At 63.3% G+C, this 45,635-nt stretch carries 48 protein-coding genes and 1 tRNA gene; 25 read left to right on the forward strand and 24 right to left on the reverse strand.

Annotation, left to right across the window (positions count from 1 at the left end):
- The 4 genes from rsmI to NKH80_RS27945 form a co-directional block, all read left to right on the forward strand.
- On the forward strand, positions 1–709 hold a 709-nt coding region (rsmI, locus tag NKH80_RS27930; RefSeq protein WP_352994965.1), incomplete at its 5' end, for a 16S rRNA (cytidine(1402)-2'-O)-methyltransferase.
- Positions 702–1,079 (forward strand): YraN family protein, encoded by a 378-nt coding sequence (locus tag NKH80_RS27935; RefSeq protein WP_352509712.1) that lies wholly within the window; start codon positions 702–704, stop codon positions 1,077–1,079. The genes rsmI and NKH80_RS27935, both read left to right, overlap by 8 nt.
- A gap of 192 nt (positions 1,080–1,271) precedes the next feature.
- On the forward strand, positions 1,272–2,243 hold the full coding sequence (locus tag NKH80_RS27940) for a complex I NDUFA9 subunit family protein (RefSeq protein WP_352994966.1): 972 nt from the start codon (positions 1,272–1,274) through the stop codon (positions 2,241–2,243).
- 83 nt (positions 2,244–2,326) lie between these two features.
- Positions 2,327–2,563, forward strand: a complete 237-nt coding sequence (locus NKH80_RS27945) for a metallothionein (RefSeq protein ID WP_254817997.1) — start codon at positions 2,327–2,329, stop codon at positions 2,561–2,563.
- 138 nt (positions 2,564–2,701) lie between these two features.
- Here NKH80_RS27945 and NKH80_RS27950 read toward each other — a convergent pair whose 3' ends face one another.
- Together NKH80_RS27950 and NKH80_RS27955 are read right to left on the reverse strand one after the other, a co-directional pair.
- Positions 2,702–3,307, reverse strand: a complete 606-nt coding sequence (locus NKH80_RS27950; protein ID WP_352994969.1) for an NAD(P)/FAD-dependent oxidoreductase — start codon at positions 3,305–3,307, stop codon at positions 2,702–2,704.
- A 95-nt stretch (positions 3,308–3,402) separates the two neighbouring features.
- Positions 3,403–4,209 (reverse strand): undecaprenyl-diphosphate phosphatase, encoded by an 807-nt coding sequence (locus tag NKH80_RS27955; RefSeq protein WP_352648481.1) that lies wholly within the window; start codon positions 4,207–4,209, stop codon positions 3,403–3,405.
- 160 nt (positions 4,210–4,369) lie between these two features.
- Here NKH80_RS27955 and NKH80_RS27960 point away from each other — a divergent pair, with 160 nt between their 5' ends.
- The 9 genes from NKH80_RS27960 (at position 4,370) to NKH80_RS28000 (ending at position 13,065) form a co-directional block, all read left to right on the forward strand.
- Positions 4,370–5,062 carry a glutathione S-transferase family protein gene (locus NKH80_RS27960; RefSeq protein WP_254817994.1) on the forward strand — a complete coding sequence of 231 codons (693 nt, stop codon included), beginning with the start codon at positions 4,370–4,372 and terminating at the stop codon, positions 5,060–5,062.
- Positions 5,043–6,203 (forward strand): tRNA epoxyqueuosine(34) reductase QueG, encoded by a 1,161-nt coding sequence (gene queG / locus NKH80_RS27965; RefSeq protein ID WP_352509717.1) that lies wholly within the window; start codon positions 5,043–5,045, stop codon positions 6,201–6,203. The genes NKH80_RS27960 and queG overlap by 20 nt, the downstream gene beginning before the upstream one ends.
- Positions 6,200–7,108: an SDR family oxidoreductase gene (locus NKH80_RS27970; RefSeq protein WP_352994973.1), complete on the forward strand. Its 909-nt coding sequence runs from the start codon at positions 6,200–6,202 to the stop codon at positions 7,106–7,108. Before queG ends, NKH80_RS27970 begins: the two co-directional genes overlap by 4 nt.
- A gap of 65 nt (positions 7,109–7,173) precedes the next feature.
- The gene (mepA, locus tag NKH80_RS27975) at positions 7,174–8,259 is read left to right on the forward strand and encodes a penicillin-insensitive murein endopeptidase (RefSeq protein ID WP_352995013.1); all 1,086 of its coding nucleotides are present in this window, start codon (positions 7,174–7,176) and stop codon (positions 8,257–8,259) included.
- Positions 8,260–8,380: 121 nt separating this feature from the next.
- Positions 8,381–9,406 carry a glucokinase gene (locus NKH80_RS27980; protein WP_352509719.1) on the forward strand — a complete coding sequence of 342 codons (1,026 nt, stop codon included), beginning with the start codon at positions 8,381–8,383 and terminating at the stop codon, positions 9,404–9,406.
- Positions 9,407–9,525: 119 nt separating this feature from the next.
- On the forward strand, positions 9,526–11,385 hold the full coding sequence (locus NKH80_RS27985; protein ID WP_352509721.1) for an ABC transporter ATP-binding protein: 1,860 nt from the start codon (positions 9,526–9,528) through the stop codon (positions 11,383–11,385).
- Positions 11,386–11,405: 20 nt separating this feature from the next.
- Entirely contained in the window at positions 11,406–12,230 is an 825-nt protein-coding gene (gene dapB, locus NKH80_RS27990) for a 4-hydroxy-tetrahydrodipicolinate reductase (RefSeq protein ID WP_352477091.1), read from the forward strand.
- A gap of 56 nt (positions 12,231–12,286) precedes the next feature.
- The gene (locus NKH80_RS27995) at positions 12,287–12,907 is read left to right on the forward strand and encodes a 2,3-bisphosphoglycerate-dependent phosphoglycerate mutase (RefSeq protein WP_352994976.1); all 621 of its coding nucleotides are present in this window, start codon (positions 12,287–12,289) and stop codon (positions 12,905–12,907) included.
- A gap of 73 nt (positions 12,908–12,980) precedes the next feature.
- Positions 12,981–13,065: transfer RNA gene (locus NKH80_RS28000), tRNA-Leu, on the forward strand.
- Between the two features lie 135 nt (positions 13,066–13,200).
- On the opposite strand, the gene NKH80_RS28005 is transcribed toward NKH80_RS28000, so the two are convergent.
- The 6 genes from NKH80_RS28005 to NKH80_RS28030 form a co-directional block, all read right to left on the reverse strand.
- Positions 13,201–14,376, reverse strand: a complete 1,176-nt coding sequence (locus NKH80_RS28005; protein ID WP_352994979.1) for a hypothetical protein — start codon at positions 14,374–14,376, stop codon at positions 13,201–13,203.
- A gap of 453 nt (positions 14,377–14,829) precedes the next feature.
- Complete coding sequence (locus NKH80_RS28010; protein WP_352509726.1) at positions 14,830–15,237, reverse strand: lysozyme inhibitor LprI family protein; 408 nt, start codon at positions 15,235–15,237, stop codon at positions 14,830–14,832.
- Positions 15,234–15,470, reverse strand: a complete 237-nt coding sequence (locus tag NKH80_RS28015; protein ID WP_352509727.1) for a hypothetical protein — start codon at positions 15,468–15,470, stop codon at positions 15,234–15,236. The genes NKH80_RS28010 and NKH80_RS28015 overlap by 4 nt, the downstream gene beginning before the upstream one ends.
- A complete protein-coding gene (locus NKH80_RS28020; protein ID WP_352994983.1) occupies positions 15,467–15,901 on the reverse strand; it encodes a hypothetical protein in 435 nt (144 codons plus the stop codon). The genes NKH80_RS28015 and NKH80_RS28020 overlap by 4 nt, the downstream gene beginning before the upstream one ends.
- A gap of 32 nt (positions 15,902–15,933) precedes the next feature.
- Positions 15,934–16,323 carry a hypothetical protein gene (locus NKH80_RS28025; RefSeq protein WP_352648536.1) on the reverse strand — a complete coding sequence of 130 codons (390 nt, stop codon included), beginning with the start codon at positions 16,321–16,323 and terminating at the stop codon, positions 15,934–15,936.
- Positions 16,324–17,106: 783 nt separating this feature from the next.
- Complete coding sequence (locus NKH80_RS28030; protein WP_352995016.1) at positions 17,107–19,104, reverse strand: transcriptional regulator; 1,998 nt, start codon at positions 19,102–19,104, stop codon at positions 17,107–17,109.
- A gap of 247 nt (positions 19,105–19,351) precedes the next feature.
- Here NKH80_RS28030 and NKH80_RS28035 point away from each other — a divergent pair, with 247 nt between their 5' ends.
- Both NKH80_RS28035 and NKH80_RS28040 read left to right on the forward strand, forming a co-directional pair.
- Positions 19,352–20,437, forward strand: a complete 1,086-nt coding sequence (locus NKH80_RS28035; protein ID WP_352508625.1) for a PLP-dependent cysteine synthase family protein — start codon at positions 19,352–19,354, stop codon at positions 20,435–20,437.
- Between the two features lie 25 nt (positions 20,438–20,462).
- On the forward strand, positions 20,463–21,950 hold the full coding sequence (locus tag NKH80_RS28040) for a pyridoxal phosphate-dependent decarboxylase family protein (protein WP_352994986.1): 1,488 nt from the start codon (positions 20,463–20,465) through the stop codon (positions 21,948–21,950).
- Between the two features lie 49 nt (positions 21,951–21,999).
- Here NKH80_RS28040 and NKH80_RS28045 read toward each other — a convergent pair whose 3' ends face one another.
- The 4 genes from NKH80_RS28045 to NKH80_RS28060 all read right to left on the reverse strand — a co-directional run bounded on the left by NKH80_RS28045 (position 22,000) and on the right by NKH80_RS28060 (position 27,206).
- Entirely contained in the window at positions 22,000–23,640 is a 1,641-nt protein-coding gene (locus NKH80_RS28045; RefSeq protein ID WP_352877034.1) for an ABC transporter substrate-binding protein, read from the reverse strand.
- A 213-nt stretch (positions 23,641–23,853) separates the two neighbouring features.
- A complete protein-coding gene (locus NKH80_RS28050) occupies positions 23,854–24,855 on the reverse strand; it encodes an alpha/beta hydrolase (protein WP_352823858.1) in 1,002 nt (333 codons plus the stop codon).
- A gap of 16 nt (positions 24,856–24,871) precedes the next feature.
- Complete coding sequence (locus tag NKH80_RS28055) at positions 24,872–25,549, reverse strand: isochorismatase family protein (RefSeq protein ID WP_352994991.1); 678 nt, start codon at positions 25,547–25,549, stop codon at positions 24,872–24,874.
- Positions 25,550–25,901: 352 nt separating this feature from the next.
- The gene (locus NKH80_RS28060) at positions 25,902–27,206 is read right to left on the reverse strand and encodes a M24 family metallopeptidase (RefSeq protein WP_352994993.1); all 1,305 of its coding nucleotides are present in this window, start codon (positions 27,204–27,206) and stop codon (positions 25,902–25,904) included.
- A gap of 267 nt (positions 27,207–27,473) precedes the next feature.
- Between NKH80_RS28060 and NKH80_RS28065 the strand changes: the two genes are divergently transcribed.
- The gene (locus NKH80_RS28065; RefSeq protein WP_352994996.1) at positions 27,474–27,761 is read left to right on the forward strand and encodes a GIY-YIG nuclease family protein; all 288 of its coding nucleotides are present in this window, start codon (positions 27,474–27,476) and stop codon (positions 27,759–27,761) included.
- A 151-nt stretch (positions 27,762–27,912) separates the two neighbouring features.
- On the opposite strand, the gene NKH80_RS28070 is transcribed toward NKH80_RS28065, so the two are convergent.
- The 7 genes from NKH80_RS28070 to NKH80_RS28100 form a co-directional block, all read right to left on the reverse strand.
- A complete protein-coding gene (locus NKH80_RS28070) occupies positions 27,913–28,890 on the reverse strand; it encodes a GlxA family transcriptional regulator (protein WP_352994999.1) in 978 nt (325 codons plus the stop codon).
- Between the two features lie 326 nt (positions 28,891–29,216).
- Complete coding sequence (locus NKH80_RS28075) at positions 29,217–30,398, reverse strand: cystathionine gamma-synthase (protein ID WP_352476859.1); 1,182 nt, start codon at positions 30,396–30,398, stop codon at positions 29,217–29,219.
- Positions 30,395–31,819, reverse strand: a complete 1,425-nt coding sequence (locus tag NKH80_RS28080) for a pyridoxal-phosphate dependent enzyme (RefSeq protein ID WP_352508614.1) — start codon at positions 31,817–31,819, stop codon at positions 30,395–30,397. Before NKH80_RS28080 ends, NKH80_RS28075 begins: the two co-directional genes overlap by 4 nt.
- 318 nt (positions 31,820–32,137) lie before the next feature.
- On the reverse strand, positions 32,138–32,344 hold the full coding sequence (locus tag NKH80_RS28085; RefSeq protein WP_352508613.1) for a winged helix-turn-helix transcriptional regulator: 207 nt from the start codon (positions 32,342–32,344) through the stop codon (positions 32,138–32,140).
- Positions 32,345–32,677: 333 nt separating this feature from the next.
- On the reverse strand, positions 32,678–34,024 hold the full coding sequence (locus NKH80_RS28090) for an FAD/NAD(P)-binding protein (RefSeq protein ID WP_352508612.1): 1,347 nt from the start codon (positions 34,022–34,024) through the stop codon (positions 32,678–32,680).
- 49 nt (positions 34,025–34,073) lie between these two features.
- Entirely contained in the window at positions 34,074–34,526 is a 453-nt protein-coding gene (locus NKH80_RS28095; RefSeq protein ID WP_352476864.1) for an RrF2 family transcriptional regulator, read from the reverse strand.
- 147 nt (positions 34,527–34,673) lie between these two features.
- A complete protein-coding gene (locus tag NKH80_RS28100; RefSeq protein WP_352995005.1) occupies positions 34,674–34,865 on the reverse strand; it encodes a hypothetical protein in 192 nt (63 codons plus the stop codon).
- Positions 34,866–35,211: 346 nt separating this feature from the next.
- Here NKH80_RS28100 and tauA point away from each other — a divergent pair, with 346 nt between their 5' ends.
- The 4 genes from tauA to NKH80_RS28120 all read left to right on the forward strand — a co-directional run bounded on the left by tauA (position 35,212) and on the right by NKH80_RS28120 (position 38,162).
- Positions 35,212–36,225, forward strand: a complete 1,014-nt coding sequence (tauA, locus tag NKH80_RS28105; protein ID WP_352508610.1) for a taurine ABC transporter substrate-binding protein — start codon at positions 35,212–35,214, stop codon at positions 36,223–36,225.
- Positions 36,226–36,336: 111 nt separating this feature from the next.
- Positions 36,337–37,110 (forward strand): taurine ABC transporter ATP-binding protein, encoded by a 774-nt coding sequence (locus NKH80_RS28110; protein WP_352508609.1) that lies wholly within the window; start codon positions 36,337–36,339, stop codon positions 37,108–37,110.
- Positions 37,107–37,973 (forward strand): ABC transporter permease subunit, encoded by an 867-nt coding sequence (locus NKH80_RS28115; protein WP_352508608.1) that lies wholly within the window; start codon positions 37,107–37,109, stop codon positions 37,971–37,973. The genes NKH80_RS28110 and NKH80_RS28115 overlap by 4 nt, the downstream gene beginning before the upstream one ends.
- A 6-nt stretch (positions 37,974–37,979) precedes the next feature.
- Positions 37,980–38,162: a hypothetical protein gene (locus NKH80_RS28120; protein WP_254817964.1), complete on the forward strand. Its 183-nt coding sequence runs from the start codon at positions 37,980–37,982 to the stop codon at positions 38,160–38,162.
- Between the two features lie 58 nt (positions 38,163–38,220).
- Here NKH80_RS28120 and NKH80_RS28125 read toward each other — a convergent pair whose 3' ends face one another.
- Positions 38,221–38,406, reverse strand: a complete 186-nt coding sequence (locus tag NKH80_RS28125) for a hypothetical protein (protein WP_352476807.1) — start codon at positions 38,404–38,406, stop codon at positions 38,221–38,223.
- 303 nt (positions 38,407–38,709) lie between these two features.
- On the opposite strand from NKH80_RS28125, the gene NKH80_RS28130 reads away from it, so the two are divergent.
- From NKH80_RS28130 to NKH80_RS28140, 3 genes are all read left to right on the forward strand, one after another.
- Complete coding sequence (locus NKH80_RS28130) at positions 38,710–39,069, forward strand: septal ring lytic transglycosylase RlpA family protein (protein WP_254817962.1); 360 nt, start codon at positions 38,710–38,712, stop codon at positions 39,067–39,069.
- A 258-nt stretch (positions 39,070–39,327) separates the two neighbouring features.
- On the forward strand, positions 39,328–40,605 hold the full coding sequence (locus NKH80_RS28135; RefSeq protein WP_352508607.1) for a polyhydroxyalkanoate depolymerase: 1,278 nt from the start codon (positions 39,328–39,330) through the stop codon (positions 40,603–40,605).
- Between the two features lie 211 nt (positions 40,606–40,816).
- On the forward strand, positions 40,817–41,434 hold the full coding sequence (locus NKH80_RS28140) for a transglutaminase-like cysteine peptidase (RefSeq protein WP_254817960.1): 618 nt from the start codon (positions 40,817–40,819) through the stop codon (positions 41,432–41,434).
- Between the two features lie 9 nt (positions 41,435–41,443).
- Here NKH80_RS28140 and NKH80_RS28145 read toward each other — a convergent pair whose 3' ends face one another.
- The 4 genes from NKH80_RS28145 to NKH80_RS28160 are packed head-to-tail and all read right to left on the reverse strand — an operon-like array spanning position 41,444 to position 44,237.
- Positions 41,444–41,812 carry a helix-turn-helix domain-containing protein gene (locus NKH80_RS28145; protein WP_352508606.1) on the reverse strand — a complete coding sequence of 123 codons (369 nt, stop codon included), beginning with the start codon at positions 41,810–41,812 and terminating at the stop codon, positions 41,444–41,446.
- Between the two features lie 53 nt (positions 41,813–41,865).
- On the reverse strand, positions 41,866–42,402 hold the full coding sequence (locus tag NKH80_RS28150) for a Smr/MutS family protein (RefSeq protein WP_352508605.1): 537 nt from the start codon (positions 42,400–42,402) through the stop codon (positions 41,866–41,868).
- Positions 42,403–42,414: 12 nt separating this feature from the next.
- Complete coding sequence (gene mltA, locus NKH80_RS28155; protein ID WP_352995010.1) at positions 42,415–43,506, reverse strand: murein transglycosylase A; 1,092 nt, start codon at positions 43,504–43,506, stop codon at positions 42,415–42,417.
- 23 nt (positions 43,507–43,529) lie between these two features.
- Positions 43,530–44,237: a Tim44/TimA family putative adaptor protein gene (locus NKH80_RS28160; protein ID WP_254817956.1), complete on the reverse strand. Its 708-nt coding sequence runs from the start codon at positions 44,235–44,237 to the stop codon at positions 43,530–43,532.
- Positions 44,238–44,435: 198 nt separating this feature from the next.
- On the opposite strand from NKH80_RS28160, the gene NKH80_RS28165 reads away from it, so the two are divergent.
- Both NKH80_RS28165 and secB read left to right on the forward strand, forming a co-directional pair.
- Positions 44,436–44,927, forward strand: a complete 492-nt coding sequence (locus tag NKH80_RS28165) for an FxsA family protein (RefSeq protein ID WP_254817955.1) — start codon at positions 44,436–44,438, stop codon at positions 44,925–44,927.
- A 113-nt stretch (positions 44,928–45,040) separates the two neighbouring features.
- The gene (secB, locus tag NKH80_RS28170; RefSeq protein WP_254817954.1) at positions 45,041–45,541 is read left to right on the forward strand and encodes a protein-export chaperone SecB; all 501 of its coding nucleotides are present in this window, start codon (positions 45,041–45,043) and stop codon (positions 45,539–45,541) included.
- The last annotated feature ends 94 nt before the right edge of the window (positions 45,542–45,635 follow it).

A 45,635-nucleotide genomic window follows, 5' to 3' on the forward strand; every position in this document is an offset into this window, starting at 1 on the left:
CACCACCGCCTACCACGAGCACACTGCGGGCGAGGCGGTACCGAATGGGATCGCGGGTCTGCTGGCCGGCAAAAGCTTTGCGCTAAGGTCGGTTGCCGTCACGCCGCTCATCTCCGACCCCGGCTACCGGCTCGTCGGTGAGGCGCTGGAGCGCGGCATTCGTGTCGTGCCGATCCCCGGCCCATCAGCAGCACTTGCCGCTTTGACGGCATCCGGCCTGCCCTCGGACGCGTTTCTGTTTGCCGGCTTCCTGCCGGTGAAGACCGGGCAGCGGCTGACGCGGCTGGAAGCGCTGAAGGCGGTGCCGGCAACGTTAATCTTCTTCGAATCGCCGCGCCGGCTGGCCGAGACGCTCAGTGCCATGGTCGAGGTGCTGGGCGGTGCCCGCAAGGCGGCGATCGGCCGCGAGCTGACCAAGACTTTCGAGGAGATGCGGACCGGCACCCTGCAATCGCTCGCCGGCCATTATGCGGGAGCCGATACGCCCAAGGGTGAAATCGTCATCTGCGTCGGCCCGGCCGATGCGGTCGCTGATGAGCCAGAAGACATCGACCGGCTGCTGCTTTCGCTCGCCGCCGAAATGCCGGCCTCCAAGGCAGCGGCGGAAGCCGCCAAGATGACGGGTGGCCAGAAGCAGACGCTCTATCGTCGGCTGCTCGACCTCAAGAATGCTGGAAGAGACGGGGCCGGCGGAGACGGCGATGGCTGAACGGCCAAGCGCCAGCCGGCAAAAGGCCTACCGGCGCGGCTATCACGGCGAATGGCTGGCGGCGGCGGCGCTGATGCTGAAAGGCTACCGAATTCTTGCCCGCCGCCACCGCACCAGGTTCGGCGAGATCGACCTGATCGCGCGGCGTGGCGATCTGGTGCTGATCGTCGAGGTCAAGGCGCGCCGCACGCTGATGGAGGCAATGGAAGCCGTCGGTCGCGAATCGGAGCACCGCATCGAAGGCGCCGCCGATTTCTGGCTGTCGCGCCAATCCGACTACGGAAAACTATCGGTGCGCTTCGACATGGTGGCGGTGCTGCCGTGGCGTTGGCCGGTGCATGTCGAGAATGTGTTTTACGGGCGAAACTAGGCCATTCTCGAAGTGGGGCCGTTTTGCTGCGCCTGCGGTTCAGATCATGGTTTGCCGATCTGTCAAGCATCCGCCCAGCGCTGACTGGAACAAAAGCGTTCCTGCGTTGTTCCTCAATCGTCCTGATGTTCGACGGGCTGGTTCAAATGCCGGCCAGGGCAGTCCTCGTGGCAGCTATGCGAGGACAAAGGGATGGCGAGGCAAATGGATCCCGACGATCTCAACCCGGAACGGATCGTCACCGTGTTCGGCGGAACTGGCTTTCTCGGGCGCAGGATCGTGAAGCGACTCCTCGAAAGAGGTTTCACGGTGCGCGTCGCATCTCGCCATCCGGCTCGCGTGGCCCTGGTCTTCTCCTCGATTACGAGGATGCCCGAAGCAGTCGAGGCGGATATAACGGATGCGTCCTCGATCGGGTCGGCCATTACCGGATCGCGGGCGGTCGTGAATGCCGTCAGTCTTTACGTCGAGCAGGGCGTCCAGACCTTTGAACGCGTGCATGTAAAGGCCGCGGTCGATCTCGCTGCCGCGTCGCGCGACCGCGCGATCGACCAGTTCGTCCAGATTTCGGGGATCGGCTCCGATCCTCAATCGGATTCGAATTACGTAAGGGCGCGTGGGCGCGGAGAAGGTGCCGTGGAAAGCGCATTTCCCGGCGCTTTCATTGTGCGTCCCGCCGTCATGACAGGACCTGACGACGCTTTCCTGACAACCATTGTGAGGCTGATACGCCTCCTGCCGGTCTATCCGCTGTTCGGCGATGGAGGCACACGGCTTCAGCCGGTCCATGTGGCAGACGTCGCAGAAGCAGTGAGCCGGCTGATCGACGGGCGAACCCACAAGGGTTCATCCATATTCGAATTCGGTGGCCCGCGCATCTACACCTATAAGGAACTGCTTCGGGAGATCGCCCGACAGCTCGGTACGCACGTCCAGCTGATGCCGGTGCCGTTTGCGGTATGGAACGCCTTGGCTGGCGTCGCGGAACTCCTCCCGGCTGCCCCCATAACGCGCAACCAGGTCGATCTCATGCGTCAGGACAATGTGGCAGCAATCGACGTGCCTGGCCTGAAGGAACTCGACATCGAGCCGCGGGGTATCGACGAGGTGATCCGTGCGATCGAACAGCGTCGTGGCACAGGCTCGCGGTCGTCTCCGCCTTAGGACGACCCCCTGATCCTGGCGGGAACCTATCGCCGCGCGACAGGTTGGTCGAGCTTGAAGCCAGTGAAAGAAGGAAAAGAACTATGGCCAGATGCGATCAATGCGGGAATGACTACGATAAGGCTTTCAACGTGACGATGGCCGACGAGACCTACACATTCGACAGCTTCGAATGCGCGGTCCAGAAACTTGCTCCGACGTGTCCGCATTGCGGATGCCGGATCATCGGACATGGCGTCGAACAGGATGACATCATCTACTGCTGCGCACATTGCGCCGCGGAAGAAGGCGCGAGCGCGCTGACCGATCGTGCGCCTTGACGCACCTCCTTTTGGCGTCTCCAGGTCGACCATTCCGAACGGCTGTGCCGGCTCGGTCCGCTAGGCAGCGTACGTCGTCTTGATCGCGCCAGAGCTGTCATGTTCTTGCACGTTCAAGAACCGCGTTCGACGGCTCGTTTAGACGCCGTTCCGTGGCAAGTCGGCTCGCGCTTGGACAAGTCGCTCCACGAGGGCGGCCGCCTCCTCTGGAATGGCCGGTATGGTGCCCGACTTCCGCGTCGATCCGAAATCGAGGCCGGCGAAAAACAGACCTGGAACAGCGCCGACGCCATCCTCGTGGACGGGCTGGCCGGCTGCATCGAGCGCGCCGGGAAGCCGAACCCATGAGAAATCGCCGGTGAAGCCCGTGCACCAGATCACTGATCTGATGCCGCTCGCCGTCCAGTCGAGGGAGCGGATCGGAGGATCGGGCAAGCGCGGTTCAATCGTCTCGGCCGGATCATCCTCGGCCAGTTGCGCATCGAGGCCGGCGCGCTCGATGTACTCGTCAACCAGGCGCTTCGCGCCCCAGGGCTCGGGGCCGTCGTAGGAATCACCGGGTAAGATGGAGCGAATGGTCGGCGAGTTCAGTCGAAACGAGTTCCATCGCTGCGTTCGCCACGTTTCGCCAATCCGGCCTCGATCGAGTACACGGTGGTCGCGGGCCCGCCGTTTCAAGAAGTAGCTGACGCCGAGTCCCGCCGGACCGGCGCCAATAACGAGGGCGTCAAGAACTTCGCTCACGCATTCCCCCTGCCAACCATACGTCCACAAGATCGTATGGCTCGGCTTCAGGCAAGAATAGAGTTCCGGCTGGGATTTGCGCTATCCGCGCCGGCTCACCCCCAGATTGCCAGCCCCGTCAGCCCGACGATGCCGATGACCAGCCGCCACCAGCCGAACAGCGCGTAGCCATGGCGCGAGACGTAGTCGAGCAGGAAGCGCACGACGATTAGCGCGGTGACGAAGGCGGCAACGAAGCCGACCGCGATGATGGGCAAGTCGGCGCTGCTTAGTACATTGCGGTTCTTGAACAGGTCGAAGGCGAAGGCGCCGACCATCGTCGGGATGGCAAGGAAGAAAGAGAATTCCGCCGCCGCCCGCTTGTCGACGCCGAGCAGCAGCGCGCCGACGATGGTCGAGCCCGAGCGCGACGTGCCGGGGATTAGCGACAAGCACTGGAACAGCCCGATCTGCAGATAAAGCCTGGTCGGAAACCGCTCGACATCGTGGTAATACGGCTTCGGCGTCATGCGATCGACCAGCAGCAGGATGACACCGCCGATGATCAGCATGATGCAGATCAGCCGCGGCGATTCGAACAGCACCGTCTTGATGAAGTCATGCGCCAGTGCGCCGATAATGGCCGCCGGCAGGAATGCGATGAGAATGCCAAGGACGAAATGCCGCGTCAGCCGATCGTAGGGCAGCTCGAGCAGCATCTTCCAGAGACGGCGGAAATAGACGCTGAGGATCGCCAATATGGCGCCGAGCTGGATCAGGATCTCGAAGGCTTTGCCGGTCGAATGAAAGCCGAGAAAATGGCCGGCGAGCAGGATATGACCGGTCGAAGACACCGGAATAAACTCGGTCAGGCCCTCGAGCATGCCGAGCAGCAGCGCTTCGACTACGGTTTGGCTTTCCATGGCAACCTCGGCGTTGGAGGGCGGGCTTGAGAAACGGTTTGCTTGTCACGGCGCGGAACTCCCCCTATAGGTCGCAGCACCCTGACAGCCCCTGAATCGGGCGGCCAAGACTTACCGGCGCAGCCGGCGATTTGCCAGTGCGCTCTATTATCGCGGGACCATGCTGACGCTTTTCCACCATCCGATGTTCGCCAGCTGCCGCTTCGTCCGCCTCGCCTTTGGCGAGTATGCCGAGGAACTGGCGCTGATCGAAGAAAAGCCGTGGACGCGGCGCAAGGAGTTCCTGGCACTGAACCCGGCCGGCACGCTGCCGATCCTGCTTGCCGAGGGCGACGTGCCGATCGTCGGCGCGATGGTCATCGCCGAATATCTCGACGAGACGCGCGGCGTACTCAAGCGCGACAAGCGGCTGTTCGCCGAGGATCCGATGGAGCGCGCCGAAATCCGCCGGCTGACCGACTGGTACCTCAACAAGGCGGAAAGCGAGGTTACCCGGCATCTGGTGCGCGAGCGCGTCCTGAAGCCGGTCATGCCGGAAACGGCAGGCGGCGGGTCGCCCGATTCGGCGGCGATCCGCGCCGCCCGCGCCAATATCCGCCAGCACATGAAATACACCAACTGGCTGGCCGGCACCCGTCATTGGCTGGCCGGCAACAAGGTCACCTATGCCGATCTTGCGGCGGCGGCGGCACTGTCGGTGCTCGACTATCTCGGCGAGATCGACTGGCGCGAACACAGCGCCGCGCGCGAATGGTATACAAGGGTGAAATCACGGCCTTCGTTCCGGCCGCTTCTGTCCGACCGGGTGCGCGGCCTGTCGCCGGTGTCACATTATGCGGATCTCGATTTCTGATACGGCAAAGCTGCGCGCGCTCATCGACCGCGAGGCGCGGAACGCCGGCTTCGACGCCGTTGCCGTCACCACGCCCGATGCGATCCCGCAGGCGCCGGAACGGCTGGCCGAGTTCGTTGCCGACGGCTTTCACGGCTCGATGGGCTGGATTGCCGAAACGCTCGAGCGGCGAGGCAAACCGACGACGCTTTGGCCAGAGGTCCGCTCGATCGTCGTGCTGGCGATGAATTACGGCCCCGACCACGACCCACGCGAGGTGCTGGCGAAGCGCGACCGCGGCGCGATCTCGGCCTATGCGCAGAACCGCGACTATCATGACGTGATGAAAGGCCGGCTGAAGGAGATCGCCGGCAAGATCGTGGCGCGCGCCGGCGGTGACGTGAAAGTGTTTGTCGACACCGCACCGGTGATGGAAAAGCCGCTGGCCGAGGCGGCCGGCCTCGGCTGGCAAGGCAAGCACACCAACCTGGTTAGCCGCGCGCATGGCTCCTGGCTGTTCCTCGGCACCATCTTCACGACGGCCGAGCTGGTGCCGGACGCGCCTGAGGACGATCATTGCGGCTCCTGCCGGGCCTGCCTCGACGCCTGCCCGACCGATGCCTTTCCGGCGCCTTACCGGCTCGATGCGCGGCGCTGCATTTCATACCTCACCATCGAGAACAAAGGACCGATCCCGCATGAGTTCCGGGAAAAGATCGGCAATCGCATCTATGGCTGCGACGACTGCCTGGCCGCCTGCCCGTGGAACAAGTTCGCCCAAGCCGCTTCGGAGGCAAAGCTTGCCGCCCGCGCGGACTTGCGCGAACCGCCGATCGCCGAGCTGCTGCGTCTCGACGACACTGCCTTCCGAACGCTCTTTTCGGGCTCGCCGATCAAGCGCATCGGCCGCGACCGTTTTATCCGCAACGTGCTGATAGCGGCCGGCAATTCCCAGGACTCGTCGCTGGCCGGCGCCGTTCGCGCGCTGCTCGACGACGCCTCGCCCCTGGTTCGCGGAGCCGCGGTATGGGCGCTGTCGCGGCTGGTGCCGGGTCGGGAGTTTGCCGAACGTGCCGCAGCCGCGTTGCAGGCAGAAGATAACGAGGCGGTGAGAGGCGAATGGCTTCTGCCCCTGCCAAAGCCGATCGAGGCGCATACATGACAAAAAAGCAGATTTTCGTCTTCGGCGCCGGTTATTCAGGCAAGGCCTTCGCCCGCGCCAACAGGGATGCCGACACAACGATCTTCGGTACAACACGGTCGCTGGAAAAATTCCCGGCGCTGCGGCAAGCCGGTATCGTGCCGCTGCGATTCGATGGCAGGCTGACCTCCGAAATCGGCGATGCCCTTGGGAAGACAACCCATCTCGTCGTCTCGGTCGCGCCGGACGAGGCCGGCGACCCGGTGCTGGGCGCGGCCCGCGAGGAGATCGCGGCCAACATGCCGGAGCTCGAATGGATCGCCTATCTCTCCACCGTCGGCGTCTATGGCGACCATGGCGGCAATTGGGTGGACGAGGCCGCCGAATGCCGGCCAGTATCGAAGCGATCAGCGATGAGGGTTGCCGCCGAGCAGCATTGGCTGAAACTGGGCCACGACGTCGGCCGACCGGTGGCGATCCTGCGACTTTCCGGCATTTATGGGCCAGGCCGCAACGCCTTGGTCAATCTGGAAAACGGCACCGCCCGGCGGTTGGTCAAGCCGGGCCAGGTGTTCAACCGCATCCATTGCGACGACATTGCCGGCGCGCTCTGGCATCTGGCCGAAGGCAATCGCGGCGGCATCTTCAACATCACCGACGACCTGCCGGCGCCGCCGCAGGACGTCGTCGCCTATGCCGCCCAATTGATGGGCATCGAGCCGCCGCCCGAAATTCCGTTCGAGACCGCCCAACTTTCGCCCATGGCGCGGTCTTTTTATGGCGAGAACAAGCGTGTCGCCAACGCGGCAATCAAGGCGGCCGGTTATGGCTTTCGCTTTCCCGACTACCGCTCGGCGCTCGATGCCATGTGGGCGAGCGGCGACTGGCGCGACGGTAAGGCGCGCAGCCCGATGAAACGGTCCTGATCGATACGTTGCGCGGGCTATGGTATGATGCGGTTCAAATCGCGGAGGGGTCCAGCTTGGGGAAAATGTTGAAGCGAGCCTTGCCCGGCAAAACGCTGCCGCTGACGGCAGCACTGGCCGTCGCCAGCTTGGCGGCGCTTGCAACGCAGCCAGGGAGTGCCGAGCAACGGGCAAAGGACCTGTTCGGCGCCAAAAAGCTGCCGGCACTCGCAGCAGCGCAATCGATCGGCTTCTATTCCAAAGGCTGTTTTTCCGGCGGCGTCGCCCTGCCCCTGGACGGCCGGCACTGGGAGGTGATGCGACCGTCGCGCAATCGCCGCTGGGGCCATCCGGCAATGATCGCGCTGATCGAGAAGCTGTCGCGCGATGCCGCCGCTGATGGCTGGCCGGGCCTGTTGATCGGCGACATCTCGCAACCGCGCGGCGGTCCGATGCTGACCGGCCATGCCTCGCACCAGATCGGCCTCGACGCCGACATCTGGCTGACGCCGATGCCCGACCGCAAGCTCTCGGCCGAAGAGCGCGAAAACATCAGCGCTACCTTGATGGTCGACGAAAAGACCCATCTCGTGAAGGACGGGCTGTGGACGCCGATGCATACGCGGCTGTTGAGGCGCGCCGCGAGCTATCCCGAAGTCGAGCGCATCCTGGTCAATCCCGGGATCAAGAAGAAGCTCTGCGACACGGTCAAAGGCGACCGTAGCTGGTTGCGCAAGGTCAGGCCGTTCTGGGGCCACGACTACCACTTCCACATTCGCATCAGCTGCCAGCCTGGGTCACCCGACTGCAAGGCGCAGGAAGCGACGGCGCCGGGCGATGGCTGCGACCAGGCGCTGGCCTGGTGGTTCACCGAGGAGCCGTGGCGTCCCAACAAGAACCCGGACAAGCCGAAGGCACGCGACGTGATGACGATGGCGAACCTGCCCAGGCAATGCCAGTTCGTGCTCGACGCGCCGGCTCCGCCCTCGGCGGAAGCAGTCACCTACTATGGCGACGGCGTGCCGGTTGCGGCCACACCCGCTCCCGCGGCAGAGCCTTCGCCGCCGCCGACGCTCGCAGCCGGCGCGGCAGCGCTTCCGGCCTCGGCGAACGCCTTTATGGCGACGCCCGAGTTCGGCATTCCGCTGCCGCGGCCACGACCGGGGCACTGATGCGGGCAGCGTGTTCGCTGTCTGCATCCGTGCCTCTCCACTTCGAAAACCGATTTCCCTTTTTGCGGTCATGCGCTAGTCAACGAGAGAACGGCGATACGCGTCGGGAACGGACGAGAGCATGCCAGGCGTAAGCGACGACGACACTCTGTTGCGATTTCCGATCCTGATCGGCGACATAGGCGGCACCAATGCGCGCTTCTCGATCGTACTTGACGCGAATTCCGAGGCCGGCGAGCCGACCATCGTCCAAACCGCCAACTTCAATACGATCGACGAGGCGATCCAGTCGGCCGTGCTCGACCGCTCGTCGGTCCGGCCGAATTCAGCTGTGCTGGCGGTGGCCGGCCCTGTCGAGAGCGACGAGATCCCCCTCACCAATTGCCCATGGATCGTCAAGCCGAGACAGATGTTCGCCAGTCTCGGTCTCGGCGACGTCGTGGTGCTCAACGACTTCGAGGCGCAGGCGTTGGCTGTCGTCGCGCTCGGCGAAGAGCACATGGAAAAGATCGGCGGCGACGAGCCGGAACCGAATTCCGGGCGGGTGGTGCTCGGCCCGGGAACCGGGCTCGGCGTCGCCGGGCTGGTTTATGCGCTGCATCACTGGATACCGGTGCCCGGCGAGGGCGGCCATATGGATATCGGGCCGCGCTCGCCGCGTGATTTCGAGGTGTTTCCGCATATCGAGAAGCTCGAAGGTCGCATCTCCGGCGAACAGATCCTGTCAGGACGCGGCCTGGTAAACGCCTACCGGGCGGTGGCCAAAGCGGACGGCAAGCCGTCGCCCTTCACCACGCCTGCCGAGATCACCGCCGCGGCGCTGGCAAGGAACGATCCGGTGGCCGAAGAGGCGCTGTCGATCTTCGTCACCTGCCTGGGGCGCACCGCCGGCGACCTCGCTCTGGTGTTCATGAGCCGCGGCGGTGTTTTCCTCACCGGCGGCATCGCGCAAAAAATCCTGCCGGCGCTGCGGACCGGCAGTTTCCGCGCTGCCTTCGAGGACAAGGCGCCGCATAGCGCCCTGATGCGCAGCATGCCGGTCTACGTCATCACCCATCCGCTGGCGGCGCTTTTAGGGCTGGCCGCCTATGCCAGAAATCCGTCGCTGTTCGGCGTGCAGACGGCGGGGCGACGCTGGCGGATTTAGGACACAAGCTGCGCCGCGACGAAGTTTCGCCGTCCCCGGCCATAGGCAAGCCGCCATTGGGGCGTTAAGAGGTTGCCGAATTGCAGCCCGGCCGAACCGAAACCACAAAGCGCTCAAACGTGACACTTCCAGCACCAACCAAAGGGAAAGTCCGTCCCAGCGAGATCGTGGCTGTTATCCGCCGCATCATCGCCGAGAACAGCCGCGATTATCGCTGGTACTATGCTCTTGCCGTGCTGTGCCTGGTGACGATCGCGGCGACGACCGCCTTCACAGCGTGGATCATGAAGGATGTCATCGATCAGATCTTCTACCAACGGCGCGGCGATCTTATCGCGCTGATCAGCGTGTCGATCCTGGCCGCCTTCATGCTGCGCGGGCTGGCCAGCTACGGCCAGGCAGTGACGCTGGCCAAAATCGGCAACAATCTGGTAGCGCGCTATCAACGCCGCATCTTCGACCACCTGATGAAGCTCGGCGTCGGCTTCTTCAACGACACCCGCTCGGGCCGGCTCGCCGCGCAGATCAACGAGAACGTCAACGGCATCCGCGATCTCCTGTCGATGACGCTGACATCGCTGGCGCGCGATGCGGTATCGCTTGTCGCGCTGGTCGGCGTCATGATCTGGCAGGACCCGATGCTCTCCGCGATGTCGCTGCTGATCGGCCCGCCTTTGATCTACAGTGTCACCTATCTGATGCGCCGGGTGCGTCGCATCACCCGTGAATCGGTGCAGATCAACTCGCGGCTGATCGGCGCCATGCAGGAAGCAACGCAAGGCATCGCCATCGTCAAGGCCTTCACCCTGGAAGAAGAGCTGTCGCGCCGCATCGGCGGCCTCGTCGCCGGCGCCGAGCAGCGGGCAAACAAGATCGCCCGCGTCTCGGAACGGCTGACGCCGATCTCCGAAATGCTGGCCGGCTTCGCCGTAGCCGGCGTCATCGCCTATTCCGGCTACCGGGCGACCGTCGGCGGCCAGCCGCCGGGCGCGGTGTTTGCCTTCATCACCGCCCTGCTGCTTGCCTATGACCCCGCCAGGCGGCTGGCGCGCATGCAGGTCGGCATGGAAAAGTCGCTGGTCAATGCGCGCATGATCTACGAGCTTCTCGACCTCGAGCCGCAGCAGGGTGACGTGCCGGGAGCCGCCGAGGCGAAATTCACCTCTGGCGAAGTGCGCTTCAACAACGTGTCCTTTCGCTATGTCGAAGAAGCGCCGGTCCTGCAGGATTTGAGCTTTGTCGCCGCCGCCGGCAAGGTGACCGCCATCGTCGGCGCCTCGGGCGCCGGCAAGACGACGCTGGTTGCGCTGCTGCAGCGCTTCTACGACGTCGAGTCGGGCAGCATCGAAATCGACGGCCAGGACATTTCAAAGGTCACCAAGCATTCGCTGCGCGGCTCGATCGCCTATGTTTCGCAGCAGCCCTATCTGTTCGAAGGCACCATCCGCGACAACATCCGCTACGGACGTCTGAGCGCCACCGACGCCGAGATTGAACGCGCCGCGCAACAGGCCGCGGCCGACGATTTCATCCGCCAGCAGCCGCAAGGCTACGACACACCGGTCGGCGAGAACGGCGTGACGCTGTCGGGCGGCCAGCGCCAGCGTGTATCAATTGCACGCGCCATCGTTCGGCAGGCGCCGATTCTGCTGCTCGATGAAGCCACCTCGGCGCTCGACAACGAGGCCGAGGCCCGCGTCCAGGAAGCGCTGACCCATGTCATGGAAGGGCGCACCACCATCGTCATCGCGCACCGGCTGTCGACGGTGGTCAATGCCGACCATATTATCGTGCTGGAGCAGGGCCGGCTGGTCGAACAGGGCACGCATGCCTCGTTGATGGCCGACCCGCACAGCGTCTATGCGCGGTTCCACCGGGTGCAGGGCAGGAAAGGGCTGGGGCTTGTCGATGACGCCAAGCCAATCCAGACTGCGGCGCAAAATGGTCACGCGAAACAGGCGGCCGGGAGACATTCATGAGCGACACACCGACCGTCAACATCAATGAAACGGGGGAAATGGGCCTGGTGGTGGTGGGCGCGGCCGGCCGCATGGGCCAGGCGCTGATCCGCGCCATCCACACGATACCGGGTGCCCGCGTCGCCGGCGCCATCGAGCGGGCCGGCTCACCCCATATCGGCAAGGATGCCGGCGAGCTGGCCGGCGTCGGCAGGCTCGAGGTGGCAATCGGCGACGATCCGCTGCCGGCCTTCGCCAAGGCCGACGGCGTGCTCGATTTCACCACGCCGGCGGCGACCGTCGAATTCGCCGGCTACGCCGCGCAAGCGCGCATCGCCCATATCATCGGCACCACCGGCTGCTCGGCCGAAGACAATGCCAGGATCGCGGCCGCGGCGCGCCACGCGACGATCGTCAAGTCAGGCAATATGAGCCTCGGCGTCAATCTGCTGGCGGTGCTGGTTGAGCAGGCGGCGCGCGCGCTCGATGCCGACGATTTCGACATCGAGATCCTGGAAATGCACCACCGGCACAAGGTCGATGCGCCATCGGGCACGGCGCTGCTGCTCGGCGAAGCCGCCGCTGCCGGGCGCGGCGTAGCACTTGCCGGCAATGATGTTCGCGTCCGCGACGGCCATACCGGCGTGCGCAAGAGCGGCTCGATCGGATTCGCCAGCCTGCGCGGCGGCTCGGTGGTCGGCGACCACAGTGTGGTGCTGGCCGGTACCGGCGAGCGCATCACGCTTGCCCACCACGCCGAAGACCGGGCGATCTTTGCCCGTGGCGCGGTCAAGGCAGCCCTGTGGGCGCGCGGCCGCAAGCCGGGCCTCTATTCGATGCGGGACGTGCTCGGCCTGACAAGCTGATACAGACTTGGCTGATCCACAGATTTGGCTGATTCACAAAATTTGAAGGAGCAAATATGTCGAGAACTCTCGTGCTCGTGCGCCACGGCCAGAGCGAATGGAACCTGAAGAACCTGTTTACCGGCTGGCGCGACGTCGACCTGACCGAACTGGGTCATGCCGAGGCCAAGGCGGCGGGCGCCAAGCTCAGGGCGCGCGGCATGAAATTCGACATCGCCTTCACGTCGTCGCTGATCCGGGCGCAGAAGACCTGCCAGCATATTCTCGACGCCGTTGGCCAGAGCGAGCTCGAGACCATCCGCGACCAGGCGCTGAACGAGCGCGACTATGGCGATCTCTCTGGCCTCAACAAGGATGATGCGCGCAAGAAATGGGGCGAGGAGCAGGTGCATGTCTGGCGCCGCTCCTACGACGTGGCGCCGCCCGGCGGTGAAAGCCTGAAAGACACCGGCGCGCGCGTCTGGCCCTATTACCTGCACGATCTGCAGCCGCATGTGCTGCGCGGCGGCACGGTGCTGGTGGCGGCACACGGCAATTCGCTGCGCGCGCTGATCATGGCGCTGGACGGCAAATCGGGCGAGGAGATCGTCAAGCTCGAGCTCGGCACCGGCGTGCCGGTCATCTATACGCTCAACGCCGATTCGACGGTGGCATCGAAGGAAGTGCTGGAGCATTGAGGCGGAGAAGGCACGCGGCATTCAAAAAAGCGCGTTGACACTCATCCCTCGCCCGCTTAATGAGCGCGCACCAGCCCAGATGGCGGAATTGGTAGACGCGCACGGTTCAGGTCCGTGTTCCGCAAGGAGTGGAGGTTCGAGTCCTCTTCTGGGCACCAAATTCCCGTTTCGGACCGTTTGATATGGTTCGGAGACTTCAAGAAAAAGCCCGGTTTTGCCGGGCTTTTTTGTTGTTTCATGGCCTTTTGGGGTCCGGCCGGGTGAAGTGCTGCCCTTGCTGTTAAACGTGCCGGTTAGCGACAACAGACATTGCGGACGTAAGTGTTGCCATAAGTAACGTAGGCGTCGTCGGGGATCGCCCCGTTTTCCTTCATCGCCTTAGCTAGGTCCTTAGCGGCATCCTGGGCATAGGTGCCGCGTAACGTAATGGCGAACCACCCGTTGGTGGCGAGGTAGGCGACAAGCGGGATTGATGCCGATCGCACATAGGCCTCCGTCTCGGCGAGATTGTCGAAGCTCTTGACCTGGATATGACGCTGTCCGAAGGGGCCGCTCTCATACTGGTCGACGTAGACCCAGGTGTCATGCATGTAGCCGACCTGACCGCCTGCACGGACACGGTACCATCGCTCGACATTACCCAAGATCACGACTGCGCCGCCGTTTCGCACATTTGCGAGCGTGGCGGATTTTACCTCTGGGAGGGCCTTTAAAGGCGCCGCGCCCTGGGAGCGGAGAATACGGCCCGAGCGGGCTTGAGGAATAACGAGTGAAGGATTCGTGGAAGCAGGTGGCAAAGAGGCGACAGGCGGTTGTAACGGCGCTTGCTGGGACGATGGCGTCGAGGATGGTGCCTGGTTTGCGACCTGCGGCCAGCTTGCTTCGGGTTCCAAGGTAACGACCTTGTACTTAGCCATCTCGCTCCTAGAAAGATAACGTATGTCGTCACTGTCATATTGCAGCGAAAGCTGAAGCAGAGCGGGATCCACGCCCATTTCGATCATGTAGGTGATGATGTCGGCGGTCATTTGCTGGATGCCGGAAACGGCGTCCTTGCTGTTTACGGGAATGTCGCCACTGAATGAGGATCTATGGACGCCGATGGAACCCGGCTCGGCAAAGCGCACAACGCCACCAAGGAACGCCAGGGAACAGGCCGAAGCACACTCGACAGCCCTGAATTGAGCCGTGCTAAGGCGCAGCCTACGAATAAGGCGGCCAAGCTCCATAGCCTTCTGGATATTGCCGCCGGGGGACTGGAAGGTGACAGCGACTGATGCATTGGACCGTGCCAGTGCCTCGAAAACCGATAGGTCGTCCTGATACGAGAAATCACCCGACACGAGGATATACTGAAATCCGGAGTCGGTCTGCCCGGCTTGAAACTGCAAACCGGCATGCGCCACCGGAGCGCCCAGCAGCATCGATGCAAAACACAACAAGACACGAACGAAAGAGATGCGAGACATGGCCCATAATACCCCCAAAGTAGCCTAGCTTCGGCGGACGACACTGTCGAATCCTCGTTGCAGATTTGGTGAGAGCAACTTGAAGTTTTGCCTTTGTCGCGACCACTAGTAAGGCGCGCCGCCATCACGCCAGCCAATCCGCCTGGTGCCTTGCCGAAACGGGCCTCGGCGTCGGGCTCGAAAACGTAAGGGATTGATGAAATCGTCGGCACAGTACCGCAGCGTCTTGCTCAGAGAGGCGCCATTTCCTGACTGTCACTGGTCTCCGGTTATGCCTATCCGTCCGGGTTAGGTAGCGATCTGTCGTTGCGGTAGCGCACAGTGGACCGTCGATGAAATCGCCGTTGAGCCAATTGTCCGCACTGCCCTTGCGCGCCTCGCATCCTTTCATGCCCGGTGGCGACGCCACGCTCGCCGCCGGCGTCATCGTGATCAGATCAGCTGTGGCGTGTGTCAGTTCGCGGCCGGAACAGGGCAGCTCATGTCGCCCTCCTGGCAGTTCAGATAGCCTTCGAAATCTTTGGCACGGGATTGCGTAAGGCCGTCCATGCACTGCGCGATGAGCATTGGCATCATGCTTCCTCCGGCCGCTCCCGCGGTCTGGAAACTGCACTCCGCGTCGCGAAACTTGCCCCAATCCCGCTGTGCCTGAACAAGAAGCTTCTTGGTATCCGCATCGTTCTTCAGGCGGGCTTCGATCTGCTTGTAAAGCTCGTTGAGCTTCTTGTCGGATTTCTGAAACTCGGCACCGAAGCACTGGTTCATGGTGGCCTGATCCTTGGCATCGGCGCACTTGTCCTCGGCGAAGGCGAAAGTCGGCATGGCCGGAACCACGGCAGCAATCAGTATTGCGGTTTTCATCGATTTCCCTTTCCGGTTGCAGTCAAGCTCTTAAGTTGCTCAGCCCCGCCCCATGTCCTCTTCAGCTGTCCGTCATTGCCACGGTCAGCCGTGCCCATGGCGTGATTATCTGGTTTTCGTTGGATCAGCTTTGTCACCTTCGGAGACCGTGACACGACTTCCATCACGCCGGAATAGTTGTTCTCCTCATGCGCCAACGGCGTCGGCGGCAAATCTCCACCGATCACCATCATTCCGTAACTTGCTCGGCAAAACACTTTGCCAGATCTTGCGGCGCTCCGAGCTTCTTCGCCCAGGATACCAGTTCAGGTTTTTCCGACGGCTCGGCATAGCCGCCCCAGACGTCGCGGAACTGCTTTTTTCCATCGACTGTCTGGAAGAACATCACACCGTCGTCGCTCACGGGCGTGGAGACGTAAGCGGCGCTCCAGTTGCCGTTCTCTATGATCGTGATGAACTTCACCCGAGCGGGCTTGACCTTGTTGTTCAACGCCGAGGCGACGAGAGATGCATATTCCTGCTTGCGCGCCTTCGTCGCTTCGACCTTTATGCCGTCGCAGGCGCTACCCGCAGCGAAGGCGGATGTCAGCGTCATTCCCAGCCCCGTGAGGCCAACTATAACGATTTTGGCATGTCGCCGGACCAGGCCGCTGAATTCAGACATAATTGGCTTCCTCTTTTTCGCCCCGGAGTCCCTTATTCGGAATCGTCATCGTCCGATGAACTGTCATCGTCCGGTGTATCGACCTCGCAGCCGATGCCGCGGCAGCCTTGGTAGTTGCCTTGCGTATCGAAGGTGGGATTGCCTTCGTTGTCGTACTGCGGTCTGTCGTCGATGCTTTGATCCCCGTCATCAGGATCGTCGACTTTACATCCGAGCCCATGGCAGCCGATGTAACGGCCCCTGGTATCGAAGTTGGGATTGCCGTTCCTGTCGAACTGCGGCCGGTCATCAATCTTTCGGCCGGCTTTGTGGGGCGGATCAACCAGGCAGCCCTTTCCGCGACAATCATCGTAATCGTCGGTGGTACAACCGGCGATCGCCATCACAGCAGTGGCCAAGGCCGCACAGATTACGAATTTCATGGTTCATTCCTCCGACTGGCTGGCGGACATCGTCCATATCGGAAGGCCGTTGCAGGCGGCGATCCCCGCCTTTGCCGCGGAGTCTGGCGCCAATCGGAGGAGGGCAAAGCTTCGCCGGCTATCAAACGAGAGCCAGGCTGTGGGCGACGCATTCGACGACTTAGCCGATGGTTGTCGTAATCTCTAACGTCGGAGGGAACGCTCCCGGCGGGGGCCGCCGCATTAGCGAATGTCAATATGCCTCTCCATGCTTAGTGCCCCGTCCGCCCAAGCATGTTTCAACAATCCGCTGACGCGGCTGTGCCTCCAAGAAATTGCATCCGAGTCCGCCTGTGACAAGGACAAATCCCAATATCGCAGGATTGAATTTGGCAAATGCTTAATATTTCGGAATCAGAACCGGTTATCTTAGCAGACACTGAAACATGCATCTCCAGCAAGATTACGGAACGTTCCATTAGCTTTGTTTCTCGTTGATACAAATAATACTCCATATCGTTGTGACTTTTCGCCTGCTCTACGAAAAAACGCGACGAAACCGTTTCTTATAAGATCGCCCTAATCGTGATCTATTGTGGTATTTTTTCGAACCCAGCCCAACCCGTTGCGAGGGCCGAAAGAAACGCCGCCCCTTTGCCGACTTTTCGTACTGGCCGTCGGGCCAAGCGACGGCAAACATCCTCAAGGTCAGCCTGACGATGCGCCTTGGCTGCGGACATGACGATGTTTCGTGGCGCCAGCCGCGATGAGCGGTTTAGAGAGCCGGACGAACCACGCCTTGTCTCACCCCAGCCCGATCCGCTTGGCGCCTTGCCGGAACAGCGCCTCGGCGTCCGGCTCGAAGCGAAAGGTGCCGATGAAATCGTCGGCGCAGTAGTTCGGCAGCATCTTGCGCAGCGCAGCGGCGAAACTTCGTGCCTCGCTCAGCCGCCCCGCCAGCGCAAGGCAATGCGCGGCAATCGCCAGGATGATGGCATGGGCGTTGGGACGGGCGGCTGCTTTCAGCGCCCATTCGGCGGCCTCGTCGAACTGGCCAAGCCGGACATGCGACATCGCCCTGGCGCCCAACATGCCGAACAGCAGCGGATCGAAGGGACTTAGATGCCTGGAATGGTCGGACGAGCCGATCGCGGCCTGCGGGTCGCCGGACTGCGAATGGACGAATGACAGCGCATAGTGGCCGAGCGCGAAATTCGGGCTGAGGTCTACGGCGCGTTCGAGCTCGGTGAGGGAGCCGTCCTGTTCGCCGCGCAGCCACAGCGCCCGCCCCATGGCCCAGTGAGCGGCTGGATTGTGATCGTCGACGAGCAGGCTCTGGCCGGCTGCCTCGAAGGCCAAGGCGCTTTCCTGGTCGCGGTCGCCCCAACGCTGGAAGGCATTTTGCCAATGGGTGAAGGAGAGGCCGGCATAGGCGCGGGCGAAGGTCGGATCGAGCTTCAAGGCCGTGTCGAAGAAATGCCGGGCCTGCTCGTTTTCCGTGCGGGTGAAGCGATACATGTGCCAGAGCCCGCGATGGTAGGCTTCCCAGGCGTTCAGCGAATTGGGCGCCTTCAGCATGGCGCGGTTGCGCTCGACGGTTTCGATCTCGGCCGAGATCGACGAGACGATGCTGTTGCCGATGTCGTCGAGCACGGTAAAGATGTCGTCCGGTCTGCGCTCGAACGTCTCGGCCCAGACGATCCTGGCCGTGCGCACCTCGACAAGTTCCACGCTGACCACGACGCGGGCTGCCTGGCAGCGTACCGTGCCGGTGGCGACATAGTCGACGTTGAGCCGCCGGCCGGCATCTTCGGGCGCGATGTTTTTCTCCGCCAAGGCAAACACCGAGCCGCGTGCGATGACGAAGAAATCCCTGAGCTTGGCCAGGCGGGTGATGATGTCGTGGGTGAGGCCATCGGCTATGCCTCCGCGTGGGCCCCCGCCAGCCGCCTCTTCGGCAAACGGCATCACGGCGAGCGAAGCCTTCTGCGATGCAGCAGTATCGGAACGGGGAGGCACAATTGACGCGTGGGGGGCCGCGGGTACGAGTGAAGGTCGCGCCCAGAGCGCTGCTGCAGGTCGTTCGCCGCGGATCGTCCGCCATGCCTCACGAACGGCTCCGAAATCCAGATCCTCTGAAGCAAACAGCCGCGCCGCGGAAGCGAGATGTTCCTCGCCCGCGCCAAACTGGCCGCGCTGCGCCAGCCTTTTCAGAAGAGCCACATGCGCGCGCCCGTCGAACGGAGCGAGTTCCAGCCATTTGTCCAGATGCGAGGACATTTCGTCGGCATCCGCCGGAAGCTTGTTGACGAGGTGTTCCAGGATTGCGGCGTGCCAGGAGCTGAAGCGGCGGCGCTGAGCGATCAGCCAACCGTTAAAATGCGGGCTGCGGTCGATCTCCAGCCCATCGAGAAAATCGCCGGCGAACATTCCGGAAAGAGCCTGCAGCCGCTCCAGACCGAGCGTCTCAACGCCCTTGGCGGCGGCCGAAGCTATGTCGACAGCGTCGACGGAAGCACCTCTCAGATCAAGCGCGATCGTGTCGCCTGGTGTCTCGACCCTGCGATGGTGCGGTTCATCGAGGATGCCTCTAAGCTTGCTCAAGCACCAGCGAAGCTCGCCGCGCGGGTCGTTCGGCACATCCCACAAAAGCTCGCAGAGGCGGCTGCGGCCGACCGGATGCGGCGCCAGCGCCAGATAGGCGAGCAGCGCACGCAGCTTGCGCGATTTTGGGAGCTGGATGATGATGCCGTTGCGTGCGATCGTCAGCGGTCCGAGCAGACGCACGGAAAGACCGGCCATCTCGCCGCCGAGGCTCGATCGGGCGGATTCCACGTAAGTTTCCACGCCTGCTCCCACGCTGGCCAGTCGGCCTTTGTTTTATCACCAAACGTGACACGGTGCATCCGGCAGCGAATTCCCGCGCCGGATGCTGGCATTGCCGGGAGGCAGATGTAGCGTGGCAAGGTCTCGAAACCTCGCCGCCCAAGCCACCGGTCTGTAACCGGCCCGTGACGACAAGAGACAACGACAACGCGAGGAGATCGACATGTTGCATCAACAGAAAATCAGAACCACCGCCGGGCGCGGCCGTCTGTTCGACAGCATTCTCGACACGGTCGGCGATACGCCGGTGATCCGCATCAATAATCTCGGACCGGACCATGCCACGATCTATGTGAAGGCCGAGTTCTTCAATCCCGCCGCCTCGGTAAAGGACAGGCTGGCACTCAACATCATCGAGGAGGGCGAGCGCAGCGGCGCCTTGAAGCCGGGCCAGACCGTGGTCGAGGCGACCAGCGGCAACACCGGCATCGGCCTTGCCATGGTTTGCGCCCAGAAGGGCTATCCGCTGGTGGTGACGATGGCCGACAGTTTTTCCATCGAACGCCGCAAGCTGATGCGCATGCTGGGCGCCAAGGTGGTGCTGACGCCGCGCGCCCAGAAGGGTTTTGGCATGTACACGAAGGCGGTGGAGCTCGCCGAGGCCAATGGCTGGTTCCTTGCCCGCCAGTTCGAGACCAAGGCCAATGCCGCCATTCACGAAGCGACCACGGCGCGCGAGATCATCAACGATTTCGCCGGCTCGCGGCTCGACTGTTTCGTCACCGGCTATGGCACGGGCGGCACCGTCGCCGGCGTCGGACGCGTGCTGCGCCGCGAGCGGCCGGAGACCCGGATCGTGCTCGCCGAACCGGCCAATGCGCAGCTTATCGGCAGCGGCAAGCCGCAGCAGCGCGGGGCCGGCGGCGCGCCTGCCGCCAGCCATCCAGCGTTCGAGCCGCATCCGATCCAGGGCTGGACGCCCGACTTCATTCCGGACGTGCTGCAGGAGGCGATCGATACAAGCCTCTACGACGACGTGGTGCCGATTGCCGGGCCCGAGGGCATGAAATGGGCCAAGGCGCTGGCGCAGAAGGAAGGGATTTTCACCGGCATCTCCGGCGGGGCGACCTTCGCGGTGGCGCGGCAGATCGCGGAAAAGGCGCTACCCGGCTCGGTGATCCTGTGCATGCTTCCCGACACCGGCGAGCGTTACATGACCACGCCGCTGTTCGACGGCATCGAAGCGGAGATGGACGCCGAGGAGACCGCGCTTTCGCAGTCGACGCCCGGCTGCCAGTTTCCGGCGTGACGGCGGCACATCGGGAGCGGCCTGCATGGACACGAAACCTGGATTGGCCGTCACGGCCAGCGAGGAAACGCTTGACCCCTCGAACTGGGCCGATGTGCAGGTCCTGTCGCATCGGATCGTCGACGATGCCGTCGCTTACCTGCGCGATGTCAGAGAGCGTCCGGTGTGGCAGGAGATGCCGGTCGATGTGAGGACCTTCTTCACATCGCCGCTGCCGCGTTCGCCGGCGCCGCTGGCAGAAATCTATGGCGACGTCACCAGGAGCCTGATGCCCTATCCGATGGGCAACATCCATCCGCGCTTCTGGTCCTGGTATATGGGCTCGAGCAATTTCACCGGCGCGCTCGGCGATTTCCTGGCGGCGATCCAGGGCTCCAACCTCGGCGGCGGCAACCATTCCGCCGCGCTGATGGACAACCAGGTCGTCGACTGGTGCAAGGACATGATGGGCTTTCCGCAATCGGCCAGCGGCACACTGGTCAGCGGCGGCTCGATGGCCAACATCATCGGTCTGACCGTGGCGCGCAACGCCAAGGCCGGCATCGACATACGCGAGCACGGCGTTGCTGGCATCGACAAGCCACTGCGTTTCTACGGCTCCGACCAGCTTCACTCCTGTCATCGCAAGGCGATGGAGGCGCTCGGCCTCGGCAACCGGGCGCTGCGCCGCATCCCGAGCGATGCCGGGCTGCGGATCGACATCGCTGCGTTACGGGCGGCGATCGCCGAGGACCGTGACGCCGGTTTCAAGCCGGCCTGCGTGATCGGTACGGCCGGCACGGTGAACACCGGCGCAATCGACGATCTGCAAGCGCTGGCCGACCTGGCGGCAAAAGAGGATCTGTGGTTTCACGTCGATGGCTGCATCGGCGCCTTGCTTGCGATTGCGCCGGACAATTCGCATCGCGTTGCCGGCATCGAGCACGCCCACTCAATCGCGCTGGATCCGCATAAATGGCTGCACGCGCCCTTCGAGGTCGGCTGCGCGCTGATCCGGGATGCCTCCGCGCATCGCCGCACGTTCGCGGTGACGCCGGAATATCTGGAATCGACGCCGCGCGGCCTGGCCTCCGGCCAATGGCTGCACGACTACGGCTTGCAGACCTCACGCGGCTTCCGGGCGCTGAAGGTGTGGATGGCGCTGCGAGAACACGGCATCGAAAAGTTCGGCCGGCTGATCGACCAGAACATCGCGCAAGGGCATTATCTCGGTGAGCTGATCGAGGCCGAACCGGCGCTCGAGCTGGTGGCGCCGGTGAACATCAACATCGTCTGCTTTGGTTATCGCGCCGATGGGTTGGACGCTGAGCGCCTGAAAGCGCTCAATACCGAGATCATGCTGAGGCTGCAGGAAGAAGGCATCGCCGCCATTTCCGACACGACGGTGCATGGCCAGCATTGCCTCAGGGTCGCCATCAACAACCACCGTACCCGGCGTGACGATCTGGACCTGCTGGTGCGGGAAACGGTGCGCCTCGGGCGGGAGATTTCAAGGGCGGGCACCGCCGGCTGACGCCGGCTTCCGCTGCCTTGGGCGCCGGCTTTCCGTCGGGCGGCACGAGTCACGCCTCGAGCCAAACCTTCTCGAAATGCTGCTCGAGCGACTGGTGCTGCTCGCAGCCATGGACGCCCTTGCGGTAGGTGCGGTAGACCGAGCGCCAGTAGGGCTGGATGATAATGCCGGAATCGCGGAGATTCTGCTCGATCTTCGCCATGATCTCCTTGCGGTCGCCGGCATCGGGCATCGCCAGCGCCTTGTCGAGTAGGCTGTCGAATTCCGGATTGGCGTAAGCGCTCTCGTTCCAGGCGGCGCCCGATTTGTAGGCCAGCGCCAGCACCTGGATGCCCAGCGGCCGGCCGAGCCATTCGGTGCAGGAGAACGGATATTTGCTCCAGTCGTTCCAGAAGGTGGCGGCCGGCAGCACCGTGCGCTTGATCTTCAGCCCAGCCTCGCGCATCTGCGCTGCGATGGCGTCGCCGGTGGTCTTTTGCCAGTCGACGTCGACCGAAATGAGCTCGTATTCGTGATCGGCCTTGCCGGCCTCGGCGAGCAGGGCCTTGGCTTGATCGATGTTGCGCACGGCTGGGCCGATATCGGCATATTCGGGATGCATCGGCCCGACATGATGGTTCTCGGCCGGCTTGCCGCGGTTGTCCATGCCGATCTTCAGCACAGCGGCGTTGTCGACGGCGAGCTGGGCGGCGCGGCGCACCTTGATGTCGTCATAGGGCGGATTGGCGACATTGAAACGCGCGACGATCGTCGAGCCGGTGGCGATCTCGGAATTGCTCAGGCCCATCGAGTCGGTCTGCGCAACCGTGTCGGAGGCGGTTTCGTGGTCGGTGTCGATCTCGCCCGATTCGAAGGCCGACAGCATGGCGTTGGGGTCGGAGCCGTAGTCGACCCATTTGATGCCGTCGAGGTAGAACTCGCCCTTCCACCATGGCTTATCCTTGCGGCGGACTTCGGCGCCGACCTCGGCGTCCCATGCCACGAGTTCGCACGGCCCGGTGGTGATCGCCAATGCCTTCATCGGGTCGCCGTCGCCTTCATAGCTGCGGTGCATGATCAGCGCCGGATAGTCGGCCATGCCGGCAATCAGCGAGATGTCGGGCTTGGGCAAATTGAGCCGCACGGTGAAGTCGTCGACGCGTTCGATGCCGCCGTCGACGGCTTTCTTGGTGTCCGCGTTGACCAGCGCGCCCATCCGCGCGGCGACAGAATTGCCGGCGACGGACGCATCGCACCAGCGCGTCAGATTGTGAATGACATCGTCGGCGTTGAAGGTGTCGCCATTCGACCAGTTGACGCCTTTGCGGACATGCAGCGTCAGCACGCGGGCATCGTCGCTGGTCTCCCAGCTCTCGAGCAGCCATGGCTCGAAGGTGAAGTCGCGGTTCCAGCGTACCAGATATTCATTACACTGGCGGGCGACGTTGGACATCTCGACGCCGTCGAAGGTGCGCGGATCCTTCCAGCCCTTGACGTTCATGGCAACGCGCAAGACGCCGCCGCGCTTCGCCTCCTCGGCCCTGGCCGGTGACGGAGCAAGCCCGCCAAGCGCCAGCGCGCCGGCAGCGCTGACACCAAACGCGGCCATGGTGGCGAGATATTCGCGCCGGTTCATCTGGCCCTTCTTGAAGCCGTCGGCGACGGGCGCGGCCTGCGGATGCAATTTCCGATCGGTCAGCATGAACTTCATCGTCGTTCCCTCTTTGTTGGGCGCCTCCGACCGACCGCGCCGCGGGGGGTGGATGCGTTTCGCAGGGGCGCCTTACGTCAGGTTATGATAATGCTGGCCTGAGCGGGCAAGTGTTCGGGTTTCCGCAGTTGTTGTGCGCTGTTCCGCAGTGGGGAGCTTGAGGAGAGCGGATTTCTCCGCTTGCCTGGCCGGCATGAGAGCCGCACTCCGCCGTCACTCCGGCCACTTGCGCCCACCCAGCGCGGCTATAGCCGCGACGATGCGATCAAAGGCCTCGCCGGCGCGCGGCACGGTCTTGCGGGCGCGCAGGAAACTGTGCACGAGGCGCGGCTCCTCGCGCCACCATGCCTTACCGCCGGCGGCAAGGATGCGGTCGCGATAGGCCTGGCCGTCCGATGACAGCGGATCGCATTGCGCGGTGACGATGACCGTCGGCGGCAGGCCGGAGAAGTCGCTATCGTTAAGTGGCGAAAATGTCGGGTCGTCCGGCGACTGCCCCTTCGCTGCCCGGATATGGCGGTAGAATTCGACGTCCCGCAACGTCAGCAGCGGTGCCTCGGCGTGCTCGATATAGGAGCCGGTGCGCGCTTTGCCGTCCAGCTCTGGGCCGTCTAGCTCGTCACCGCCGAGCTCGGGATAGATCAGCACCTGGCCGATCGCGCGGCGAGGATGGCGGCGCGTCGCCTGCGCCACTGCTGCGGCCAGGTTGCCGCCGGCGCTTTCGCCGCAGAGCACGATGGGCAGTTCGGTCGTCGCCGCAGCCCATTCGAATACGGCCAGCGCATCCTCGAAGGCCGCAGGATGCAGATGTTCCGGCGCCAGCCGGTAGTCGGCGGACAGCACGGCAAAGCCGGTGCCGGCGCAGATCTCGGCGCAGATGTCGTCATGGCTGTCGAGCCCGCCAAGCACGAAGCCGCCGCCGTGATAATAGACAACCATCGCCTGCGGTGCCGTTCCCGCCATCTGGTAACGCCGGACCGGGATCGCACCGTCGCCGACGCTGCTGTCGCTGGCCTTGACGCCGGGTGGATAGGGCTCGCGAAACGCCCGGCACATGGCATCATAGACCGCCCGCTGCCTGTCGATCGGCATGTAGACGATTTCGGGCGGATACCACTCGTTGACCCGGTCGATATAGGCCCACAGCTCCGGATCGAGCAGCGTCAGGTATTTTCCGCGGTCTGTCGTTTCGGGTCGCTCGGCTTCGGTGACCATCGCGGCGCGATCCCGCTCAGAGCTCGGCATAGAGGCGGGCGGCGTTTTCGTAGCTGAAACGCAGCGGCACCGAGCCCTCGACCTGCCAGGCATCGACCGTCTCGCCTGCCAGCAGCCGGCAGGCGGCCTCGGTGGTGGTGACGGCACCGCCATAGAGCCGGTTGGCGAGGTTGAGGATGGCCGTCTGGTGCATCGCCGTGCTGCCGCTGCCGCAGGCATCCTTGACCAGCAGCACGCGAAACCCGAGCGCCACCGCATCTTTGACGGTGGCATCGATGCAGGCCTCGGTCCAGACGCCGGCAACGACCAGCCACTCGATGTCGTCGGCCTTGAGCCGCCCGGCGGCAGCCCCTCCACCAAAGGCGCTGGCCTGCGTCTTGACCAGCATCGTCTCGCCGGCTGCAGGCGCCACTTCCGGACAGATCGCCGTCAGCGGATCGTCCTTGTCGGAAAAGGCCGACTTGCCGTTGGCCTCGACCGGGTGGAACGGCCGTGCCGTGGCGAGATCGACGACATAGGCCCAGTGATACAACGGCACATGATTGGCCCGTGCCGCTGCCTGCAGCCGCTGGACGTTGGCGAGGATGTCGCCATAGCCTTCGACCAGATAGCGCTTGTCCCGCCGATGCTCCTCCTGGAGATCGATGAACACCGCCGCCGCCTTGCCGCGCTTGATCGAGATCGGGCTTTTCATGCAAAACTGCCTGGCTTCCCGGCCAACGCTGTTCCTTTCGGTGGGCTACCGCAAGCCGTGGAGATTGGGCGACGCCTAGCCAGCTTCGTCATCTCAGGGCGAAGCAGGAGCGAAGCTCCGTCGCGGAGACCCTGGGATCCATTCCGTGACGGCTGCCGAGGAATGCGGCGGAACAGAATCCTGCACCGCAGCAGCGTTCTGAAGTCACGGCATGGATCCTGGGGTCTGCGCCGCGTCGCTGCGCTCCTTGCTCCGCCCCAGGATGACGAAGCAAAGGGTGTTTCCGACAGTCGCCAAAGCGTGCGACCGGCCAAACGCGCCCGTCTATCAAAACTTTGCGAGGGAACGAGCGTCAAACCTGTTTCTCCAAGAAATCGTCCTCATAAGGGAACCGCGACAGAAGTTCGGTGCCGGTCTCGGTGATCAGGATCTCGTCCTCCAGCTTGACGCCCTCGCGGCCGCCCTTCTCGCCGATATAGCTTTCGACGCTGACCACCATGCCGGGCACGATGACACCGTCGCGACCATAGGTTTCGTAATCCATGGCGTGCGCGATGAACGGCGTCTCGCCATGCATGCCGACGCCGTGCATGACCGAGGTATAGCGCTGGTCGACGAAGCGGTCCGGGATCTTCCAGGCCTTTTCGGCAATCTCGCGAAACGCCATGCCGGGCTTGACGACCCCGATATTGTGCTGAACCTGGTCGTGCGCCATCTTGTAAAGCGACTTCTGGTAATCCGTCGGCCTGCCCGGGCCGCAGCGGAAGGTGCGCGAGAAATCCGAATAATAGCCGTAGCAGCCGATCGTGTCGGTATCGAGCGCCAAGAGTTCGCCCGGCCTGATTTTGCGGCCGCTCGCTTCGTTGAACCAAGGATTGGTGCGCTGGCCCGAGGTCAGCAAACGGGTTTCGATGAACTCGCCGCCCTGCCGGATCACCTCGCCATACATGATGGCGAACAGCTCGTTTTCGGAAACGCCGGGCTTGATCGCCTCGCGCACGGCATAGACGGCGGCCTCGGCGCCGGCCATCGACACCTGCAGGCATTTTACTTCCTCGGGTGTCTTGACCGCACGCACCGCCAAAATCTCGCCCTGGCAATCGCGTACGTCGCAGCCGCGCTTTTCGAGCGCCAGCGCCTGCAGATGGCTGCAGCGGTCGAGGCCGAGCTTCATCGAGCCGCCGCCATGCGCCTTGAGCAAATCGGCGATCTCGTCGGCGAAGGGACCCGCGGTTTCGTCGTCGCGGCCCGACACCGAAGACCATACCAGCTTGGACGGACGCGCCTCGTCGATCGTGTCGAGCACCATCGAGACATGGTAGCTCTGCGGATATTCGAACAGCACGATCGGCCCTTCGGTGGGGATGAAGAAATAGCGCGTCGAGTTGCGCAGGAAATAGCCGAACATGTTGCGCGAACCGGTGGCGTAACGCTGGTTGTAGGGGTCGAACAAAACGACGCCGCCATAGCCGGCCTCGCGCATCCAGGCACGCAGCCTGGCAAGGCGCCCCTTGCGCAGCGCGTCGGCGTCGATGAAGGACGGCTCGGTATCGGACAGCCACATGCCGCCGGCCGGATCGGCCGCCGCCGGATGGCGCATGCGATCCTTGAAGTCGACGTCCTCGGTGCTGTCGGGGTCAAAAACGACAATGCTCATGGGTGCCTCCTGGAAGCGGCGAGGATGGGCCAAGGGTGGCGCAAAGTCTGTGCGAAATCCCGCAGGTGTTGTGCCGGATGCCGCTAGGCGGCAGCCCCCTTCAATTGCCCCGGCGATTGACTGTGGGCCCGAACGTTTTCGTCATCCAAGGGCGGAGCAAGGAGCGAAGCGACGCAGCACAGACCCTAGGATCCATGCCGTGACATTGGTCGTAGAATGCGGCGGAATGGCGCTTGTGCGCGCATCGATGCTCGCTATCCTGAAACCATGACCGGCTACGTTTACATGACCGCAAGCCAGAAGCGCGGCACGATCTATATCGGGGTTACGAATGATCTCGGCCGCCGCATGCCGGAGCACAAATCCGGCGAGGGCTCGCGCTTTTCCGGCCGTTACGGCGTGCAGCGTCTGGTTTGGTACGAGGAACATTTCGACATTCGCGACGCCATCCAGCGCGAGAAGTCGCTGAAGCGCTGGCCACGCCAATGGAAGATCGAGCTGATCGAGAAGACCAATCCGGAATGGTTCGAGCTTTTTCGCGGGACGGGGTGGTAGCATTCGGTTCTGGTCCGCAGGAGCACTGCCGCGAGGTAACGGCATGGATCCCAGGGTCTGCGCCGCGTCGCTTCGCTCCTTGCTCCGCCCTGGGATGACGAACGGAGGGGTGGTTCGGCTAATCTCCGACGTTTGCGGCTTGCAGAGGCCCCTAATGCCTTCTCATCACCTTCGGCGGATGCCCATGCTCTTCCCTGAAGGCGCGGGCAAAACTCGACATCGAGGCAAAGCCGCAGGCGAGCGCCACGTCGCGCACCATCAGCGTCGAATGGGCCAAAAGATCGGCGGCACGCTTCAGCCGCAGCCGACGGTAGTAGCCGTTGGGCGAAATGCTGAGCTCGGAGCGAAAATTGCGTTCGAGCTTGTCGGAGGAGACGCCAAGCCTATTCGCCAACTCCGCCATGCCGAGCCGTTCCTCCACTGCATCCTCCATGATGGCGATGGCCGACAGCACCAGTTCGTTCTGCACGCCGGTGCGTAAGCGCAGCGGCATCAGCTTGCGGTCGACACTGGAGCGCAGCGGGCTGTGCACGAACCATTCGGCGACCCCGGCCGCGAGTTCGGCGCCATAGTCGTCGGTGATGATCTCCAGCATCATGTCGAGGCTGCCGATGCCTCCGGCCGAGGTGAAGCGCTTGCGGTCGATGACATAGAGATCGCGCCTCAGCTCGATGTCGGGAAAGGCCTCGGTGAAGGCGGCCTGGCTGGTCCAGTGCAAGGTGCAGGCGTGGCCGTCGAGCAGGCCCGCGCGGGCAAGGAAGAACGCCGCATCCGCCACAGCACCGATATGGGCGCCACCGCGCATGCTCTTGCGGATCCAGCTCACGGCATCGTACGCGACGAGATGATCGGCATCGCCGCCCGAGCAGACGACGATGCGATCGACCTTCGGCGCGTCATGGGCGGAAAAACCGGGCTGGATGACGACGCCGTTCGAAGCCTCCACCGGGCCTTCGGCGGCGCCGACGATGATCCAGCGATAGCAGTCCCGCTTGGCCAGAACGTTGGCGGCGCGCAACGGCTCGATCACCGAGCTGAACGCCATCATCGGAAAGCCGGGGAAGACGAGGATGGCGAAGGTGAGCGGGGTATCGCTTGCCGTCGGTTGGTTGCGTTGTCGGTTGTTCATAGCTTCCGGAGCCAGGCCGCAAGGTGGATCAGGAAGCTACAATTCTGCCAGATGGCGCCAAGGTCAACGGAATAGAATGTAAGACACATGGATATGGATGCAGAACAAGCGCCGCTCGTTGGCGATCCTTCACGCCCCCCTCTGTCCTGCCGGACATCTCCCCCTCGAGGGGGGAGATTGGCAGCTTCGCCGTCCCGTCCGTGTTCCAGCGTTGGAGGTTGGCGAAAGCGCAAGATGACGGCCAATCTCACCCCTCGTGGCCGAGATGCCCGGTAGGGCAGAGGGGCACTGTCCGCCGACGTCTCGCAAGGTTCTTGCTGCCGGGCTCAGCTCGCCAGCGCCTGATCCAGATCCGCGATCAGATCGTCGCCATCCTCGATCCCGGCAGACAAGCGCACCAGCGAATCGGATATCCCGATCTCGGCGCGCTTTTTCGCGGGGATCGAGCCGTGCGTCATCAGCGCCGGGTGCTCGATCAGGCTTTCGACGCCGCCGAGGCTTTCGGCCAGCGTGAACAGTTGCGTGTGTTCGAGGAAGCGCTTTGTCCCCGCAAGGTCGCGGTCGAGCTCGACCGTGATCATGCCGCCGAAGGCGTGCATCTGCCGCCTGGCGATGGCGTGCTGCGGATGGCTGGGCAGGCCGGGATAGATGACACGACGGATGTCGGGGCGGCTTTCCAGCCAGTGCGCGATCTTCTGGCCGTTGGACGAATGGCGCTCCATCCTGAGCGCCAGCGTCTTCAAGCCGCGCAGCGCCAGGAAACTGTCGAACGGCCCGGAAATGGCGCCGATGGCGTTCTGCAGGAATTTCAGCCGCTCAGTGAGATCCTTGTTGTCGCCGACCACGGCGACGCCGCCGACCATGTCGGAATGGCCATTGAGGTATTTGGTCGTCGAATGGACTGATATGTCGATGCCGAGCTCCAGCGGCCGCTGCAGATAGGGGCTGCAGAAGGTGTTGTCGGCGACCGAAAGCACGCCTTTGCGCCTGGCCAGTGCCGCGACCGCCTCCAAATCGACGACACGCAGGAGCGGATTGGTCGGCGTCTCGACCCAGAGCAGCTTGGTCTCAGGGCGGATCGCCGCCTCGACGGCGGCAAGATCGGTGAAGTCGACGAAGTCGACCTGCAAATTGGCCGAGCGCTTGCGCACCCGCTCGAGCAATCGGAACGTGCCGCCATAAATGTCGTCGGTGGCGACGATATGCGCGCCTGAATCAAGCAATTCAAACACCGTGGCGATCGCCGCCAGACCGGAAGCGAAGGCGAAGGCAGCGGTGCCGCTTTCGAGATCGGCTACGGCGCGCTCGAAGGCAAAGCGCGTCGGGTTCTGGCTGCGGGCATATTCAAAGCCCTTGTGCACGCCCGGGCTCTGCTGGCCATAGGTCGAGGTGGCGTAGATCGGTACCATCACCGCGCCGGTCGTCGGATCGTGGCTCTGACCGCCATGGATGGTGCGTGTCGAGAAGGCGAGGCGGTTTTTGCCCGATACAGTGGCTTTTATGGTCATCGGGCGCGCCTCAGATGGTTGATCAGGTCGATGCGGGTTATCAGGCCAATAAATTCGTCGCCGTCGAAGACGATGGCGACCTCGTTGCGGTCGAACACCGGCAACAGCGCGTCCAGCGTCTGGCTGGCCTGCAGCGTATGCAGATTGGAGGTCATCGCCGTACGAACCGGGGCCTTGAAGCGGTCCCAGCGGCTGTCATAGGGGCCTTCGACCTTGGCCAGGATATCGCTTTCGTCGATGATGCCGACGAGCTTGCCCTCGTCCAGCACCGGCAGTTGCGAGACATCCGAGCGGCGCATGCGGCCATAGGCGTTGAGCAGGCTTTCGTCGGGGCCGACGGACACGACATCGCCGGTGCGGAGCGTGCGCATCACCAGGTCGCGCAGGTCGCCATGCTGCTCGTGCTCGGCAAGGCCCTGCTCGGCCAGCCAGAAATCGTCGAAGACTTTCGACAGGTACTTGTTGCCGCTGTCGCAGACGAACGTGACGACGCGCTTCGGCACGGTCTGCTCGCGGCAATAGCGGAGTGCTGCCGAAAGCAGCGTGCCGGACGACGAGCCGGCGAGAATGCCTTCCTTCGAAAGCAGGTCGCGCACCGCAAGCATGCTCTGCTTGTCGGGGATGGAATAGGCCTTCCTGACCAGCGACAGATCGGCATTGGGCGGCACGAAATCCTCGCCGATGCCTTCGACGGTCCAGCTTCCGGCCTCTACCATCTTGCCGGTCTTGATCAACGGCGCCAGCACCGAGCCAACCGGATCGGCGAGCACCATCTCGGTCTTCGGCGAGACTTTCGCAAAGTAGCGGCCGAGCCCGGTCAGCGTGCCGCCGGAGCCGACGCCGACGACAACCGCATCGACATCGCCTTCGAGCTGCTGAAAGATTTCCGGCCCGGTCGTGGTCTCGTGGGCATGCGGATTGGCCGGGTTGGCAAACTGGTTGGCGTAGAAGGCGCCGGGCAACTCGGCGGCGATCTTTTCGGCCATGTCCTGATAGTATTCGGCATGGCCCTTGCCGACATCGGAACGCGTCATGCGCACTTCGGCGCCGAGCGCCCGCAAATGCTGGATCTTTTCGCGCGACATCTTGTCAGGCACGACAAGGATGATGTGGTAACCCTTGGGGATGCCGACCTGGGCGAGACCAAGACCGGTGTTGCCGGCGGTCGCCTCCACGATCGTCCCGCCGCGTTTCAGTTTGCCCTGTTTTTCGGCGGCGGCAATCATCGACAGCGCGATGCGGTCCTTGATCGAGCCGCCGGGATTCTGGCTTTCGAGCTTGATGAACAGCCGGCACTTGCCGATGTCGAATTTGGTCAGCTCGACGACCGGCGTCTGACCGATCAGGTCGAGAACCGAGGCATAGGGCGGGCGCAGGCGGGACGATGCATCGTCCGGTGCCACGATCTTGTGCTTGCTCATGTCAGATGCTCCGTTGCCAGAATGAGCAACCGCCCTGGAAGACGGCAACCTACCGTCTTTTCCAGCCGTTTGCAGTTGGAAAGAAGATAGATCGTGCCAATCCGGCCGCCAGCAGGGGAATGGAATTTCGCGAAAGCTTCGCCGGCTCCAGGCAGGGCAAAAGATTTGCAGAACCTGCTTGGGGTTCAGGCGATCGCCGCCTGGGCTTCGATCTCGATCAGAAAATCCGGATTACCGAGGCCGGCGACGCGCTCACCTTGATGATCGGCGGCGCGCCACGGTTTGCCCAGAAGGCCATCCAGGCGCCGAAGGCCGGCCCTATATCCAGGTCGCCGGCGATATAGACCGAGAGGCTGACGAGATCTTCAGCATCTTGTCGGAAAGCGAAGGGATCAGCCGGCGCAGGTCGGAATAGCGCATCGGCTGTTCCTTGATGCGCGCCAGGATCACCGTCTTCCATTTGCCGCCGAGCGCGTCGAGCGCGAACTCGACCGGACAGCCGTAGAGTCTTCCGCGTTGGGTCATGCCCCATGGTAGGCAAGGCACGGCGACGACGAAAGCAGAATTTGCCCGGTCATCTGACCAGGGTCGCGGCTCGCGGCCGCGCCGGCGACAAAATCCATGGAGGAGAACGAAGACGAGCGTGCGCGACACCAATCCGGTCAATGCGAGACGGCCGAAACCTGTGGCGATCGTCATCGCCTGGCTGTATCGACCACGACGGGCTGGCTGGTCGGCTCTGGTGGAGCGAGCTCCCGCACCCCTGGTTCGCCTTCAGCGAACGCGGCTATGCCGTCGAGGTCTTTTCACCCGACGGCGGCGGTCTTGCATCCGAATTGCGTCAAGACGAAGGGAGCCTCATCCGAGTAAGCGCTTGCTCAGCCGCGCGCACTGCACACGAATATCGGGAATGGCGTCGATTTCGAAGAAGGTGCCGCGCGTCAGTGGCCCGACGGCGAGGATCTTGGCGGATACCGTGCCGTCGCCGGCGATGACCTCGCAGTTCGCGGTCACGTCGAGGCCGAGGCGCAGCGGATCCGGCCGTGCCAGTCCACGCTCGACCAGTGACCGCACCACGCTGTTCGAGGTGGTCGAGATGTCCCTGGCGATGCCGGTGCAATCATAGATGCGGGTGACGTCGAACCTTTCGAGCTGCTGCGTATGGCGCGACTGGACCTGTACGCTGAAGCCGTCGCCGGCGGCGATCTCGACGACGCGCCCGGCGACAAGGCGGATGCGGCCCGCTTGCACCGCCTCGGCAACGCGGGTGTAGACTTCCGGCGCCATGCGATGGCGGTGGATATCCCACCAGGCCTTGGTGTGCTCGACGAAGCGGCGCTTGGCCGAGGACGGCCAGTTCTGCCAGATCTTCTGGTTGAAGGGTCTCAGACCGTCGACGACGTCGCGCCAGTCGATACCGGCCTTCTGGTTTTCCCGGATCAGGTCGCGGAACCAGCCGACGAAATAGGAAAGCTGGGTGCCGAGCGGAATGTCGGCGACGTCGAGCTTGATCGGATTGCCCTTGCGATGCGGCGAAGGCAGCAGGCCGCGCCGCGACACCGCTACGATCGCGCCGCGGTGGCCGCGCTGCTCGAGCGACAGGAAGGCATCGACCATGCTCAAGCCGGTGCCCAGCACCAGGATTTGGGCTTCGGGGTCGAGCGCAGTGTCCGCCTCGGATCCCATCCTGATCGCATGCCCCTGCCCCGCCCCCGGCTCTTCGTCATGCCCGGTGGCGAGCACGGCAAGATGCGCGACCACGCTGGTGCCGTTGGCCAGCGCCACCTCAACGCCGGAGGCGGTCGGCGAGATCGACAGGCTCTCCTCGCGGATCAGGCGCAGCCGGCCCGTCTGCTGCTCACGCGCCTCGAGCTCGTCGAGCAGCTCCTTGAGATAGCGGGCGTAGACGCTGCGCGGCGCATAGACTGGCGCCTGTTCCGGCGTCGCTATGCCGCGTTCAAGCAGCCAGCGCGAGAAATTGCCGGGATCGTCGGCATAGGCGCTCATGCCCGACGCGCTGACATTCAGCACATGCGCCGACAGCAGCGTTGAATAGGCCATGCCTTGCCCAAAATGCGGGCGTTTTTCGATCAGGCTGACGCGGAGATCGGGATTGGGCGACTTCAGCAGATGCGCCGCAAGCACGACGCCGCTGGCGCCGCCACCGACAATGATGATCGAATTTGGCGTAGCGCGCCCGGTCATACGCACACCAGCTGTGCTGGCGATCGTCGCCGGCTCAGGAGAGATTGGTTCAGGCCTGGATTTTCAACGCCGCCGAAAAGTCTTCGTCGCCGACGATGTCGCGCATTTCGGCGAGGCTGCGCTGATCCAGCACCTCGGCGATGGCTTGCCGGACCTCCAGCATCAGGTGTCGGACTTGGCATGTCGCCTCGTTGCAGTCTTCGCAGCGCTGATACTGGGTGCGGCTGGCGCAAGGAATGGGGGCAAGCGGTCCGTCGAGCACGCGCACGACGTGGCCGACCTTGATCTCGTCCGCCGGGCGCGCCAGCCGATAGCCGCCGTCCTTGCCCTTGCGGCTCTGGACGAACCCGGCATTGCGCAATTCGCCAAGAATGGCATCAAGGAACTTCTTCGGAATATTGTTTCCTGTGGCGATGTCGTTGACGAAGGCGAGCTGTCCAACCGGCAGGCGCGCCAGATGGACGAGCGCCTTGAGGCCATATTTACCTTTTTTCGTGAGCATAACCCGAACGTTTCTCTGTCATGCGATGGCGCAAGGCCACCGGTTGCGAAACGCCTGGCGTGCCTCCCCGCCGCGTCCAAGCTGTCACTACAGATAAATTCTAGCGACATGATATACAAGCTCAGAAACGTTGATTTTGCTTCGTTTTCAAGCCGCAATGGCCATTTTGGCCGGGGCTTGTGCCCTTGCGAGCACAGGAGCCGCCGCGAATGGCACACCGGCAAACTGGCCGGTGGCAGGAATGTCCCGATCGGCGAGAATACCGACGGCAGCTTCTGCCCCTGAATTTGAAGGCCAAAGCATGCCGCGCGCGGCAACAAGGAGGGTGGCGTCGCTCATCGTCCTCTCCAATCCCTCAATGTCGATAAGGATACTAGACTTAACCGCGAACACAGGGAACTTGTTTCCAATTTGTTGGCTATTCACAGCATGAATTTGCCGATGCAGGGGCGAACGCGGGAAAATCCTTGTTGTGGGCATGGACGGCGTGGAAGGGGTTCCCGGGCAAGGACGACGGTTCTCACCCGGGCCATCACCCAGAAGCGTGCGAATGGGCAACTGCCCTAGCCAGACGACTTTTTCTAACAAGGCCGAGCCGATTGGAAGGATTTAACTCTACAAGAACGAGAGAGTTAGATGACTATGAAACGCAATCCGGGTTTTTCTCGTTTCCAAGGAGCCTTTCATGTCCACCATTTCGCGACGTATCGTTCTCTTGTCCTCGGCGGCTCTGGCAGGTGCCGTCTTTCTCGGCCCAGCCGATGCGCAGGACCTCAAGATCACTATCGGCTACCAGACAGTCGTCGAACCCTCGAAGGTGCCGCAGGCCGACGGCGCCTATGAGAGCGCGACCAAGGCGGCAATCGACTGGCGGAAATTCGATTCCGGCGCCGACGTGATCGCCGCCATCGCTTCCGGTTCGGTCGACATCGGTTATGTCGGCTCGAGCCCGCTGGCGGCGGCGGCGAGCCGCGAGCTTCCCATCCAGACAATCTTCATTGTCGGGCTGATCGGCGAATCCGAGGCCCTTGTTGCCCGCAACGGCGCCGGCATCGAGAAGGCCGCCGACCTTGCCGGCAAGAAGGTGGCGGTGCCCTTCGTTTCGACGACGCATTACAGCCTGCTTGCCGCGCTGAAGCATGAGGGTATCGACCCGAAGTCGGTCGATATTCTCAATCTGCGGCCACCGGAGATCGCGGCGGCATGGGCGCGCGGCGACATCGACGCCGCCTATGTCTGGGATCCGGCACTCGGCCAGATCAAGACGACGGGCAAGGTCGTGCTGGATTCCTCGCAGGTCGCAGCCTGGGGCGCGCCAACCTTCGACGCCTGGATCGTGCGCACCGACTTCGCCGAAAGGAACCCGGAAGCGGTGCGCGACTTCGTCAAAGTAACGGGCGCTGCCTATGCCGACTTCCTGGCCAAGCCGGATCAATGGTCGGTGTCCTCGCCGCAAGCGGCCAAGATCGCCAGGATCACCGGGGCCAAGCTCGAAGACGTGCCGCAACTGCTGAGGGGCTATGTCTTCCCGACGCTCGAGGAGCAAGCCTCGGAAAAGTTCCTCGGTGGCGGCACTGTCAAGGCGGTCGAGGCGACATCGGCCTTCCTCAAGGAGCAGGGCAAGATCGACGCCGTGTTGCCGGATTATTCGAAATACGTGTCGTCGAAATATGTCGGCGAGGCGCTGGCCTCGAATTAGCGGCGGCTCAATACCGCGCGTCCTCCCTTCCCTGACGCGCGTTGCCTGCCCCGGAGCCGCTGACGAGGAACGGCTTCGGGGCAGGCAGGTTCAGAATATCGGCGACCCCACATGACGCATCTCGTGCTCGACCAAGTCTCGGTTCACTATGACGGCCAGCCGGCGCCGGCCGTCGAACGCGTGTCGATTGACATCGCTAAGGACGACTTCGTTGTCCTGGTCGGCCGTTCCGGCTGCGGCAAGACCTCGTTGCTCAACGTCGCCGCGGGCCTGGTCGAGCCTGTGCGCGGACGCGCCACGATTGGCGGCAGGCCGATCACGGCGCCAGGCTCGGACCGCGCCGTCGTGTTCCAGAACGACGCATTGTTTCCGTGGCTGACCGCGCGGGAAAATGTCGCCTTTGCTCTCAGGCTGCGCGGTGTCAGGGCCGCCGAACGGGCGCGGACTGCCGACGACCTTCTGGCGCTGGTGAAGCTCGACGGCGACGGCGACAAGCGCATCTGGGAGCTTTCCGGCGGCATGCGCCAGCGCGTCGGCCTGGCCAGGGCGCTGGCAGCCGAGCCGCAATTCCTGCTGCTCGACGAACCGCTGGGCGCACTCGATGCGCTGACACGGGAACGCATGCAGACAACGCTGCTCCATCTGTGGACGGCAAGCCAGGTCGGCGTGCTGATGGTCACGCACGGCATCGACGAAGCGCTGGTGCTCGCCACCCGCATCATTGTGCTCGCTCCCGGCCCTGGCCGGGTGGTGCGGAGTTTCGAGGCCGGTTTCAGCCGGCGCTATGCAGCCGGCGAGGCCATTCGTAGCATCAAGGCCGATCCCGCCTTCGCCGCGGCGCGCGGCGAGCTGACCGACGCGATCTTCGAAGGGGAGGCAGCATGACCGTTACCTCCTATACCGCGCGGCCGCAGCGCTCCAAAGTCGACGACGGAGCCGACGCGCTGTCGGTGCCATGGTCGCGGCCGCGGCCGAGACGCAGCCGCGTTTCGGCCCGCGTGGTTAGCGCGATCACCATTCTGATGGTGGTGGCGGTGTGGACGGCATCGGCCCGCCTGCAATTGGTGTCGCCGGTTTTCCTGCCGTCGCCTGTGGCAGTCTGGAACAAATTTGTCGTCGTCGCCGGTGACGGCTTTGTCGACGCGACGCTGCTCCAGCATATCGCCGCCAGTCTGTGGCGGGTGTTTGCAGCGCTGATCGTGGCCCTTGTCATCGGCGTTCCCATCGGGCTGGCTATCGGCATCAGCACGATCGGGCGCGGCATCTTCGATCCGCTGCTCGAATTCCTGCGGCCGATCCCGCCGCTGGCCTATCTGCCGCTGATCATTATCTGGTTCGGCATTGGCGAGCCGTCCAAGATCCTGGTGATTGCCATTGCCATGCTGGCTCCGGTTGCGCTGTCGACGGCATCGGGTGTTCGCGGCGTCTCGCAGGAACGCATCAATGCAGCGCGCTCGCTTGGCGCCACGCAGCGCCAAGTGATCAGGCACGTCACCCTGCCCAGCGCGCTGCCCTCGATCCTGACCGGTCTGCGCATCGCGCTTGGCGCCGGTTGGTCGACGCTGGTCGCCGCCGAGCTGGTGGCCGCGACGCGCGGGCTCGGTTTCATGATCCAGTCCGCTGCCCAGTTCCTCGTCACCGACGTGGTGGTGATGGGCATACTGGTGATCGCGGCCATTGCCTTCGTGCTCGAATTCATCATCCGCAGGATCGAGCGGGTGCTCGTCCCGTGGGCAGGGCGGGAATGACCGACAATGCCCCATTCCATCGCTGTATTGTTCGCGCATTTCGGCCATTGGCTCCGCCTGATCAAGGCCGGGGACAAACAGCCGCCTGACGGCGAACGCAAAACGCCGGTGCATCTGGACGCGGAGCGCAACCGCTTACCGCCGCGCGACGAAAGTTTCTACTGGGGCTGGCAGTACTGGTCGCGGTGACCGGCCGCCAGGGTCCGCTGTGCGCTGCTCTCAAGGGAGCTTGAGCATGGACGCCCGTTCAAACGCGCGAACGGTTCGCCCAGGCCAGGCCGGCCAGGCCGACCAGCGCGGTGACGATGCCGACATAGAGCCATTGCGACTGGCCGGTCATGAAGCTGCCGCCGATAACGCCGATGCCTTGCAACGTCCACAGCACGCCGATGGCGAGCACAATCAAGGCCAGCAGATTTTTGATCAATCTCATCGCTAGAACTCCGTTCCAAGTCGATCATAAACCGCGTTCCGGCCGGAATGAAACAGCGAGAAGACGCTGCTCGATTACACCAACTTCTACTTGGATGCTAATCTCTGATCTTGTGCAAGACGCCCGGAGATCGGCGCAGACATCATCAAAGAAGCTGCGCCTCGCTGCAGAAAGTCTCTGACAAATTGTTTCGCGCCGACTCCAAACGTGTAACATTGCCATGGAACCGACAGATCATTGCCGCATTTGCTGCCTTGTTCGGCACCTAACGGCTTGGGTCTGTCAACGGAGCTAACCCCAAGCATGAAGAAAAGCTATCAGGCCGCGCTCGTCGCGGCCACGATCGCGGCCGGCCTGACGGTCGGCGCATCCGCCACCAACGCCGCCGCTCAGTGCGGTCGTGCCTCCTGGTACTCACTGCATTCCAGAACCGCTTCCGGCGAGCGCATGAACCCGTCGGCGCTGACCGCCGCGCATCGCAGCCTGCCGTTCGGCACCAAGCTGAAGGTGACCAATCGCAACAATGGCCGCAGCGTCGTCGTGCGCATCAACGACCGCGGCCCCTTTATCAGGGGCCGGATGCTCGATCTGTCGAAGGGCGCAGCCAGTCAGCTCGGCTTCATCAGTTCGGGCCATACCGCTGTCTGCATGGCACGGGTCTAACGGTCCGGCCGCCACGGCCGGACGCCGCCTCCAACGATTGTCCCAATAGCCGTGCCCTTGCCTGGCCTTCGCAGGTGCACATTGAGCCGGCTGTTGCCCTTCCAGGCGGATTCTCAATGCCTTGGACGAAAGAACGAGCATAAATCACGCAGATTGACGTATTGCATCGCAGCAGATTGTTGCTAACTTCCCCGCAAAGCATTCAAGGCTCGGCGCTGCTCGTCGGCCCTTCAATCGCAGTCGGCAGCGGGGTTCTCGATGTTCTACCAGCTCTACGAACTGAACCACGCCGCCTTGCAGCCGGCGCGCCTCTATGCCGATGCGGTGCGCCTGTTCTACTCCAATCCGCTCAATCCGGTCTCACACACGTCCTGGGGCCGCTCGGTTGCGGCAACGGCCGAACTGTTCGAGCGCACGACGCGCCGCTACGGCAAGCCGCAATTCGGCCTGACCAAGACCGTGGTCGACTGGAAAAACGTCGAGGTCAGCGAACGCACCGTCTGGTCGCGGCCGTTCTGCAACCTGGTTCGTTTCGAGCGGGCGGTTCCTGCAGGGCGCCGGCCGGATCCGAAGCTGTTGATCGTCGCGCCGATGTCGGGCCACTACGCGACGCTGCTGCGCGGCACGGTGGAGGCGATGCTGCCCTATGCCGACGTGCATATCACCGACTGGGTCGACGCCCGCATGGTGCCGCTGGCCGACGGCAGCTTCGATCTTGACGACTATATCGACTACATCGTCGACATGCTGCATGCGCTAGGCCCCGACACCCATGTGATGGCGGTGTGCCAGCCTTCGGTGCCGGTGCTGGCGGCGGCGGCACTGATGGAAGCCAAGGGTGATCCGTTCGTGCCCTCGACGATGACGCTGATGGGCGGGCCGATCGACACGCGCCGCAATCCGACAGCGGTCAATCTGCTGGCGCAGGAAAAGGGGATCGACTGGTTCCGCGACAATGTCATCATGCGCGCGCCCTGGCCTGTGCCGGGCTTCGGCCGCGAGGTCTATCCCGGCTTCCTGCAGCTTTCGGGTTTCATGAGCATGAACCTCGACCGCCACATCACCGCCCACAAGGACTTCTTCATGCATCTGGTGAAGCATGACGGTGACAATGCCGAGAAGCACCGCGAGTTCTACGACGAATATCTGGCGGTGATGGATCTGACGGCGGAATTCTACCTGCAGACCGTCGACACCGTGTTTGTCCGCCAGGCCTTGCCCAAGGGCAAAATGACGCATCGCGGTATCGCGGTCGACCCTTCGGCGATCCGCAATGTCGCCCTGTTCACGGTCGAGGGCGAGAACGACGACATCTCCGGCCTCGGCCAGACCAAGGCCGCGCACGACCTGTGCATCAACATCCCGGCCGACAGGCACGCCCATTACATGCAGCCTGCGGTCGGCCATTATGGTGTGTTCAACGGCTCGCGCTTCCGTTCCGAAATCGTGCCGCGCATCGTCGACTTCATCACCAGCTACGGCCGTCAGAACCGTGTTGCGGTGAAGCCCAAGCTGGTCAGGACCGGCAAGAAATAGGCGACCAGTGATGATGCCCGTCAATCCGCATCAGGTCGGTCTATGCCAAAATCATCGGTTGGCGCGGCCGTGCGGCGGGTCGACCTGTTGCACAATAGTCGCGTTGGCGCCACGCGGGTAACCATGCCGCAAAATCAATCCATCCTCATAATTGACACGGACTGTAAATACCCCTTAACGTTTCGTTAATAACAAGGGACAAGCGGGGACAATGATTTCCTCACCAATGGCGAGAACGCTGCGCCTGTGCGCGCTGGCCGGACTTACTGTGGCGGCAGGTTGGGCCAGTTCGGCCTCGGCGGCCGGCCCGATGATAACAGGTGGCCCGACCTCACAGCCGATCGGCCATTATGATTTCTGCAAGAGCTACGCCTCCGAATGCTCGATTCGCCCGAAGGATCTGTCGCCCGCCAGCCTGACCGGCTCGCTGTGGCGCAAGCTGCTCAGCGTCACGGCAAAGGTCAACGCCGCCGTCAAGCCGGAGAGCGACTTCGACATCTACGGCAAGGATGAGGTCTGGGCCTATCCCGACAAGGGCGTTGGCGATTGCGAGGACTATGTCCTGGAAAAGCGCCGTGAGCTGAACCGGCTGGGCGTCTCGTTTGCCGATCTGCTGATGACCGTCGTGCGCAAGCCGGATGGCGAAGGCCACGCGGTGCTGACGGTGCGCACCGACAAGGGCGACTACATCCTTGACAATCTGACCGACCAGGTCCGTTCCTGGGACCAGACCGGCTATCGTTTCCTCAAGCGGCAGGCGATCGACAATACCGGCCGGTGGGTCTCCATCCGCGGCGGCCAGCAGGTTCTGGTCGGCTCGGTCCAGTAACAAGGCAACTCATTTCGGCCGTGCCAGCGCGGCGCGGATCGACGCAGTGATGCGGCGAAGCTCGGCTTCGTCGAGCTTTTCAATATTGTCGGCCAGGAGATTGGCAAGTTCGGTCGCCGCCGGGCTAAGGCCCGACGTGTCGAGCTTGACGCGCGGATGCGAGGTTTCGGCCAGCCGCGCCAGTTCCTCGGCGTCGTCCCAAATGATGTTGAAATAGCCGATGATCTTCTGGATCAGCGTCCAGCTCGGCGCACCGCGGCGGCCGTGTTCCAGCGCCGAGAGATAGGCTGCGCTGACGCCGATCGCCTTGGCCATGTCCTTCTGGCTGACGCCGCGCTCGTTTCGCAGCACGCGAAGCTTTTCGCCGAACGGGGTCACAAGCGCACCTTCATGGATGCATCCTCATAGGTGCGTCCCTCATCGGCATGCCCTCATGAGCGTGCCCGCCGCAAGCGGACATAGAGCGCACCCGAGCCGCCATGTTTGCGGGCGGCATGGTCGTGGCTGGAGACGAGGGGCCGGAAGGCGGGTGTCGACAGCCATGACGGCACGGCGCGCCGCAAGACGCCATCACCGCCCGACGAAGAGCCCTTGCCGGTGATCACCAGGACGTAGCGGATGCCGCCGGCATGCGCCCGGCACAGGAAGGAAAACAGCAGTGAATAGGCTTGGTCCTGGGTCAGGCCATGCAGGTCGACGCGGCCCTCGATCGGCAGCCGGCCGTTCGACAGCTTGTCCAGCGTCGGTTCGTCGAGTGCATGGGAGACATGCTGCGCCTTCGGCTTTGCGGCCGCGGCAGGATTGCCCGCGACCTGTTCCGGGGGCGGCGCCTGCCTGGTCTCGTCGATCTCCGGCCCAACGTGTGGAATTTCGACGGCGGTTCTGCCCTTCAGCGGTTTTGCCGTGCGCGCCACCAGGTTCCACAGCACCCGGTCGTCCTCGCTCAGCCTGTCGATGCGCCGGGTCATCGGCCTGCTCCTCTAAACCAGCGACCGGGGGATCAGCGCATAAAAATCGGCGGCGTTGCGGATAACGCCGGCGATCTCGCCGGCCGCATCGCCCGACCCGGCAAACAAATCACCGCGGGCCGGGCCGGTGATCGCCGAACCGGTGTCCTGCGCGATCATCAACCGCCGGAACGGTTTTCCGTCGAAGGCGGTCAGGGACGGCGCGTCGATATGGAAGGGCGTGCCGAACGTGTGCAGCAGCCGGTCGACGGCGATCGAGCGGCCGGGTGTCAGCGGCACCTTGGCGGCAGCAATCGGGCCGAGCTCCCGGTCGTCGACGCCCATCTCGCGGAAGAAGATATAGGAGCGGTTGCGCCACAGGGTCTCGTCGACGCGCTCCGGATGCGCCTTGAACCAGGCACGGATCGACTGCATCGTCACCTTCTCCAGCGGGATCTCGCCTTGCTCGCTCAGGATCTTGCCCGGTCCGGTAAAGCGCTGGCCGGATTTGGCGGCATAGGTGATGCGGCGAAGCCTGCCATCGGTCATGTTGAGCCGTGCCGCGCCCTGCACGTGAATGAAGAAGGCGTCGACCTTGTCGGCGAGCCAGGCGATTTCCAGCCCTTTTCCGGCAAGCGCGCCGCGTTCGATCTCGCCGCGGTCGAAATATTCGACCGGGCCGTTCGGCGCCGCACGAGCGAAGGCGAGATAAGGATCCAAGCCGGAAGGACGATTGCCGTCGTCGATGTCGACCAGGTCGGCAGGGCGCGCCAGCAACGGTACCGAAAATCGTTCCGTGCGCACCGGCGAGGCTTCGACCTCCGGCTCATAAAAGCCGGTTACCAGGCCGGGACCACCATCTTCGGCATCGATACGGGTCGGAACGAAATGGCGCTCGAAAAAGCTTCGGGCCTGCAACCGATTCGCCGACGAAACGGTACGCGCTTCGGCATAGGCATCGGCAAAGCCATTGTAGTCGACGCCGAGCGCGCCGGAGCGGTAGGGTTTGGTCAGGATATGAAAGGCCGAGCGGCGAAAGGCGTCAAAGGCAGGGAGATGGTCGTCCTCGCCCCAGCCCGGCAATTGGCCAAAGGATTTTTCGCTGAAGGCTCGAGAAAGCGACACGACAGCCTCCGCCGCCGTCCAGTTCAGTCTTCTTCTTCGGTGGCGACAAGCTTCCAGTTCGGATCGCGCGAGCGCGTGTCGCGGGCGAAGGTCCAGACATCCTTGACCTCGGCGACGGTCTCGGGATCGCCGTCGATGACAGCGCCGGCCTTGTCGCGGGTCGCCGAAATCAGCTCGCTGACAATGCGCAGCGTGATGTGCGCCTCGCTGCCCTTCATCTCGGCCGAAACGATGTCGGCCTTGTCGATGCCGACGAAGGAGGACTGGATCTTTTCGGCTTTCGCCTCACGGTCGCCGATGGCCGCGACGAAGCCGTCATAGACCTCGCGCGACAAAAGGTTCTTCAAGGTTTTGCGGTCGCCATCCGCGTAGGCCATGACGATCATCTCATAAGCCATCTTTGCGCCGTCGACGAAGGTCTTCGGGTCGAACGTCGGATCATTGTCCTTGATCGCCCGCAGGCCCCGGTTGAGATCGGTGTCGGGCTTGGCAAAGGCATCGATCGCCGCATAGGTGTCGGCCGCCGGCTCTCCTGTCAGGCGCTTGCGCGGCAGCGAAACCACGTTCTCGGGTTTCTGGGCGGCATCCTTGTCGTTTTTGCGCGCTGCCGTATATGGATCGAAGGGCGGGCGCTCGTTGCCCGTGCGTCGGCCAAGCACGTTGCGCAGCTGGAAGAAGATCACCACCGCCGCAATCAGAAAGAAAATCGTGCCGAAGTCGAAGAAGCCCATATCTTGCGCCAATCAATCCCTGCTTTGGCCGGACCAGCGGCCAAGCAGGGGCCGCGATCACATAGCGTTCGGTATCCAAAGCATATAGAACGCATGGCGCAATCATTCAAATCAAAGGCAGCCATACCTATCTAACAGCTCTGGTGCCAGCGGCGATTGCTCGCCGGCCGGCAAAACATCGAAACGATCGGTCAAGATTTGCGTATCTCGCTGTTTCCCCTGTTCATTCTCGCGCTTCCGCTGCTGGAGATAGCCGGTTTCGTCATTGTCGGCCGCCAGATCGGCGCGCTGGCGACGGTCGGGCTGGTGCTGGCCTCGAGCGTCGCCGGCGCCTTGCTCCTTCGACACCAGGGTTTTGGCGTCATGGCCAGGGTACGTGCCGAAATGGACGCCGGGCGTGATCCGAGCGGCCAGCTTGCGCATGGCGCCATGATCGTGCTGGCCGCGATCCTTTTGATTATCCCCGGCTTCATCTCGGATATTTTCGGCATTCTGCTGTTCCTGCCGCCAGTGCGCGATCTTGCCTGGCGGATGCTGAAAGGCCGCATCGTGCTGGCCACCGATTTCAGCAGTGGTTTGCGGGCAAGGCAACGCGGCAAGATCATCGATCTCGACGACGGCGACTATTCGCGTGCCGACGACCATACGCGCGGACCGGATTCTCCCTGGCGCCGCCTCAAGGACGAGTAGCCGCAAAGCAACCAGCGTCTTTTGCAAACTTGTCTTGTCGGGCCGGCCATGATAGCGAACGCCCGAATTTCAATCCGGTCAGCAACGCTGCCCAGGCAAAAGGACCACAGCTTATGGCCAGCAACGACGACGCGCCGACCGGCGCAGCCAACGGTAATGGAAATGCGGCGCAGCCTTCGCTCAACGTGCTTGCGCAATATGTGAAGGACCTGTCCTTCGAAAGCCCCGGTGCACCGAACTCGCTGCGCGGTCGCGACAAGGCACCCGGCATCGCCATCAACGTCAACGTCAACGCCAATCCGCTTTCGGACAAGCAGTTCGACGTCAATTTGACGCTGAACGCCAAAGCGTCGTTCGACCAGGAAGTGCTGTTCAATGTCGAACTGGTCTATGGCGGCGTCTTCGCCATCAGCGGCTTCCCGCAGGAGCACATGCTGCCGATCCTGTTCATCGAATGCCCGCGGCTGCTGTTCCCGTTCGCGCGGCAGATCATTGCCGAGGCAACACGCAACGGCGGCTTCCCGCCGCTGATGCTGGACCCGATCGATTTCGCGCAGATGTTCCAGCAGAAGCTGGCAGAGGACCAGGCTGCCGCCAAGGTCAAGGTGAGCTGAGCGCGGCTGCTAGAGCGTCGGACATTCAGGTTGAATCGCGAAGGATTCCGCTAACGTCGGGTTTGTGATTCACTTCCTTAAGGAGGTGATTTGC

It is taken from the genome of Mesorhizobium sp. M0904, assembly GCF_040319475.1.
In the GTDB taxonomy this organism is placed as follows: Bacteria; Pseudomonadota; Alphaproteobacteria; order Rhizobiales; family Rhizobiaceae; genus Mesorhizobium.

What these genes read in the sequence shown, in the direction of transcription:
- NKH80_RS27935 (WP_352509712.1), top strand. Translation starts at nt 702, where the DNA reads ATGGCTGAACGGCCAAGCGCCAGCCGGCAAAAGGCCTACCGGCGCGGC.
- NKH80_RS27940 (WP_352994966.1), top strand. Translation starts at nt 1,272, where the DNA reads ATGGCGAGGCAAATGGATCCCGACGATCTCAACCCGGAACGGATCGTC.
- NKH80_RS27945 (WP_254817997.1), top strand. Translation starts at nt 2,327, where the DNA reads ATGGCCAGATGCGATCAATGCGGGAATGACTACGATAAGGCTTTCAAC.
- NKH80_RS27955 (WP_352648481.1), bottom strand. Translation starts at nt 4,209, where the DNA reads ATGGAAAGCCAAACCGTAGTCGAAGCGCTGCTGCTCGGCATGCTCGAG.
- NKH80_RS27960 (WP_254817994.1), top strand. Translation starts at nt 4,370, where the DNA reads ATGCTGACGCTTTTCCACCATCCGATGTTCGCCAGCTGCCGCTTCGTC.
- queG (WP_352509717.1), top strand. Translation starts at nt 5,043, where the DNA reads ATGCGGATCTCGATTTCTGATACGGCAAAGCTGCGCGCGCTCATCGAC.
- NKH80_RS27970 (WP_352994973.1), top strand. Translation starts at nt 6,200, where the DNA reads ATGACAAAAAAGCAGATTTTCGTCTTCGGCGCCGGTTATTCAGGCAAG.
- mepA (WP_352995013.1), top strand. Translation starts at nt 7,174, where the DNA reads ATGTTGAAGCGAGCCTTGCCCGGCAAAACGCTGCCGCTGACGGCAGCA.
- NKH80_RS27980 (WP_352509719.1), top strand. Translation starts at nt 8,381, where the DNA reads ATGCCAGGCGTAAGCGACGACGACACTCTGTTGCGATTTCCGATCCTG.
- NKH80_RS27995 (WP_352994976.1), top strand. Translation starts at nt 12,287, where the DNA reads ATGTCGAGAACTCTCGTGCTCGTGCGCCACGGCCAGAGCGAATGGAAC.
- NKH80_RS28005 (WP_352994979.1), bottom strand. Translation starts at nt 14,376, where the DNA reads ATGTCTCGCATCTCTTTCGTTCGTGTCTTGTTGTGTTTTGCATCGATG.
- NKH80_RS28010 (WP_352509726.1), bottom strand. Translation starts at nt 15,237, where the DNA reads ATGAAAACCGCAATACTGATTGCTGCCGTGGTTCCGGCCATGCCGACT.
- NKH80_RS28015 (WP_352509727.1), bottom strand. Translation starts at nt 15,470, where the DNA reads ATGATGGTGATCGGTGGAGATTTGCCGCCGACGCCGTTGGCGCATGAG.
- NKH80_RS28020 (WP_352994983.1), bottom strand. Translation starts at nt 15,901, where the DNA reads ATGTCTGAATTCAGCGGCCTGGTCCGGCGACATGCCAAAATCGTTATA.
- NKH80_RS28025 (WP_352648536.1), bottom strand. Translation starts at nt 16,323, where the DNA reads ATGAAATTCGTAATCTGTGCGGCCTTGGCCACTGCTGTGATGGCGATC.
- NKH80_RS28030 (WP_352995016.1), bottom strand. Translation starts at nt 19,104, where the DNA reads ATGGCCGGTCTTTCCGTGCGTCTGCTCGGACCGCTGACGATCGCACGC.
- NKH80_RS28035 (WP_352508625.1), top strand. Translation starts at nt 19,352, where the DNA reads ATGTTGCATCAACAGAAAATCAGAACCACCGCCGGGCGCGGCCGTCTG.
- NKH80_RS28040 (WP_352994986.1), top strand. Translation starts at nt 20,463, where the DNA reads ATGGACACGAAACCTGGATTGGCCGTCACGGCCAGCGAGGAAACGCTT.
- NKH80_RS28045 (WP_352877034.1), bottom strand. Translation starts at nt 23,640, where the DNA reads ATGAAGTTCATGCTGACCGATCGGAAATTGCATCCGCAGGCCGCGCCC.
- NKH80_RS28050 (WP_352823858.1), bottom strand. Translation starts at nt 24,855, where the DNA reads ATGGTCACCGAAGCCGAGCGACCCGAAACGACAGACCGCGGAAAATAC.
- NKH80_RS28055 (WP_352994991.1), bottom strand. Translation starts at nt 25,549, where the DNA reads ATGAAAAGCCCGATCTCGATCAAGCGCGGCAAGGCGGCGGCGGTGTTC.
- NKH80_RS28060 (WP_352994993.1), bottom strand. Translation starts at nt 27,206, where the DNA reads ATGAGCATTGTCGTTTTTGACCCCGACAGCACCGAGGACGTCGACTTC.
- NKH80_RS28065 (WP_352994996.1), top strand. Translation starts at nt 27,474, where the DNA reads ATGACCGGCTACGTTTACATGACCGCAAGCCAGAAGCGCGGCACGATC.
- NKH80_RS28070 (WP_352994999.1), bottom strand. Translation starts at nt 28,890, where the DNA reads ATGAACAACCGACAACGCAACCAACCGACGGCAAGCGATACCCCGCTC.
- NKH80_RS28075 (WP_352476859.1), bottom strand. Translation starts at nt 30,398, where the DNA reads ATGACCATAAAAGCCACTGTATCGGGCAAAAACCGCCTCGCCTTCTCG.
- NKH80_RS28080 (WP_352508614.1), bottom strand. Translation starts at nt 31,819, where the DNA reads ATGAGCAAGCACAAGATCGTGGCACCGGACGATGCATCGTCCCGCCTG.
- NKH80_RS28085 (WP_352508613.1), bottom strand. Translation starts at nt 32,344, where the DNA reads ATGACCCAACGCGGAAGACTCTACGGCTGTCCGGTCGAGTTCGCGCTC.
- NKH80_RS28090 (WP_352508612.1), bottom strand. Translation starts at nt 34,024, where the DNA reads ATGACCGGGCGCGCTACGCCAAATTCGATCATCATTGTCGGTGGCGGC.
- NKH80_RS28095 (WP_352476864.1), bottom strand. Translation starts at nt 34,526, where the DNA reads ATGCTCACGAAAAAAGGTAAATATGGCCTCAAGGCGCTCGTCCATCTG.
- NKH80_RS28100 (WP_352995005.1), bottom strand. Translation starts at nt 34,865, where the DNA reads ATGAGCGACGCCACCCTCCTTGTTGCCGCGCGCGGCATGCTTTGGCCT.
- tauA (WP_352508610.1), top strand. Translation starts at nt 35,212, where the DNA reads ATGTCCACCATTTCGCGACGTATCGTTCTCTTGTCCTCGGCGGCTCTG.
- NKH80_RS28110 (WP_352508609.1), top strand. Translation starts at nt 36,337, where the DNA reads ATGACGCATCTCGTGCTCGACCAAGTCTCGGTTCACTATGACGGCCAG.
- NKH80_RS28115 (WP_352508608.1), top strand. Translation starts at nt 37,107, where the DNA reads ATGACCGTTACCTCCTATACCGCGCGGCCGCAGCGCTCCAAAGTCGAC.
- NKH80_RS28120 (WP_254817964.1), top strand. Translation starts at nt 37,980, where the DNA reads ATGCCCCATTCCATCGCTGTATTGTTCGCGCATTTCGGCCATTGGCTC.
- NKH80_RS28125 (WP_352476807.1), bottom strand. Translation starts at nt 38,406, where the DNA reads ATGAGATTGATCAAAAATCTGCTGGCCTTGATTGTGCTCGCCATCGGC.
- NKH80_RS28130 (WP_254817962.1), top strand. Translation starts at nt 38,710, where the DNA reads ATGAAGAAAAGCTATCAGGCCGCGCTCGTCGCGGCCACGATCGCGGCC.
- NKH80_RS28135 (WP_352508607.1), top strand. Translation starts at nt 39,328, where the DNA reads ATGTTCTACCAGCTCTACGAACTGAACCACGCCGCCTTGCAGCCGGCG.
- NKH80_RS28140 (WP_254817960.1), top strand. Translation starts at nt 40,817, where the DNA reads ATGATTTCCTCACCAATGGCGAGAACGCTGCGCCTGTGCGCGCTGGCC.
- NKH80_RS28150 (WP_352508605.1), bottom strand. Translation starts at nt 42,402, where the DNA reads ATGACCCGGCGCATCGACAGGCTGAGCGAGGACGACCGGGTGCTGTGG.
- NKH80_RS28160 (WP_254817956.1), bottom strand. Translation starts at nt 44,237, where the DNA reads ATGGGCTTCTTCGACTTCGGCACGATTTTCTTTCTGATTGCGGCGGTG.
- secB (WP_254817954.1), top strand. Translation starts at nt 45,041, where the DNA reads ATGGCCAGCAACGACGACGCGCCGACCGGCGCAGCCAACGGTAATGGA.